55 protein-coding genes and 1 pseudogene (2 of these 56 cut by a window edge) are annotated in these 57,671 nt (G+C 42.0%); 55 read left to right on the forward strand and 1 reads right to left on the reverse strand.

All coding sequences use genetic code 11. The features are described from left to right. From NQ536_RS01955 to NQ536_RS01965, 3 genes are all read left to right on the forward strand, one after another. Window positions 1-68, forward strand: partial view of an NAD(P)/FAD-dependent oxidoreductase gene (locus tag NQ536_RS01955; protein ID WP_004851701.1) — the end only. 928 nt of this gene lie to the left of the window's left edge; 68 of the gene's 996 nt are visible here — the last part of the coding sequence; its start codon lies off the left edge, out of view; it ends in the stop codon at window positions 66-68. Between the two features lie 136 nt (window positions 69-204). Continuing rightward, on the forward strand, window positions 205-639 hold the full coding sequence (locus tag NQ536_RS01960) for an RrF2 family transcriptional regulator (RefSeq protein ID WP_004851700.1): 435 nt from the start codon (window positions 205-207) through the stop codon (window positions 637-639). A gap of 142 nt (window positions 640-781) precedes the next feature. Then, window positions 782-1,537, forward strand: coding sequence for a tRNA threonylcarbamoyladenosine dehydratase (locus NQ536_RS01965; protein ID WP_004851697.1), 756 nt, complete (start codon window positions 782-784; stop codon window positions 1,535-1,537). A gap of 20 nt (window positions 1,538-1,557) precedes the next feature. Here NQ536_RS01965 and NQ536_RS01970 read toward each other — a convergent pair whose 3' ends face one another. Then, window positions 1,558-1,986 carry a DUF3592 domain-containing protein gene (locus NQ536_RS01970; protein ID WP_004851695.1) on the reverse strand — a complete coding sequence of 143 codons (429 nt, stop codon included), beginning with the start codon at window positions 1,984-1,986 and terminating at the stop codon, window positions 1,558-1,560. 290 nt (window positions 1,987-2,276) lie between these two features. Here NQ536_RS01970 and NQ536_RS01975 point away from each other — a divergent pair, with 290 nt between their 5' ends. The 52 genes and pseudogenes from NQ536_RS01975 to NQ536_RS02225 form a co-directional block, all read left to right on the forward strand. Beyond that, window positions 2,277-3,134 carry a DUF3737 family protein gene (locus tag NQ536_RS01975; protein ID WP_044998092.1) on the forward strand — a complete coding sequence of 286 codons (858 nt, stop codon included), beginning with the start codon at window positions 2,277-2,279 and terminating at the stop codon, window positions 3,132-3,134. Window positions 3,135-3,509: 375 nt separating this feature from the next. Continuing rightward, entirely contained in the window at window positions 3,510-4,706 is a 1,197-nt protein-coding gene (locus tag NQ536_RS01980) for a MalY/PatB family protein (protein ID WP_004851690.1), read from the forward strand. Beyond that, the gene (locus NQ536_RS01985) at window positions 4,699-6,228 is read left to right on the forward strand and encodes an MATE family efflux transporter (RefSeq protein WP_004851687.1); all 1,530 of its coding nucleotides are present in this window, start codon (window positions 4,699-4,701) and stop codon (window positions 6,226-6,228) included. The genes NQ536_RS01980 and NQ536_RS01985 overlap by 8 nt, the downstream gene beginning before the upstream one ends. Before the next feature lie 178 nt (window positions 6,229-6,406). Continuing rightward, entirely contained in the window at window positions 6,407-7,897 is a 1,491-nt protein-coding gene (locus NQ536_RS01990; protein WP_004851685.1) for an AAA family ATPase, read from the forward strand. Between the two features lie 90 nt (window positions 7,898-7,987). Then, window positions 7,988-9,049 carry a LacI family DNA-binding transcriptional regulator gene (locus NQ536_RS01995; protein WP_004851682.1) on the forward strand — a complete coding sequence of 354 codons (1,062 nt, stop codon included), beginning with the start codon at window positions 7,988-7,990 and terminating at the stop codon, window positions 9,047-9,049. Between the two features lie 446 nt (window positions 9,050-9,495). Then, window positions 9,496-10,974, forward strand: a complete 1,479-nt coding sequence (locus tag NQ536_RS02000) for an ABC transporter substrate-binding protein (RefSeq protein WP_004851680.1) — start codon at window positions 9,496-9,498, stop codon at window positions 10,972-10,974. 106 nt (window positions 10,975-11,080) lie between these two features. Next, window positions 11,081-11,977 (forward strand): carbohydrate ABC transporter permease, encoded by an 897-nt coding sequence (locus NQ536_RS02005; protein ID WP_044998090.1) that lies wholly within the window; start codon window positions 11,081-11,083, stop codon window positions 11,975-11,977. Then, on the forward strand, window positions 11,977-12,813 hold the full coding sequence (locus tag NQ536_RS02010) for a carbohydrate ABC transporter permease (RefSeq protein ID WP_004851675.1): 837 nt from the start codon (window positions 11,977-11,979) through the stop codon (window positions 12,811-12,813). Before NQ536_RS02005 ends, NQ536_RS02010 begins: the two co-directional genes overlap by 1 nt. A 9-nt stretch (window positions 12,814-12,822) precedes the next feature. Next, complete coding sequence (locus NQ536_RS02015; protein WP_004851673.1) at window positions 12,823-14,520, forward strand: alpha-glucosidase; 1,698 nt, start codon at window positions 12,823-12,825, stop codon at window positions 14,518-14,520. A 465-nt stretch (window positions 14,521-14,985) separates the two neighbouring features. Further along, window positions 14,986-17,310: an alpha-galactosidase gene (locus tag NQ536_RS02020; protein ID WP_004851670.1), complete on the forward strand. Its 2,325-nt coding sequence runs from the start codon at window positions 14,986-14,988 to the stop codon at window positions 17,308-17,310. A gap of 190 nt (window positions 17,311-17,500) precedes the next feature. Then, the gene (locus NQ536_RS02025) at window positions 17,501-21,313 is read left to right on the forward strand and encodes an EAL domain-containing protein (protein WP_004851668.1); all 3,813 of its coding nucleotides are present in this window, start codon (window positions 17,501-17,503) and stop codon (window positions 21,311-21,313) included. Between the two features lie 110 nt (window positions 21,314-21,423). Then, window positions 21,424-22,698, forward strand: a complete 1,275-nt coding sequence (locus NQ536_RS02030; protein ID WP_004851664.1) for an O-acetylhomoserine aminocarboxypropyltransferase/cysteine synthase family protein — start codon at window positions 21,424-21,426, stop codon at window positions 22,696-22,698. Window positions 22,699-22,792: 94 nt separating this feature from the next. Next, the gene (locus tag NQ536_RS02035; RefSeq protein ID WP_004851662.1) at window positions 22,793-23,698 is read left to right on the forward strand and encodes a TrmH family RNA methyltransferase; all 906 of its coding nucleotides are present in this window, start codon (window positions 22,793-22,795) and stop codon (window positions 23,696-23,698) included. A gap of 233 nt (window positions 23,699-23,931) precedes the next feature. Further along, window positions 23,932-24,675, forward strand: coding sequence for a hypothetical protein (locus tag NQ536_RS02040; protein ID WP_004851661.1), 744 nt, complete (start codon window positions 23,932-23,934; stop codon window positions 24,673-24,675). A gap of 194 nt (window positions 24,676-24,869) precedes the next feature. Next, on the forward strand, window positions 24,870-25,583 hold the full coding sequence (locus NQ536_RS02045) for a CpsB/CapC family capsule biosynthesis tyrosine phosphatase (protein WP_004851659.1): 714 nt from the start codon (window positions 24,870-24,872) through the stop codon (window positions 25,581-25,583). 110 nt (window positions 25,584-25,693) lie between these two features. Further along, entirely contained in the window at window positions 25,694-25,819 is a 126-nt protein-coding gene (locus NQ536_RS02050) for a hypothetical protein (protein WP_004851657.1), read from the forward strand. A gap of 75 nt (window positions 25,820-25,894) precedes the next feature. After that, window positions 25,895-26,905, forward strand: coding sequence for an LCP family protein (locus NQ536_RS02055; RefSeq protein WP_022059142.1), 1,011 nt, complete (start codon window positions 25,895-25,897; stop codon window positions 26,903-26,905). A gap of 19 nt (window positions 26,906-26,924) precedes the next feature. Beyond that, window positions 26,925-27,743, forward strand: coding sequence for a YveK family protein (locus NQ536_RS02060; RefSeq protein WP_004851654.1), 819 nt, complete (start codon window positions 26,925-26,927; stop codon window positions 27,741-27,743). Further along, entirely contained in the window at window positions 27,740-28,483 is a 744-nt protein-coding gene (locus NQ536_RS02065; RefSeq protein WP_004851652.1) for a CpsD/CapB family tyrosine-protein kinase, read from the forward strand. Before NQ536_RS02060 ends, NQ536_RS02065 begins: the two co-directional genes overlap by 4 nt. Before the next feature lie 94 nt (window positions 28,484-28,577). Further along, entirely contained in the window at window positions 28,578-29,582 is a 1,005-nt protein-coding gene (locus NQ536_RS02070) for a hypothetical protein (RefSeq protein WP_044998089.1), read from the forward strand. Window positions 29,583-29,783: 201 nt separating this feature from the next. Continuing rightward, entirely contained in the window at window positions 29,784-31,235 is a 1,452-nt protein-coding gene (locus tag NQ536_RS02075) for a sugar transferase (RefSeq protein WP_044998088.1), read from the forward strand. Window positions 31,236-31,249: 14 nt separating this feature from the next. After that, window positions 31,250-32,146, forward strand: coding sequence for a glucose-1-phosphate thymidylyltransferase RfbA (gene rfbA / locus NQ536_RS02080; protein ID WP_004851648.1), 897 nt, complete (start codon window positions 31,250-31,252; stop codon window positions 32,144-32,146). A gap of 228 nt (window positions 32,147-32,374) precedes the next feature. Continuing rightward, window positions 32,375-33,394, forward strand: coding sequence for a dTDP-glucose 4,6-dehydratase (rfbB, locus tag NQ536_RS02085; protein WP_004851646.1), 1,020 nt, complete (start codon window positions 32,375-32,377; stop codon window positions 33,392-33,394). 21 nt (window positions 33,395-33,415) lie between these two features. Next, entirely contained in the window at window positions 33,416-34,330 is a 915-nt protein-coding gene (gene rfbD, locus NQ536_RS02090; RefSeq protein WP_004851644.1) for a dTDP-4-dehydrorhamnose reductase, read from the forward strand. Window positions 34,331-34,345: 15 nt separating this feature from the next. Further along, on the forward strand, window positions 34,346-34,954 hold the full coding sequence (gene rfbC, locus NQ536_RS02095; protein ID WP_004851642.1) for a dTDP-4-dehydrorhamnose 3,5-epimerase: 609 nt from the start codon (window positions 34,346-34,348) through the stop codon (window positions 34,952-34,954). A 30-nt stretch (window positions 34,955-34,984) separates the two neighbouring features. Next, window positions 34,985-36,055 carry a glycosyltransferase gene (locus tag NQ536_RS02100; RefSeq protein ID WP_004851640.1) on the forward strand — a complete coding sequence of 357 codons (1,071 nt, stop codon included), beginning with the start codon at window positions 34,985-34,987 and terminating at the stop codon, window positions 36,053-36,055. A gap of 20 nt (window positions 36,056-36,075) precedes the next feature. Further along, complete coding sequence (locus NQ536_RS02105; RefSeq protein ID WP_004851638.1) at window positions 36,076-37,266, forward strand: polysaccharide pyruvyl transferase family protein; 1,191 nt, start codon at window positions 36,076-36,078, stop codon at window positions 37,264-37,266. After that, complete coding sequence (locus NQ536_RS02110) at window positions 37,263-38,468, forward strand: Coenzyme F420 hydrogenase/dehydrogenase, beta subunit C-terminal domain (protein ID WP_004851636.1); 1,206 nt, start codon at window positions 37,263-37,265, stop codon at window positions 38,466-38,468. Before NQ536_RS02105 ends, NQ536_RS02110 begins: the two co-directional genes overlap by 4 nt. A 5-nt stretch (window positions 38,469-38,473) precedes the next feature. Next, window positions 38,474-39,601 (forward strand): glycosyltransferase family 1 protein, encoded by a 1,128-nt coding sequence (locus NQ536_RS02115; protein WP_022059148.1) that lies wholly within the window; start codon window positions 38,474-38,476, stop codon window positions 39,599-39,601. Further along, entirely contained in the window at window positions 39,585-40,748 is a 1,164-nt protein-coding gene (locus tag NQ536_RS02120) for a glycosyltransferase WbsX family protein (RefSeq protein ID WP_004851633.1), read from the forward strand. Before NQ536_RS02115 ends, NQ536_RS02120 begins: the two co-directional genes overlap by 17 nt. After that, window positions 40,736-42,010, forward strand: coding sequence for a glycosyltransferase family protein (locus tag NQ536_RS02125; protein ID WP_004851631.1), 1,275 nt, complete (start codon window positions 40,736-40,738; stop codon window positions 42,008-42,010). Before NQ536_RS02120 ends, NQ536_RS02125 begins: the two co-directional genes overlap by 13 nt. Window positions 42,011-42,020: 10 nt before the next feature. Further along, window positions 42,021-43,322, forward strand: coding sequence for an O-antigen ligase family protein (locus tag NQ536_RS02130; RefSeq protein WP_004851630.1), 1,302 nt, complete (start codon window positions 42,021-42,023; stop codon window positions 43,320-43,322). Continuing rightward, on the forward strand, window positions 43,319-44,377 hold the full coding sequence (locus NQ536_RS02135) for a polysaccharide pyruvyl transferase family protein (protein WP_004851629.1): 1,059 nt from the start codon (window positions 43,319-43,321) through the stop codon (window positions 44,375-44,377). Before NQ536_RS02130 ends, NQ536_RS02135 begins: the two co-directional genes overlap by 4 nt. Then, entirely contained in the window at window positions 44,358-44,585 is a 228-nt protein-coding gene (locus NQ536_RS02140; protein WP_004851626.1) for a hypothetical protein, read from the forward strand. Before NQ536_RS02135 ends, NQ536_RS02140 begins: the two co-directional genes overlap by 20 nt. Window positions 44,586-44,587: 2 nt before the next feature. Then, entirely contained in the window at window positions 44,588-45,079 is a 492-nt protein-coding gene (locus NQ536_RS13900) for an acyltransferase (RefSeq protein ID WP_004851625.1), read from the forward strand. 6 nt (window positions 45,080-45,085) lie between these two features. Further along, window positions 45,086-46,501, forward strand: coding sequence for a lipopolysaccharide biosynthesis protein (locus NQ536_RS02150; RefSeq protein WP_004851623.1), 1,416 nt, complete (start codon window positions 45,086-45,088; stop codon window positions 46,499-46,501). A gap of 162 nt (window positions 46,502-46,663) precedes the next feature. Further along, complete coding sequence (locus NQ536_RS02155) at window positions 46,664-47,620, forward strand: acyltransferase family protein (RefSeq protein ID WP_044998086.1); 957 nt, start codon at window positions 46,664-46,666, stop codon at window positions 47,618-47,620. A gap of 19 nt (window positions 47,621-47,639) precedes the next feature. Next, the gene (locus tag NQ536_RS02160; RefSeq protein ID WP_004851619.1) at window positions 47,640-48,605 is read left to right on the forward strand and encodes a Coenzyme F420 hydrogenase/dehydrogenase, beta subunit C-terminal domain; all 966 of its coding nucleotides are present in this window, start codon (window positions 47,640-47,642) and stop codon (window positions 48,603-48,605) included. A gap of 39 nt (window positions 48,606-48,644) precedes the next feature. Then, a complete protein-coding gene (locus tag NQ536_RS02165; protein WP_004851618.1) occupies window positions 48,645-49,637 on the forward strand; it encodes a Coenzyme F420 hydrogenase/dehydrogenase, beta subunit C-terminal domain in 993 nt (330 codons plus the stop codon). Between the two features lie 64 nt (window positions 49,638-49,701). Then, window positions 49,702-49,812 (forward strand): 4Fe-4S binding protein, encoded by a 111-nt coding sequence (locus NQ536_RS13905; RefSeq protein WP_252203910.1) that lies wholly within the window; start codon window positions 49,702-49,704, stop codon window positions 49,810-49,812. Between the two features lie 172 nt (window positions 49,813-49,984). Then, complete coding sequence (locus NQ536_RS13990; RefSeq protein ID WP_198803739.1) at window positions 49,985-50,446, forward strand: VanZ family protein; 462 nt, start codon at window positions 49,985-49,987, stop codon at window positions 50,444-50,446. Between the two features lie 71 nt (window positions 50,447-50,517). Then, window positions 50,518-50,616, forward strand: a pseudogene (locus NQ536_RS13995) (nucleotidyltransferase); the annotation flags it as partial. Window positions 50,617-50,697: 81 nt separating this feature from the next. Continuing rightward, window positions 50,698-51,054 carry a nitroreductase family protein gene (locus tag NQ536_RS02180; protein WP_227909665.1) on the forward strand — a complete coding sequence of 119 codons (357 nt, stop codon included), beginning with the start codon at window positions 50,698-50,700 and terminating at the stop codon, window positions 51,052-51,054. A 349-nt stretch (window positions 51,055-51,403) separates the two neighbouring features. Further along, the gene (locus NQ536_RS02185; protein WP_022059155.1) at window positions 51,404-52,306 is read left to right on the forward strand and encodes a sugar phosphate nucleotidyltransferase; all 903 of its coding nucleotides are present in this window, start codon (window positions 51,404-51,406) and stop codon (window positions 52,304-52,306) included. Window positions 52,307-52,645: 339 nt separating this feature from the next. Continuing rightward, window positions 52,646-52,738 carry an abortive infection family protein gene (locus NQ536_RS14000; protein ID WP_233419709.1) on the forward strand — a complete coding sequence of 31 codons (93 nt, stop codon included), beginning with the start codon at window positions 52,646-52,648 and terminating at the stop codon, window positions 52,736-52,738. Between the two features lie 4 nt (window positions 52,739-52,742). Continuing rightward, window positions 52,743-52,916: a hypothetical protein gene (locus NQ536_RS02195; RefSeq protein WP_004851608.1), complete on the forward strand. Its 174-nt coding sequence runs from the start codon at window positions 52,743-52,745 to the stop codon at window positions 52,914-52,916. Window positions 52,917-52,919: 3 nt separating this feature from the next. Continuing rightward, on the forward strand, window positions 52,920-53,585 hold the full coding sequence (locus tag NQ536_RS02200) for a hypothetical protein (protein ID WP_004851607.1): 666 nt from the start codon (window positions 52,920-52,922) through the stop codon (window positions 53,583-53,585). A gap of 64 nt (window positions 53,586-53,649) precedes the next feature. After that, window positions 53,650-53,862, forward strand: a complete 213-nt coding sequence (locus tag NQ536_RS02205) for a helix-turn-helix domain-containing protein (protein ID WP_004851605.1) — start codon at window positions 53,650-53,652, stop codon at window positions 53,860-53,862. A gap of 27 nt (window positions 53,863-53,889) precedes the next feature. After that, window positions 53,890-54,867, forward strand: coding sequence for a hypothetical protein (locus NQ536_RS02210; RefSeq protein ID WP_004851603.1), 978 nt, complete (start codon window positions 53,890-53,892; stop codon window positions 54,865-54,867). A 529-nt stretch (window positions 54,868-55,396) separates the two neighbouring features. Continuing rightward, the gene (locus NQ536_RS02215) at window positions 55,397-55,939 is read left to right on the forward strand and encodes a type IV toxin-antitoxin system AbiEi family antitoxin domain-containing protein (RefSeq protein WP_155803855.1); all 543 of its coding nucleotides are present in this window, start codon (window positions 55,397-55,399) and stop codon (window positions 55,937-55,939) included. Then, complete coding sequence (locus NQ536_RS02220) at window positions 55,939-56,283, forward strand: nucleotidyl transferase AbiEii/AbiGii toxin family protein (RefSeq protein WP_004851600.1); 345 nt, start codon at window positions 55,939-55,941, stop codon at window positions 56,281-56,283. Before NQ536_RS02215 ends, NQ536_RS02220 begins: the two co-directional genes overlap by 1 nt. 81 nt (window positions 56,284-56,364) lie before the next feature. Continuing rightward, window positions 56,365-57,671, forward strand: the 5' portion of a protein-coding gene (locus tag NQ536_RS02225; protein ID WP_004851598.1) for an ATP-binding protein. 1,012 nt of this gene lie beyond the right edge of the window; the window shows 1,307 of its 2,319 coding nt (coding positions 1-1,307); the start codon lies at window positions 56,365-56,367; its stop codon lies off the right edge, out of view.

Here is a 57,671-nt window from a genome sequence, read left to right on the forward strand (position 1 = left end):
CAGTCGGAGACGGTGCAGCAGTTATCCATTATGTAGAGGAATACCTGAATGGGTTAAAAAATAAATAGAATAATTGGGAAGCAATTGGCATGGAGATAAAGCATGGAATGTAAATGCATACCTGTTTTCTCCCTGCCAAAAAAAATAAAACTAATTCATAGTAATTCTATAGGCAAAATATAACAACGAACAGGAGGCGGAAAAATGTTAATATCATCAAAGGGACAATATGCATTGAGACTCATGGTAGATATATCGATAAACAGTGGCAGCACGGTTACTGTCAAAGCCGTAGCCAGAAGATGTGGATTGTCTGACAAATATCTTGAGCAGGTTACATCTTCTCTGCTAAAGGCAGGATATTTAAGGAGCGTGAGAGGCCCGAGGGGCGGTTACCGTCTGAACACGCCGGCGGAGGAGATCACGGTTGGGATGGTGCTGAGGGAGATTGAGGGCAGGATATCACCGATCGATAATCGAGTTGATGAGGATGGCGACACCAACATGGTCATGAACGATGTCATCGGAGAGGTGTGGGATGACCTTGAGACTGCCATCAACAATGTCCTTGATAACAAAACCATCGCCGATCTTACCCGGGAGTACAGTGACCGGATCGGATACATGTACTCAATATAAATCAGGGACGGAGGGGACAGGTACCTCCGTCCCCATCAGCAGGTACCTCCGTCCCGGGAGGGGGCAATAAGATTTCAGTTGAAAAAAAACTTATTTTGTATATAGTTGTAGTGGGATATATATCATATTAGGAGAATAAGAGATGTTAACACAGTTTTCGAGAACAGAGCTGCTATTTGGCAAGGAAGCCATGGACAAGCTGGCAGGCTCTAAGGTAGCGGTATTTGGAATAGGCGGAGTTGGCGGTTATGTATGCGAGGCGCTGGTAAGGAGCGGCGTCGGAGCATTTGACCTGATAGATGACGACAAGGTGTGTCTGACCAATCTCAACAGACAGATCATAGCGACAAGGAGCACGGTTGGAAAGTATAAGACCGATGTTATGAGGGACAGGATGCTTGACATCAATCCAAATGTGGAGGTTGAGGTACACAAATGTTTCTTCCTTCCGGAAAATGCGGATGACTTCCCTTGGGACAGCTACGACTACGTAGTCGATGCGGTGGACACCGTGACAGCCAAGATTGCTCTTGTCATGAAGTGCAAGGAGAAGAATATCCCGATCATCAGCAGCATGGGTGCGGGAAACAAGCTTGACGGAAGCCAGTTCAAGGTTGCAGATATATACAAGACAAAGGTGTGTCCGCTTGCGAAGGTCATGAGAAGAGAGCTGAAGAAGAGGGGCGTCAAGAAACTCAAGGTCGTATACTCGGAAGAGATTCCGACAAGGCCGATCGAAGATATGGCGATAAGCTGCAGAAACAACTGCATTTGTCCTCCGGGTGCAGAACACAAATGTACAGAGCGCAGAGACATCCCGGGCAGCGTGGCATTTGTGCCATCAGTCGCAGGGCTTATAATAGCCGGTGAGGTGGCAAAGGATCTCATCAGGAGGTAATAAAAAAGGACGCTGAGAAATCAGCGCCTTCTCCATAAAAATACGAGAGTTCCAAGCAGAACCGCACCACCATAGATGAATGGTGCATTTTTGTCACTGTTCATAGTTCTTTCCGTATAAGATACGGATGGATTATTCGGGTTGTAATATATTGCGATGGACGACATGGAGTTGTAATTTGTTATACCGCGGACGGAAAGAAAACCATTGTGCAATACTCCGGACTGGTCGCGGTATGCATAGTTGATATGGGTTCTTTTACTGAATCTTCTGACAGATGTGATATCGGCGGATGTTCTGGTATAGTCCCGCTCGATACGGCATGCCTTACCCCGTATGGAAAGGCCGATGACCACAGCTATGATGAATGATGCTATTGGAATAATGTAAGTCGTATAAGGTAATAGTCTGAAAAAAATACTGATAGAATCACCCGATGTTAAAATCATAATGTACCCCCTGAAATTGTTGTTTCCCCAAAATGTCAGACATGAGATCCCTATTTACATGCCGGACTTGTATGTGTAGATTATAATATAAAGAAGACTGGTTGAGAATCCCTTAATTTAAGAGGATAAGTCTGTTAATATAGCAAATTTCAGGTAATAAATATATTACTGTATGCACTGCCACTTATGGTGGTCATAAGCTCAGTCATATTCGCATTTGCCAGAAGTGATAACATGGTGATAATAGACCAATAATATAATAGAGAATATACAAAAGGAAGATGAACGAGATGGATAAGAAAGAAGAAAAGAAAATCATAAGACAGGAGTTTCTGACAGGTGAGAGAGCTCTTTTCATGGGAAAAAATCTCGATATATATGATACGATATTTGACGACGGCGAGTCTCCGCTTAAGGAGAGCCGCGGCATAAATCTGTACGGCAGCATGTTCAAATGGAAGTATCCGCTGTGGTACAGCAAGAACATTGTTGCGGAGGATTGCCACTGGTTTGAGATGGCGAGAGCCGGAGTCTGGTACACTGATAATATCGCGGTGAGGCGTGCACTCATCCAGGCGCCAAAGAACTTCCGCAGATGTAAAGGGCTGGAGCTTACGGATGTGACATTCACCAATGCGGAGGAGACACTGTGGAGCTGCGATGACGTGACAATGGACCACGTGACAGCAAAGGGCGACTATTTTGCCATGAACAGCAATAATATGAAGATAGATGACCTGAAGCTTGACGGCAACTATTCATTTGACGGATGCAGGAATGTAGAGATAAGAAACTCCAATCTGCTTTCAAAGGATGCATTCTGGAACACAGAGAATGTGACCGTATATGATTCATTCATATCGGGCGAGTATCTTGGCTGGAACGCAAAGAACCTCACCCTGATAAACTGCACCATCGAGAGCCTTCAGGGAATGTGCTACATCGACAACCTTGTGATGAAGAACTGCAAGCTCATCAACACAACACTTGCATTTGAATATTCAACAGTGGATGCCGACATCTGCAGCAAGATAGACAGTGTCATGAACCCGACATCAGGAACCATCAAAGCCAAGCACATTGACAACCTGATAATAGAAAAAGACAAAGTAGATCCGTCAAAGACAAAAATAATAGTACAGGACTAAATTAAAGCACAGAGATTCACGGCAAAACATCAGCCCTACGTGTGACAACATATGATAATATAAATAAGAGAAATATAATAATTTTTACGTAGAATGACGATAAATACATGGTGGCATATCATAACGTAAATGGGATTTTGGCATTTGAGGGGCGAAATGTGCTGACATATACCATGTGAGCAATCGGTAGGGAAGTCGACTGAGTCTTGCTGCTTCTTGCCGGAGCGGCGCAAGCAACGCCCTTATCGCTTGCAGAGCGCAGTGCAGATAGAAGCAAAGCAAGGCGAGGTAAGACGAACGTGATTGAGCACATGGTATATGCCATCCGTCAGCCTCTCAAATGCCAAAATCCCTTCAAAAAGTGGAGGGACAAACATGAAGTTTGATTTTGACAAGGTTATAGACAGACGCGGTACAGGCTCCCTGAAGTGGGACGTGCCGGAAAACGAACTGCCAATGTGGGTGGCAGACATGGACTTTCAGACGGCTCCGTGTATCAGGGAGGCACTGGCAGCCCGGGTTGAGCACGGAATATTCGGATATTCTATCATCCCGGACGAGTGGGCAGATGCCTACGTGAACTGGTGGGGCAACAGACACGGATTTGCGATAGACAGGGACTGGCTGGTGTTCTGCTCCGGAGTCATCCCAGCCATATCAACGGCGGTGAGAAAGCTCACCACACCCGCAGAGAATGTTGTAGTGCAGACCCCTGTCTACAATATTTTCTTCAATTCTATATACAACAATGGGCGAAATATATTGGAAAGCCCTCTGAAATACGACGGCGATGGATATGCCATGGACTTTGAAGATCTTGAGGCAAAGCTTGCAGATCCACAGACCAGCCTCATGATACTCTGCAATCCACAGAATCCTGCGGGGAAGATCTGGGATAAGGAGACACTTGCCCATGTGGGAGAGCTATGCGCAAAGTATGGTGTGACGGTCATCTCGGATGAGATACACTGCGATCTCACCGATCCTGGAAAGGAGTATGTGCCATTTGCCACGGCATCTGACACATGCAGGGATATAAGCGTGACCTGTATTGCGCCGACAAAGACCTTCAACATAGCCGGAATCCAGACTGCGGCCATTGTGGTTCCGGATAAATTCCTGAGACACAAGATGTGGAGAGGTCTGAACACAGATGAGGTAGCCGAGCCAAATGCATTTGCGGTGGATGCGGCGATAGCAGCATTTACACAAGGCGGCGAGTGGCTGGACAGTCTCAGACAGTATCTTTATGAGAACAAGCAGTATGTCAGGAAGTTTATAGATGAAAAAGTGCCGGGTATAAAGGTGGTGTATTCGGAGGCCACATATCTGCTCTGGCTTGATTGCAGCGGAATCTGCGGCGCTGCCGGCGAAGACGGCAATGCCAAGGCTCTGTCGAAATTCATCAGGAAGAACACAGGGCTCTATATGTCGCCGGGACTTTCGTATGGCAAGAACGGAAAAGCATTTATCAGACTTAACATTGCATGTCCAAGATCAACCGTGGAAGACGGTATGAGGAGACTTGTCAAGGGTGTCAGTGATTTTAAAAAAGGAGATATAGATGAGTAGCAGTGAAAACTTGCTGAAGGACATGATATCTGGAAAGTCCATGACCGCATCCCAGCAGATAGGACTTACGGTCAGGCTCAGTATCCCGGCGATCCTTGCCCAGATCTCGTCCATTGTCATGCAGTACATCGATGCATCCATGGTGGGGCGTCTTGGTGCAAATGCATCGGGAGCCATCGGACTTGTCTCGTCCACGACATGGCTGTTTGGCGGGCTATGCATTGCGGTGACTACAGGATTTACAGTGCAGATAGCCCAGGCTGTGGGGGCCGGTGAGGATAAATCTGCCAGAAATATCATGAAACAGGGACTCATAATAGCCCTGTGCATAAGCGTCATACTCGCACTCATTGCAGCAGTGATAAGCACACCGCTTCCGAGCTGGCTCGGCGGTGAAGCTGCCATACAGAAGATGGCAAGCCAGTATTTCCTTGTGTATATGCTGGGACTTCCCGCTCTGCAGATGAACAGCATAGCGGGCGGCATGCACCAGAGCTCCGGAAATATGAGACTCCCGGGTATACTGAATGTCATGTGCTGCGTTATGGATGTGATTTTTAATTTGTTCTTTATATTCCCGACAAGAATTGTAAATTTAAGTATTCCGTTTTTATCCAGCGTAAGGCTGGCTGGTTCTCAGATGGCAGGAACGGTTCAGGCAGGAGCCTTTGGTTCCCATTTGTCAACACTTGTGCAGTCTGAAACCACGATGAATGGTCTGACATTTACCATGCCGGGACTTGGCCTTGGCGTTGCTGGGGCGGCGCTTGGAACCATCACGGCGGAGGCTGTCACCTGTGCCATCATGGTCACTACACTTCTGTGGAAGAACAAGACACTTCACTTAAGAAAGGGCGAACACTTAAGATTTCACAGGGATACCCTTACCAAGGCGGTGAAGATTGGGGCACCTGTGGGTCTAGAGCAGATGGTCATGTGTTCAGCGTATGTCATGTCCACAAAGATCGTGTCACCGCTCGGAACTATAGCCATCGCAGCCAACTCATTTGCGGTTACTGCGGAGAGCTTCTGCTACATGCCGGGGTACGGAGTACAGGCGGCAGCAACCACACTTGTGGGACAATGCGTGGGAGCCGGACAAAAACAGTTGTCCAGAAGGATGGCATGGATTACAATGGGATTAGGTGTGTCGGTTATGACTTTAGGCGGAGTTCTCATGTACATAGCAGCTCCGGCCATGATAGGTGTGCTGACACCGAACGAAGAGATAAGAAATCTAGGGGCGGCAGTGCTGAGGATAGAGGCATTTGCCGAACCATTTTATGCCGCATCCATAGTTGCATCGGGAGCACTCAGGGGAGCCGGGGACACTCTGGTCCCAAGCTGCATGAACTTTGCAAGTATGTGGTGTGTGCGGATACCGCTTGCAGCCATACTTGCACCTAGAGTCGGTCTCTACGGTGTGTGGATCGCCATGTGCGTGGAGCTCTGTTTCAGAGGAATCCTGTTCACCACAAGGCTTAAACGAGAAAGATGGATGCGGGTGTTTGACGAAAATTAAATATGATGTTTTATTGCAAGATTTAATATACCTGACTGGGAGCGCTTTCGCTCGTTTCGCCCTACAGCGGTACTAGCACTCGCAGAGAAAAACTGCTCGTTGAGTACCGGTGGGCTCAAATGTCCCTGCCAGGTATGATTAAACTTGCAATAAAACATCGTTAAACAGGGAGGAAAATATGCCAGTATTTGATTTCAGCGGAAGTGACAACAAGAATAAGAACATAGTTACATATGAGACATTTCAGTCATCGGAAAGAACAGCCACAGCAGAGAAACCGATAATGCTTCTGGAGAACTCGACCAGGAAGTGGGCACACCACTCCAGCGGAAAGTTCACAAATCCGATCAAAAGGACAGCATTTGAATTTGACGAGGTGGACGGAGTCCAGTCCGCAGACATATTGAAGATAGATGCGAGATTTGTAAGCCTTCTCAAATGGCTCGGTGAGAATCACATCAATGTCCGTCTGTCGGGAGAGAACAGACCGGAGGGCTATGCGGTGTACAAGATAAGGGAGACCGAGTTCGGCGGCGGAGCAAAGCTGTCGGCAAATGATGGATTCCTCCAGTTCATGATAGAGCGACTTCTTGCAAGTGATGCCCCTTCAGAAGATGAGAAATCCGAGGAGGAAGAAGAGGAGGAGGCACTTGGCGATGACATGAAGCTCACAAGCATGCAGAGCATCATTGACTTCATGCACTGCGCCGGAAGAACGCTCCCTGACAATATAAGACTGTGGGCGAGAAGAAATCTTGCGGTTGCCAGATCCAGCGAGGTATCCCCGGAGGAGAGACGCCACGCGCAGAGAGCACTCTCCATGGCGATGAACATCAGGTGGAAGAGCAATTATTTTGAGGCGATAGATCCAGATGAGGCGAGAAGAATACTGGACGAAGAACTCTACGGAATGGAGAAGGTCAAGCAGAGGATCATCGAGACGATCATCCAGATCAACCGTACACATACACTTCCAGCATACGGACTTCTGCTCTGTGGACCTGCCGGAACGGGAAAGTCACAGATAGCCTACGCAGTTGCAAGAATACTGAGACTTCCATGGACTACCCTCGACATGAGTTCTATCAATGATCCAGAGCAGCTGACCGGAAGCTCAAGAGTATATTCAAATGCCAAGCCGGGAATCATCATGGAAGCATTTTCACAGGCGGGTGAGTCTAACCTTGTATTCATCATCAACGAGCTGGACAAGGCAAACTCCGGAAAGGGCAACGGTAATCCTGCGGATGTACTGTTGACACTGCTGGACAACCTGGGATTCACCGACAACTACATGGAGTGCATGATCCCGACAAACGGTGTATACCCTATAGCAACGGCAAATGATAAAGAGAATATCAGCAAGCCAATCATGTCGAGATTTGCAGTAATAGACATACCGGACTACACCCCGGACGAGAAGAAGGAGATATTCAACAAATTTGTTCTGCCTAAGGTTCTCAAGCGCATCGGACTTGAGGGAAGCGAGTGCATCATCCTTCCGGAAGGTGTGGATGCGGTCATAAAGAAGTGCGACGGCGTGACCGGAATCAGAGATATAGAGCAGGCTGCAGAGCACATAGTTGCACACGCACTCTACCAGATCGAGGTAAACCACGTCCAGAGCGTGACATTTGACGGTGGCATGATAGAGGAACTTTTGAGCTGATTATCGTCATATTACACAATTTACATTACAGAAAGTATTATGGTATACTCTCCTTATGAAACAAGTTTCATAAGGAGAGTATATTTATAAATGGCAAGTATAAGAGATGTTGCAAAGGAGGCCGGGGTCGCAATATGCACAGTGTCAAGACTTATCAACGGCACGGCAAAGGTTGAACCCGAGACTCAGAAGAAGATAGAAGCTGCGATGAAGAAATTGGATTATGTTCCAAATGAGCTTGCGCGAGGCATGTTCAAGGGCAGATCAAACTCCATTGCGATGTTGGTTCCAAATATCCAGCACCCATGGTTCTCATCACTGGCATCGGAGATAGAAAAGATACTTTATGAGAAGAAATACAAGTTTATGCTTTTTTCCACATCCGATGACAAGCAGAGGGAGAAGGAGTGTTTCAAGCTGTTAAAGTCCAACATCGTGGATGGGATCATATGCGGAACGTCGGCATGTACGGCGAAGGAATACCAGAAGATAGATAAGCCGATGGTCATGCTGGATTATAAGGTTGGCAGCAAATTTCCTGTCGTAGTGTCGGATCACAAGATGGGCGGACAGCTTGCTGCCCAGGAATTTATAAACAGTGGATGCAAATATGTCATCCACATATCAGGAATCAAGGTAGATAAGAATATCATGTCATTTGAGTGCCATGAGGAACTAGATAGAGTCCTTGCCGAGAATGGGATAAAATCCAGACGAGTTCCAATACAGTGGAACGACTTTGATTTTCATGGATATTTTGAGATGGCAAAATGCATACTGGAGGAGTATCCTGACGTGGACGGAATATTTGCCGCAGACATGCCAGCGATAGCATTCCTCAAGGCAGCACTTGCCATAGGTAAAAAGATTCCTGATGACCTGGCAATCGTGGCATACGACGGAACGTACATAACCAACGCCAGCACGACAAGGCTCACATCGATACATCAGCCGTACAAGGAGATCGCCCAGGAGGCAGTACGCCAGCTTATGGAGATGATCGACGGACCGGAGGAGGAAGATGATGCCGAAGGACAGGTTGAAAGTGCAACCGCAGATCAGATCGACAGCGCAAAAGAGAGAAACACACATATAGACGGAAATCTTATACTACTTCCGGTGAGCGTAGAAAAAGGCGATACAACTTTATAGTATGATTACGAAAAGAAGTTCATGAAGAGAAAATGAGGTGCCACTCAAAAATCATGAACTTCTTTTTTGTGTGGGTACAAAACATAAGAAACTTACTAAGAGCACAAAAATATCGCTTTTGCAATAGATACAAATTTGTGACGTTTTCATCTGGAAATCCCTGGTTTGCGAAAACTCCCTGGACATATGCTCTGCTTAATATGGGAATTCTCAGTTAGAGAAGGATTGCTTAGCGGTATCCTCCACATTGCCAGGGGCTAAGTCCCGGCACAAATCTAAAAAATCTATAAATCCCCTATTGACGAAACATGTTTCATATGATAATCTTAATACAAATGAAACATGTTTCATTTAAGCGCTTATGAAATGTGTTTTATCGGAACAATATGAATGATAGCGAGAATTAACAAGAGGGAAAATTCAAAGTAAGAAAAGGAGAAAAGGTTATGAGAGCAAAGAAATTAGTAGCATGTGCACTTTCAGCAGCTATGATGCTGGGACTTGCATCCATGACAGGATGTGGTTCAGCAAAGAAGGATTACGATCTGTATATTTACAACACAAAGTCTGAGATCGCAGACAGTATCCAGGATCTGTGCAAGGATTATGAGACAGAGACAGGAGTTAAGGTTAAGGTTTACACATGTGGTACTCAGGAGACCATGGAGACACTCAGATCAGAGATGAACTCCAAGAACTATCCTACACTGTACGCGATAAACCAGGCACAGTTCACAGAGTGGAATGAGGGCGGATTTGTACTTCCATCAACATCAGTAAAGAATGAGGAGTTAAAGTCAATCTACGATTCAATCCCAGAGAGCATGCAGCTCGCAGATGAGAGCGGAGCAAGCTGCGGAATCCCTTACAACGTAGAGGGTTACGGACTTATCGCAGATACACAGATGATATGTGATGTATTTGGACTTGACAACGCAGACGCATTTGTCGCTGATTACAGAAGCGCCAATTATGAAGAGTTCACAGGTATGATCAAGGCAATCGATGATTACATAAACGGCAAGGGTGGCGAGAAGGTTACACTTTCAGGCAATGCATACACCACGGCAAAGGACAAGACAGCCACAACAGAGAACATGAACGGAGTATTTGCAATCGCAGGTGCTGAGAAGTGGACATATGCAAACCACTATACAAACTACGCACTGAATGCAGTGTTCCCTAACTACAATGCAACGGCAGCAGCTACAAAGGAAGATGTTGATAAGCTGGAGGAGCCACTTGTAAAGATGGTTCAGGAGCTCGATATGCTTTCAAGCTACACAGCAGGACCAAGCGGCAAGGTAGAGCGTGGATCAGAGTACATCAACTCAACAGTGACAGGATATGATCAGGCAGTTCAGACATTTGCCGAGGGTAAGGCAATGTTCATCAAGCAGGGTAACTGGGTATACGGAACCATCGCAGGTGTGGATGCAGACAAGGCATCAAGACTCACAATGCTCCCAATGAAGGTCAACCTTGAGCAGAGTGACATCTCAGCTGAGGGTGTTACAGTTGACAAGATGAACAGCTCAATCCCTGAGTTCGTTTCACAGTATTACGTTATCAACAAGAAGGATTCAGAAGAGGAGCAGAAAGCCGCTGAGGACTTCCTTGTATGGCTCTACACATCAGATACAGGAAAAGATTACATCACCAACAAATTTGCATTTGTCCCATTCAACGCAGACGAGAGCGAGAAGCTTGAGAATCCACTCAGCAATTCACTTGTATACTATATGAGCAATGACCTTGTGATGGGCAATGACTTCGATGCATTCCCTGAGTCATGGGGACTCAATACCATTGGTGCAACTATTCAGGAGCAGTTGTTTACAAATCCTGATCAGTGGGATGAGAACACTATAAGAACAGGTGTGGAAGATGCACTGACAAAGTGGAAGGACAGCATCAAAGAGTAGTAGTTTAAAATATGTCAGATTCCTGATGGGGATTTGACAGGCAGCACCAGCCTTGACCGGAGAAGGTTCGGATCAGGCTGGTGCTAAATGTAGGAAAGGAAAAACTATGAAAAGATTTTACAAGAGAAAATTCTGGTTTATGGTTCTGCCATCTATAGTGTTGTTTCTACTGGTTATCATAGTTCCTTTTATAGAAGGTGTGATTTACTCCTTCACTGAGTGGAGAGGTTCATACTTCGTAGGTGGGGAGCACTGGTGGAACGCACTGGTGGGACTTAAGAATTATACAAGCATATTCAAGTCGAAGGATTTCCTCCAGTCACTTGGGTACACGGCCATATATGCTGTGCTCGCAGTAATAGCACAGAATGTCGTCAGTCTTCTTCTGGCACTCATGATCAAGAAACTTACCAAAGGCAAGGGACTTTTCAGAACAGTATTGTTCCTTCCGTATGTACTTGGAATGCTTGCCATGGGTTATGTATGGCGTTTCATATTTGAAAATGTATTTTCACAGACACTGTTCGGAACAGACGGTGTGGTACACGTAGAGGTGCTCAACAACATGCTTCAGAATCAGTGGAAAGCACTTCTGGCATACGCAATTGTTGGTGTGTGGCAGGTTGCAGGTTACTATCTGATAATCTACCTCAACGGACTCAACAATATTTCAGAGGATATTTATGAGGCTGCCAGAATAGATGGGGCTACGGGCTGGACAAGCTTCAGGAAGATCACACTTCCGCTTCTCATGCCTTCATTTACGATAGTGCTCTTCATGTCGCTGGCAAACAGCTTCAAGATGCTTGATCTCAACGTTTCACTGACAGAGGGCAATTTCGGAACGACCATGATATCCTACATGATACTGAAAACAGTAAGAGAGAGCTCTCCTCCGGCATACGGAGAGGCGCAGGCACAGGCAGTTATATTCTTCGTTATCATTGCAGTTATATCTATAGCTCAGGTAATGATCACTAAGAGAAAGGAGATCGAATCATAATGGGAGTAAGAGGCAAGATTAAAAGAGCAATCATAGTGGTTATACTCGCTGTATTGGCAATCGTGACCATATTCCCGATATGGTTCCTGATCGTCAATTCATTCAAGGGACAGCAGGAGATAGTAGCATCTCCAATAGCTCTCCCGAAGTCATGGAATCTGGACTATCTGAAGAATGCAGCTGAGCAGATAAATCTCGGTAGCAGCCTGCTTCAGACAGTACTCATAACAGTTGCGGCTGTGGCGCTTATCGTGGTCATATCTTCATTTGCCGCATGGGCAATTGCCAGGACAGATTCCAAGGTGGCAAATATACTCTTCATCGCATACACAGCAGCCATGCTCATACCTTTCCAGTCAGTTATGTACCCGTTGGTATCACTGATGGACAAGCTGGGACTCAAGAACACACCGGGTCTGATCCTCATGTACGGAGGCTTTGGAATCAGTATGTCGGTTCTGCTGTACAGAGGATTCATCAAGAGTATCCCGCTGTCACTTGAGGAGGCAGCCATGCTCGATGGAGCAAATATATTCCAGATATACAGATACGTTGTCATGCCACTCTTAAAGCCGACGACCATGACAGTTGTCATCACAAACGCAGTGTGGATATGGAACGATTACCTTCTTCCATTCCTCGTAATAGGAAATAACGACAAAAAGACGCTCACGCTGAGCTTGTATTACGCAAAGAGTCTGTCAGGACAGTACGGAAATCCTTGGGAGCTCATTTTCCCTGCGGTACTTCTTTGCATCATCCCTATCGTGATCATATTCATCATACTTCAGAAGAATATCATCGAGGGAATTTCAGCCGGAGCTGTGAAAGGATAAACATAAAATATGGACAGAAAATGGTGGAAAGAGGCGGTATTTTACCAGATATACCCTAGAAGTTTCTATGACAGCAACGGAGATGGCATAGGAGATCTGAAGGGAATAACCGAGAAATTACCGTACCTCAAAGAACTTGGCGTGACCGCTGTGTGGATATGTCCATTCTTCAAGTCGCCTATGAAGGACAACGGATATGACATATCGGATTACTATGATGTGAATCCTGAGTTTGGAACCATAGAGGATGCGGATGGACTTATAAGATGCGCAAATGAAAATGGCATCAAGATCATCATGGACATGGTCATCAATCACACATCAGACCAGCACAGATGGTTTCAGGAGGCGTGCCGGGACAGACACAGCAAATACAGAAATTACTATATATTTAAGGACAACATAGATGGACTTGCAGATCTCAGATCCAACTTCGGTGGAAGCACATGGACACAGATTGAGGATGGCAGCTGGTATTTCCATTCATTTGCGAAGGAGCAGCCGGATCTCAACTGGGAATGTGAGGAGATGAGACAGGAGCTCTATGACATGATGAACTGGTGGCTTGACAAGGGAGTTTCAGGATTCAGAATGGATGCCATCACATTTATCAAGAAAGACCTCTCATTCCCGCCTATGCCGTCAGACGGCGAGGACGGCAGATGCGATGTTGGAAAATGCTGTCTCAACAGGCCGGGAATAGATGAGTTTCTTCACGAGTTAAAAATCAACACATATGGCAGAGGAGACTTTGTGACTGTTGCAGAGACTCCTGGAGTTCCAAATGAGGATTTGGACAGATACATTGGGAGAGATGGACATTTCTCCATGATATTTGACTTTAGTTACACAGACATAGATATCAATCCGGGCGATCTCTGGCTGCACCAGAGAGACTGGACGATAGAGGAATTCAAGGACAAGCTGTTCACCAATCAGAGACTTGTGAAAAAGATCGGATGGGCAGCAAACTACCTGGAAAACCACGATCAGCCTAGAAGTATAGGCAAGTACTTCCCAGCTGGTGATATTCCTGAATACAGAACACAGATGGCAAAGGCGCTTGGTGCGTTGTTCTTCTTCCTGAAGGGTACACCATTTGTATATCAGGGACAGGAGCTTGGAATGATCAACACTCATTTTGACAATATAGATGAACTTGACGATATCAATTCCAAGGGACAGTATGCGAGATGCCTTGAAGCCGGATACAGTGAGGCAGAGGCGATGGAATCCGTAAATATCAGAAGTCGAGATCAGTCAAGACTTCCTATGCAGTGGAACAGCGAAAAGAACTTTGGATTCTCAGCACATGAGCCATGGCTGGCATGCAACAATCAGTGTGACCTCCAGACAGTGGAGCTTGAGAGTGCTGATAAGGACTCTGTGCTTAGCTTTTATAAGGCGATGATACAGCTCAGAAATCACTCGGAGTACACACAGACGCTTATCTACGGAGACCTGGAGGATGTGGAAACTGACAGCACTGGAATCATAGTGTACAAGCGTAAGCCGGTTCAGATTGAGTGTGCATGTGGAACTGGAGCAAATGCAGAAAGCGCAGACAGATCGGTATATGTTGTTGTCAACATGACCGGTGAGGATGTGGGCTATGCAATTCCTGAGACTGCGGATGTGCTTATGGGTAATTATGCGGATTACGATGGTACACTCAGACCTTATGAGACTGTGGTGTACGCGGTGTAAGCCGGGGCTGATTAGTATGCTCTGGGTGGATAAGATTATAAGTACAAAACAGCTAATAATTATGTAAATTAGCTAGTTTTAATCAGCTGGCAGAAAAAGCCTGAATATTGGTGGAGACTGATTGAAAATTACAGTTGGTCTGGTATCAGTATTCAGGCTTTTTTCATTGTCTGTATACTTTGGGGATACTTTGCTCAAATCTATAGACAAAGTGAATGGATCATTAAATGCAAGATATGTCTTAATGTTCAAAGCGTATTCACAGTTCAGAATAATCACCCAACTTAACCATCATCGGTACCATATTTGGTCAACTTTTTTCCATATAAAATCTAATTCCCAGATATTAAAATAACTGTATTAAAAGCAGTCAGACATGAGATTTTAGAGCAGAGGGTGCGCAGTGCACAGGCGTAACGGAGGTTGTCTGCTCAGACAAATAAATGGAGAAAAGGAGTCACACTTATGGGTATTATTTTTCATGAAGAGACACAGACATTTCACCTTACAAATGGTGAGATAAGCTACATCATGACAGTACTCCCAAATGGACATTTGGGAAATCTGTATTACGGCAAGGCTATAAGAGACAGAGCAGATTTTTCACATTTGCTGGAACTTGTTCAGAGACCTATGTTCCAGTATATAAATGATGATGACAGACTGTTTTCACTGGAGTCGGTGAAACAGGAGCTCCCTGTGTACGGAACCACTGATTACAGGGCGCCGATGGTGGAAGTCCTTCAGTCAAATGGCAGCAGGATATCAGATTTTGTGTATGTATCACATGAGATAAACGCAGGCAAGCCAAAGCTTGAGGCATTGCCAGCAACATACACAGAGGATGATGCGGAGGCTGAGACTCTGATCATCACATTAAAGGATTCACTCACAGGAATAAAGGCGAGGATGATCTATACGATATGGAGCGACAGGCCGGTCATAGCGAAGAGTGTAGAATATGTAAATGAAGGGGCAGAGGCGGTACATCTCACCACTGCTTACAGCATGTGCCTGGATCTCCCGGATCCTGATTATCAGTGGATGCAGCTTTCAGGCGCATGGGCAAGGGAGCGTCATATAATAACAAGAGATCTTGAGCAGGGAGTACAGTCCATAGGCAGTAACCGTGGTCATTCATCCCATGAGCACAATCCGTTTATATCGTTAAAGAGAGAGACAACGGGTGAGAATCAGGGAGAGGCGATCGGTATAAGCCTTGTATACAGTGGAAATTTCAAAATACAGGCAGAGGTTGACACGAGAAACACAGCTCGTATTCTTGCCGGAATAAGTCCAGATACATTTGACTGGAAGCTCGATGCAGGTGAGCATTTCCAGACTCCTGAGGCAGTTATTGTGTATTCAGACCAGGGACTCAACAAGATGAGCCAGACCTTCCACAAGCTGTATCAGAAGAGACTTGCAAGAGGTGAGTGGAGAGACAAGCCGAGACCGATACTCATCAACAACTGGGAGGCGACATATTTTGATTTCACCAGAGAGAAGCTCATAGCCATCGCGCGGAAGGCGAAGGAGTGCGGAGTTGAGCTGTTTGTCCTTGATGACGGCTGGTTTGGAGCCAGAACCACAGACCATGCAGGCCTTGGAGACTGGGTGGCAAATCCTGACAGACTTCCTGATGGAATCGCAGGAATTGCAGAGGATATAGAGAATGTAGGGCTGAAGTTCGGACTATGGTTTGAACCTGAGATGACAAATAAAGACTCAGACCTTTACAGAGAACATCCAGATTGGATTCTCTCGGTTCCGGGCAGACATGACTCACACGGAAGATCCCAGTACGTTTTGGACTTCTCCAGAAAAGAGGTCGTTGACAGGATATATGAGATGATGGCAAAGATACTCAGTACAGCAAAGGTTTCATATGTGAAATGGGATATGAACAGAAGTATCACAGAATGTTACAGCGCAGCACTTCCTGCTGACAGACAGGGTGAGGTGTTCCACAGGTATATACTTGGAGTGTACGATCTGTATGAGAGACTTACGAGCACATTTCCACACGTACTCTTCGAGTCATGCGCCAGCGGCGGCGGACGTTTCGATCCAGGAATCCTCTACTATGCCCCACAGGGGTGGACGAGTGATGACACTGATGCCATAGAGCGGATAAAGATACAGTATGGAACATCCATGTGCTACCCGATCAGCAGCATGGGAAGTCATGTGTCCGTTGTGCCAAATCATCAGACAAGACGTGAGGCTCCGCTTAAGACCCGTGCAAATGCTGCATATTTTGGAACATTTGGATATGAACTTGATCTTAATAAACTCACAGCAGAGGAGATAGAGGAAGTCAAAAAGCAGGTTAAGTTTATGAAGTCATACCGTGAGGTGATCCAGTACGGAACTTTTTACAGACTTGCAAGTCCATTTGACGATGAGGAGTGTGGCTGGATGGTCGTATCAGACGATAAGAAAACTGCCATCGTTGCATGGTTCAGAACACTCTACACACCGAACAAATGCTTCACAAGAATGAAGCTCCACGGCCTTGATCCGGATGCATTATACAGCTGCAATGTGCTCGGAGGTCAGGCACTCACAGTGAGCAAGACACCTGACGGTAAGCGGATATATGAGACAGGAACAAAGGAAAATGATGATCCTGCATCGGCAGATGTCGTTGTTGGACCGGATTGCTACGGCGATGAGCTGATGAACATTGGCCTTATTACCAGTGATACAACAGCAGGCGAAATAGTTGGCGAAGATGTTCCATGTGGTGACTACGACTCCAGATTGTATATTCTTAAGGCAGAATAATCTGGCCTGTTGACGGAGGTGCCTGACCCCTACCTGCCCCCGTTTGCCGTCGATAGAGCTATTGTTGGTGCAAGTTGCACATAATTAAATAAAAACTTCCCATATATTGTCAAAATGCATAATAGCGGTTTTTTTTGATGAAAAAATATGATATAATTGCATAAAGAAATTATCGGATGGGAATGATCAAATGCACAATAGGAAGAGAATATGCGTTATCAGCGCACAGGTTGATGAAAATACCCAGAATCGCTTTATGCAGGGACTTATGAAAAGGGCATACGATTTAGATTACGATGTATGCGTTTTTTCCATGTTCCTCAAATATCAGGATTCTACATACAGGGAGGTTGGAGATTCCAATATCTACAACCTTATTAATTTTGACCTTTTTGATGCCGTGGTACTCTGCCAGGATACATTGCAGACACCGGGACTGGTGGAAAAACTCGAAAAGCGCCTGCAGACAGAATTCCCTGATGGAGTAGTACTGGTGGTTGATAAGGAGAATAAGATTTATCCGTCGGTTATAATGGATCATTACACACCGATAGTAAAGCTGGTTGATCATCTTATAGATAAGCATGGATACAAAAACATATATTTCCTGAATGGATTAAAGGGACACATACATTCAAAGCAGAGACTTGCTGGATATCTGGATAGCATGAAAGCCCACGGACTTAACGTCACAGACGATATGATCTATTATGGAACATATTGGTATGATAGTGGAGATTACATGGTAGATGAATTGGTAAAAGACATGGAAAATCTGCCAGAGGCTATAGTATGTGCCAATGACTGTATGGCTATCGGAGTGTGTACAGCATTCGACAAACATGGAATAAGAGTTCCTGAAGATATAGCGGTGGTGGGATACGATTCCATAGAGGATGGAAGAAACAGCCCGGTTCCTATTACATCTGCGGATATACCGGCGGAGGATTGCGGACACTACTGCGTGGATTACATAGATGCAAAATTGAACGACAGGGAAGTCCCGGAATTCCATACCAATGTGGAGCTTTATATAGGAGGTTCCTGTGGCTGCGAAGGATGGGAGAAGGAGACTGTAAGGACACGCAGAGAGAAATGGGAGACGGCGCTGTCGGCTACAGGGTATTACTCATGCTTTAACAACATGATGGATGATCTGGTTGCACAAACAGATACTGAATCATTCTTTAACACAGTTTCAGAGTATATATATCAGATAAGACCATTTCAGGAGTTCCATATCTGCATGAATGATTACTGGAGAAATCCAGAGATCATGACCGGCGATGAGGCACTCCGTTACGGATATACAGATCAAGTATACAGGATAATCAAGTGCGGACCGGAGGAACAGGATGCGGACACGGTGGTAAGATATGATGATGTGTTTGAGTCATCCATGTTGCTGCCTGAGCTTTATGAGGACAGAGATTACCCTACTTCATATATATTTACCCCTCTGTATTTTCAGGATAGAAGCTTTGGATATACTGTGATCAACTATGGCAGAGAGCCTAGAGTGTTCGAAGAAGTATACAGATCCTGGATAAAGACAGTTGCGAGGGACATAGAATCATTTGCACGCTACGCGGGTGCAGCAGTGCTGTTCAAGAAACTCGAGGCAGAACAGATAAGAGACGGACTTACAGGACTTTACAATTACCGTGGATTTATGACACGTGCCATTGAGATGATAAATCAGTCAGAGCGTGCGAGTCAGGAGATTCTGGTTATAGCCTTTGATCTGAAAAACATGCATAAGATCAACAGCAAATTCGGCCGCGAAGAGGGAGATAAGTTCATAAGTTATGCTGCCCAGGCGGTGAATGAGATACTGGATAAGGGCGAGATAGCGATGAGGATGGGCAACGATGAGTTTGTCATCGCATCCATCACGGACAAGCTGGATGAGAACAGAGGCGAATGCATAGTAAAAGAACTCAAGACCAAGCTTGGTGAGATAAATACCGTCAAAGAAGATGGTATAGAGATAGGGATATATTATGTATGTGAGAAGGCGGCTGTGTCGAACAGCAGTGACCTGAAAAATCTCATAAATGATGTGGTAAATAAAAAGAATCACATAAAGGAAAAGAATCTGGCAAATAGCAGAAAGAAGATGGAGCTTACCAACAAGGACATTGAGCGAGATGAGCAGGTGGCAATGCTACTCGACAAGAATCTTCTCACGTATCATTTCCAGCCGATAGTCAGCGCAAGGGATGGTTCCATATATGCATATGAGGCACTCATGAGAGTATTTGCGCCGGTAAGACTGTCGCCACCGGAGCTGCTTGAGAGTGCAGAGAGACTGGAGAGGCTTTACGATGTTGAGAAACTCACACTGTTCAATGTGGTTGGGATCGTAGATGCCAATCCGGAGATGTTCAAGGGTAAGAAAGTATTTGTCAACAGTATGCCGGGACACATGCTCACACAGGAGGACAGAAAGATATTCCTCGCGAAGGTGAAACATCTCAAGTGCGCCGGGATAGTGATCGAGTTTACTGAGGGAGATGAGCTGTCGGATGCGGAGCTTGATGAGCTCAAGATGTTCCTCAGAGGCAATGGCATGGAGATCGCCATAGATGACTATGGTTCAGGATATTCAAATGTCAACAATCTGCTCAGGTACATGCCTGAGTATGTCAAGATTGACAGGATGCTGCTTTCAGGTATAGACAGTGATCCGCACAGACAGCATTTTGTAAATGATATAATAGAGTTCACAAGTGACAACGGTATCATGGCGCTTGCAGAAGGCGTGGAGACCACAAAAGAGATGAAGACGGTTATCCAGCTCGGTGCAGACCTGATACAGGGATATTACACTGCACATCCAAATGCGGAGGTAGTTCAGCTGATATCGCCTCAGGTGGTAAATGAGATAGTTCAGTACAATGAGGGAGTAAGCGATGTCGCCGACAGGCATGTGTTCGTGATGGAACATACCAGAAGTGTGTCTCTCATGAAGATAGAAAATAAGGGCTACACAAGTATAGTTGTGGCACAGAAAGCTGGCGGAGACAATACCGTACGGATAGTGGGCGCGCACGGATACAATTCCGATATTTCACTCAGGGTGAAGGATGGCTTTACGGGAACCATAGTGCTTCAAAATGCCAGCTTTTCAAGCGACAGGAATGTGCCAAGCATAGACTGCGGTGAGAATACTGACATCCACATACTCCTCGAAGGCAAGAATACATGTAAGGGTGGGGGCATAAAGATCCCAGAGTCATCCAGAGTTACATTTGCCGGCAATGGAGATATGAAAGTTCAGGTGAACAGCGGCACATATTACGGCATAGGAAATGATGTGGAGTCAAAGCATGGAGTCATACGATTCAAGCAGGATGGAGCGATATCCGTAGATGTAAACGGAGTAAATGGAACAGCCATAGGTGCTGGAAAAGGCGGACAGCTCCGTATAGAGAAGGGAAGATACGACATTTGCGTGAATGGTGAAAATGGCGTTGCTGTGGGAAGTATCGACAGTCCTGTTGACTTGAAGCTTCTCCAGTGTGACATGAACATACAGTTTGACGCTGCAAATGGTGTCGCTATAGGATCAGTGAATGGGCATGCTGATATAAAGATAAGCAACACTTCCATAGCACTCAGAGGATCAAGCAGTCGTTACGTCGCCGTGGGTACACTGGATGGTGATGGCAGCAGAGTTGATATATGCAGAGCGCATATAGACATGAGCCTTAGGGGTGATTCGTGTATAGGAATAGGATCAGACCATGGAAAGGCGGAGACCATAATAGAGGATGCCAATACAAGGATAACAGTGATAGGTGAACAGAGCTTTGCCATAGGCAGCAGAGATGGAAGGGGAATCCTGTCCGGTGTAAATGCCGATCTGAGCATCAGTGTAAAGAATGGAATCAACGTAGATGTGGCGGCGGCCGAGGATGACATAAGTCTGATAAACGGACGATACATGTTCATGCTCAACAACAGAAGTATTGAGCACAAGGTGATAGAGAAATATTAAATAATAACAGATAAATAAGAAAAAATGTATTATAATGCAGATGGCACCATGAAGATCATAGATGTCATCTGCATTGTGCGTCAAGAAAAAACAAGGAGGAGAATTGAAAAATGGAAAGGGAGACAATGTGTATACAGGCTGGATATCAGCCGAAAAATGGAGAGTCAAGAATGATACCTATCGTACAGAGCACAACATTTAAGTACGATACAAGCGAGGATATGGGAAAACTGTTCGATCTCGAGGCAAGCGGATATTTCTATACAAGACTTGCCAATCCGACAAATGATTATGTGGCAGCAAAGATCTGCGCTCTCGAGGGCGGCTCGGCGGCTGTACTCACATCATCAGGTCAGGCAGCAACGTTCTTTTCAGTATTTAATATAGCGGGCGCAGGGGATCACGTGGTGGCATCTTCAACCATATATGGAGGAAGCTTTAACCTGTTTGCAGTCACGATGAAACGAATGGGAATAGATTTCACATTTGTGGATCCAGACTGCTCGGACGAGGAACTTGAGGCTGCGTTCAGACCGAACACCAAGGCAGTATTTGGTGAGACGATAGCCAATCCGGCACTCATTGTCTTTGATATAGAGAGATTTGCAAATGCAGCCCATGCACATGGGGTTCCGCTCATCATAGACAATACATTTGCAACACCTATCAACTGCAGACCTATAGAATGGGGAGCAGACATAGTCACACATTCCACAACAAAATACATGGATGGACATGATGCCACAGTGGGCGGAGCCATCGTGGATTCAGGAAAGTTTGACTGGATGGCACATGCGGACAAATTCCCGGGACTTACCACTCCTGATGAGTCCTATCACGGAATAGTGTATGCTGAGAAATTTGGCAAAGAGGGAGCTTACATCAATAAGATTGTTGCACAGCTGATGCGCGATCTCGGTCCGATACCGGCTCCTATGAATTCATACATGCTCAACCTTGGACTCGAGTCACTTCATGTCCGTATGCCTAGACACTGTGAAAATGCTCTGGCAGTTGCTCAGTTCCTGGAGCAGCATGAGAAGATCGCATGGGTAAACTATCCTGGACTTCCAGGCAACAAATATTATGAGAGAGCAAAGAAGTACATGCCTGATGGAACCTGCGGCGTAGTATCATTTGGTGTAAAGGGCGGCAGAAGCGCTGCTGAGAAGTTCATGAAGGGACTCAAGGTGGCAATGATAGCAACACACGTTGCAGATGCACACACATGCGTGCTTCACCCGGCGTCGGCTACACACAGGCAGATGAATGATGAGGAGCTTCTGGCAGCAGGAGTAAGCCCTGATCTTGTGAGACTTTCAGTCGGCATCGAGAATGTGAAGGATATCATAGCCGATCTCGAAAATGCTCTGGCAGAAGTGTGATTGCGGCGACGATGTATGATAGCAATGAAGAAGTGAGATTTACAGTGACTATGTATGATAGAAGTGGCAAACGTGGGATAGCAAGGACAAATGTATGAGAATTATAGAGATTAGGGATCTGGCTGCCCAGGAACTTGATATATATGCCAGAATGTCTGAGAACCAGCTGGCTCACATATACGAGCCGGACATAGGTCTCTTCATAGCTGAAAGTCCGAACGTCATCCAGCGTGCACTGAATGCTGGATATGAGCCTGTATCTATATTAATAGAAAAGAAACAGCTAGATAGATGGATGCAAAAAGAATCGGCAATGAAATCAGCGATGGAGTCTATGAGCGACCAGATAGATCTGCCTGCTGGGAATAATGGAGATCCGGCGGATGTGGTTTTAGAACATATTATGGCGATTGGTGGAGATATTCCGGTGTATACAGCTGAGTATGAAGTTCTGAAAAAATTAACCGGATTCGCCTTGATCAGAGGTTTGCTGTGCGCTATGAGAAGAAAAGTGCTTCCATCGCCGGAAGGGGTGTGCAGTGATGCTCATCGTATAGCAGTCCTTGAGAACGTCATGAATCCGATAAATGTAGGGGCAATATTCAGGTCGGCGGCTGCTCTTGGCATGGATGCAGTGCTGCTCACCGGCGGCTGCAGTGATCCGCTGTACAGAAGATCGGCAAGGGTCAGCATGGGGACAGTGTTCCAGATTCCGTGGACTTATATAGGCGATATGACAGCAGGAATGGATATACTTCATGCCATGGGATTTAAGACAGCATCTATGGCTCTACGAAATGATACTATAGATATCAATGATCCGCGGCTCAAGGAAGTTGAAAAGCTTGCGGTCATTCTTGGCACAGAGGGGGAAGGCCTCAAGACTTCAACCATTTATGCCAGTGACTTCACAATAAAGATACCTATGTTCCACGGAGTAGATTCCCTGAACGTGGCTACGGCAAGCGCGGTAGCATTCTGGGAGCTCGGCAAAAGGTAAAGACTATATAATATGAAGAAATGCCCGGGGATGCGAGATGTGTCCCCGGGCATTTGATCGGATGGGCACATAAATCTGTCGAAAAAATGCATCTCAAAAATGGCATAACATTAGACACATTACACAGAAGTTATGCTATAATAAGATACAGTTGTCAGACGGGGTGAGGAATTCGACGATCCTTCACATAGCTCTTAAGTCTGATATATATTTTTACAAGGAGGACAGGATAGATGTTTTATGCAATTTCAGGAATAAACGGCGATTATGAGGCGTACAAGAGGGCTCTTGCGAAACTGAAATTTCAGAACCTTGACGATATAAAGGAAGAAGATATTATGAATGAGGATGCAGTTATCAACACACTTGAGGGTGAGGATGTACTGTATGTTGTCGGCAACATTATCGGAGCTGGCGGCGGTTCTATAAAGATACTTCAGGATATGATGAGCAGGGACAATATCATCGCGGTAGTAGGAGGGAACGAGTACAAGATAACACAGTCACTGAAGGCTCTTGATGACCATATCCGGAATACCGGAAGCGTACCACCACAGGCTATCATGGACAGGATCACTTCGATGCTTGGCGACGAGCTCAAGGGTGTCATAGATGAGTTCGTAGAGCTGGACGATGACGAAAGAGAAGATATCGTGGATTATCTCGACGAGATATCAGAGGAAGCCTTCCTTGAGGTCATGATGGCGAGAAAGAAATTCGTGCTCGTGAATGCCGGAATAAAGGGATTCAAGGCGGACAAGGTGCTTGACGATTATGGCATAGAGGATTTCGTGACAGAGCCTGCTGATCTGGACAAGACATACTATAAGGATAGGACCCTTGTGGTTGGCTGCGTTCCTACACCGGAAGGCAAGATCGTCAAGCAGAACAACAACGTCGCTATCGACTGTGGCTGTGGCAAGGGCGGTCAGCTTGGAATATATTGCTTGAACAATGGCAAAGAGATGTATGTATAACAAATAATATAGAAATACCGGATAGTGAAGATCTTAACTGAAAAGAAGACCTAAACTATCCGGTTTTTGCATTTTATATAAAATGCATACAAAATTCTTGCTCGGATGAATAATTTTGTTCATAAATTAACAACAAATTTAATTGAAAAATTATGTCGAATTTGTTACATTAGTGTGAGAGCAGAGGAGAAGATATGAGTGTAATAGATTTTCATTCACATATATTACCGGGAATAGATGATGGAAGCAGAAATGTAGAGACATCTATAGGTATGCTCAGGATGTGCAGAGAGCAAGGTGTTGACATTATGATCGCAACACCGCACTTTTATGCGGATTCCAACAGGGTAGAGAGATTTGTTGAAAACAGAAAAAACGCATATGACAGGGTCATGGCGGAGAATGCGGATATACCGCACATTATGATGGGGGCAGAGGTTGCTTTCTTCGATGGCATCAGCCGGGCAGAGAGAGTTGACGCACTTACAATAGAAGGAACAAACATCATGTTGCTTGAGATGCCATTTGTGACATGGAGTGATTCAGTAGTGCATGAAGTAAGAGACTTAATAGAGAAAAGACATTTCCATATCATACTGGCTCATATAGAGCGATTCTTAAAGATACCAGGCAACAAATCCTATGTGGAGCAGGTGCTGGAGCTTCCGGTGACTGTTCAGGTGAATGCGGAGACGCTGTTGGATTTCCGGCAGAAGGGGCGGATGTTCAAAATGTTCAGAAACGGCACGGCACACATAATAGGCAGTGATTGTCACGGTATGCATCACAGGGTGCCGAACTTATGGCTGGGCCGCGAGGCGCTTTCGAAGAAACTCGGAGAGGACTTTGTAAAGCAGATTGACACATACGGCGTACAGCTACTCAAAGACCATCAGATACACCCGTAATCAGCAGAAGATAAAATACATAATGCCATAAAAATCTGCCAGTCAGACATGGCAGCAACCGGCAAAAACAATAAAATAATATAGGATATAATTTACATGGAGGACATATCATGTCTAAGAAAACAGCGATAATAATCAGCGTGGTGCTGTTCATAATTCTGTGTGCGCTCATAGTGTGCGAGAAGAAGTGGCCAACAGTGGGAACTGATCTTCTGTCACTCAGCATGCTGAGATAACAGAAAAGTCCCGGACAAGATGATGGCAAACAGGCAGCTCTTCTGAGGGGAACAAACCAGAATGAGGTGATACATATGTCATACAGAAATATGACACTTTCAGAAAAAAAGAGAATATACAGAAAGATAGGCGCAGTGGTCGCAGCAGCTGCGATACTGTGCGTGATGTTAGTCATAGCCCTGAGACCTGCAGACGGCGGACAGGCGGATGGCAGGACGACAACCCAGCCCGTAGAGGGGATGATAGAGGTGGACGGGGTAAAATATGTTCCGAAGAAGAACATAGAGACATATCTGTTCATGGGAATCGACAACATGGGAAAAGTCCAGAAGGTGACAGACTATGAGGGCGCAGGGCGATGCGATGTCGTCATGCTCATGGTCAGAGATCTGACGGATGGCACATACAGGACCATTTCACTGGACAGAAACCTGATGGTCGAGCAGGAATCACTGAAGCCGGATGGTACAAGTCTTGGAACGTCAGTTGCACAGCTCTCGCTTGCCCATGAGAATGGCGACGGCATGGAGATAAGCTGTCAGAATGTGGTGAAGACAGTTTCAAACTTCCTGGGTGGTCAGAAGATAGACGGATACGCCGCAGTGAACATGGGAGCCATAGGAACTATCAACAATCTGGCGGGAGGCGTCACGGTCACGATAGAGGACGACTTCTCAAAGGTTGACAAGACCATGAAGCTGGGAGAGACCATAAAGCTCACAGACGAGCAGGCAGTACATTTCGTACATGACAGATACTATGTGGGCGATGAGACGAATGTACAGCGAATGAAGAGACAGGAGCAGTACAAAGAAGGCCTGAAGAAGAACCTGGGTGAGAAGTGTAGCGAGGATAACAAATACCCTCTTACGATATATGATGCGCTGGGTGACTACATGGTCACAGACATAAACTCACAGAAGTTTTCCAAGCTCGCGTTGCTTGTTCTTAAGGACAAGGATGCGGGAACGGTCAGTATAGATGGGACAGAGTCAGTGGATGATCTGGGGTTCGTCGAGGTACAGCCTGATGAGGAAAGTCTGCAGAAGGCGATACTGACATTGTTCTACAAAGAATACAAATAGATAATACACGGAGGAGATTATGAATTCCAACAGAGTTGAAACAACAGAGAGAGATACGGGGACACAGCCGTCAGCACTTAGTGCATATAAGGCTGCTGAGGGTGAGGAGAACGAGATAGACCTTCTGGATATGGGAATGGCGCTGCTCGAGAAGCTTCCTTATATTATATTGTGTTTCCTTGTAGGTGCGGTGTTATTCAACGCATACGCGTATTTCTTCATAAAGCCGACATATCAGTCCACAGCCAAGCTGTACGTGGTGTCAGCATCCGATGATTCTATAGTCAATCTTCAGGATCTGAACATAGGATCATCACTTACCGCTGACTATGAGGAACTGATACTGAGCTATCCGGTCCTCGATCAGGTCATAGACAAGATGAACCTCAACATGGACTCAGAGCAGCTTGCCAAGATGATATCACTGGTGAATCCGACTGATACACGAGTGCTGCAGATCGTAGTCACAAGCACAGACAAACAGCAGGCATGCGATATAGCAAACACACTGGCGAATGTTGCCATAGATTACCTTCCTGACACCATGAGCACGAATGCACCAAACATAGCGCAGGTCGCAAGGGTTGCAGATAAGAAGGTAGGACCAAGCTACATGAAGTATACAGCCATCGGAGCGCTGCTCGGAGCTCTTATCTACTGTATATTCATCATCATAGGCTACCTGATGGATGACACGATCCACACATCAGAGGATATGGAGAAGTACTTCGGTATAGTTCCACTCACAGTCATCCCGGAGAGCGAACAGTTCAGAACAGATGATGTTCAGGATATAACACAGAAACACAGTAAGAGGAAAGAGAGGAGCAAAGCATGAAGAAATTGAATGTAGAGTTCCAGGAATTGCCATATGCAGTAGAGGAAGCCATGAACAGGCTCAGAATAAACATAAAGTTCTGCGGCAAGAACACCAAAAAGATACTTATAACAAGCAGCATGCCAAACGAGGGAAAGAGCAGCATAGCTATCAACCTTTGGAAGATGCTTGCTGAGGCGGGGTTCCCTACAGTGCTGGTTGACGTGGATCTGAGAAAGTCAGTTATAAAAGAGAGACATCACATTAACAATACAGAAAAGCTTCAGGATCTTGGATATTATCTCTCCGGTCAGGCAGAGATAGAGGATGTCGTGTATGAGACACAGGTTGAAAATGCATACATTGTGCCTTGTATGAATCTCCTGGAGAACCCATCAGCACTTCTCGAGGATGCGAGGTTTGCAGAGATCCTTGACAAGCTTGCCGAGACATACAGATATGTCATCATAGATTCGCCACCACTTGGAAGCGTGGCGGACGCCGCACAGATAGCATCACTGTGTGACGGAGCAGTACTGGTAGTCAGAGCTGGCGAGACATCCAGGAATCTCATCAAGCAGTCATTCCAGCAGCTCTCCCAGGTCGGATGTACCCTCCTTGGAGTCATCCTCAACAGAGTTGAGACCGCCGGAAGAGCATACAAGAAATACTACGGTAAATACGGAAAGTATTACAAGCAGTACGGCTATGGTGAGTATGGCAGATATGGCCAGGAAGCCGCATCGTCCAAGGACAAATAAAAGTGGATATTACCGACTGTACAGTGGCATGCAGAAGGTTTTATCATATATAGTAATTCATTTACGACAAAATTTTGGGAAGGAGGAATTTATCGTGAAGAATTTAAAGAAGATATTGGCAGTAATAGTATGCGTAGCTATGATGATCCCAACAGTTGCATTTGCAGCTAACACATCACCGGCTAAGATTAATGTTGACACAGCAGCTGTATCAGCTGGAAAGCTTACCTACACAGGTAAGACCCAGTCACCAAAGCTTACTGTTACAATCAACGGAAAGACACTTGTTGAAGGAACAGACTTTGTAGTAACAGGCAAGAACAAGGTTACAAATGCAGGTACATATGAGATCACTATCAGCGGTAAGGGTAACTATACCGGTGAGCAGACATTCAAGTATACAGTAGCTGCAAAGAATGTAACAGCTAAGGCTGCTACAGCAAACAAGTACTATACAGGAAGCAAGGTTAAGACTACTCCTGTAGTTAAGGCTGACGGCAAGACTCTCAAGGCTGGCGTGGATTACACAGTTACTGGTGATGTAGCCATCAAGCCAGGTTTACACAAGGCTGTGATCAAGGGTAAGGGCAACTACTCATTCACAAGCTCAGTTTACTACAGAGTTAAGTACAGCGTACCTTCATATGCGAAGACTACAGTTGCAAAGACTACTTACTCAGGTAAGGCTCAGGCAGCTAAGATCACTGTAAAGAATGGCGGCAAGACACTTAAGGCTGGCACAGACTATGTAATATCTGGTACAACAAAGGCCAAGAATGCTGGTAAGTATAGAATCAAGATCACAGGTAAGGGTAACTATGCCGGATCAAAGATTATCACTTACACGATCAGTAAGTGCAATCAGAAGTGGATTGGCATCAAGACAAACAACACTTCAAAGAAGATTGCCGTATCTGGTGTAAAGGGTAAGGCAAAGGTTGCATATGCTACAAACAACAGCAAAGTAAAGGTATCAGGCGGTAAGATCTCCATTGCTAAGGGCGTAAAGTCCGGTACAAGGGTTAAGATCACTGTCAAGGTTGGAGCTACAAAGAACTTCAACGCATACAAGAAGACTATTACTTACGTTGTTAAGTAATTGATTTTCTTGGTATCAGCGCAGCAATGCGCGCCATTATGGCGGCACAATCAGGCACCTAGCCACAGGTGCCGGTGTCTGCTGTGGTGGCACCTGCAGTTCACAGATGAGATGGTTCACATATCATGATGCATCATGAAGCTGAGCTATGACATGTATGAATTGGTTTATTTTTTACATAGGATGAGGAGAGAAAAATTTATGTATCAGAAAGGTGCAAAGGGCTGGCTGAAGCACTTCGACTTCATGCTGCTGGACCTTATAGTACTTCAATTGTCATTTCTTGTGGCATTCCAGATCAGACACGGCATGGTAAATCCGTATGCGGACAGAGATTATCTTGCACTGGCTATCATCACAGAGCTTGCGGATATAGTAGCCATGATATTTCTAAATACATATGAGGGTGTACTCAGAAGAGGACATTTCAAGGAATTCGTATCCAGCTTCAAGAATGGTTTCGTGATAGTCGCACTGCTCCTTCTGTATGTGTTTGTCCTCAAGGATACATCTATATATTCCAGGACGACCATCATGCTTATGTGGGTCATATATGTATATGCCACATTTGCAGTGAGGAGTCTGTGGAAGAAACATCTCGAGAAATACGCAGAGCAGGGCAAGGGCAAGAAACTCCTGGTCATGACCACCAGACATATAGCAGATGATGTGGTGGCAGGACTCAAGGAGAAGAACTATTCCGGGTTTGATATAGTAGGAGTCATGGTGATAGATGCCAATCTCATCGGTCAGGAGATCCAGGGAGTGCCGGTGGTGGCGGATTACAACAGCGCAGTTGATTATGTGAGAACCGCATGGGTGGACGAGATATACGTGGATGTGCGCGGAGCATACGGATATGCGAACACCCTGATAGATGCATTTATCGAGGGCGGCATCACGGTTCACATGTGCATATCATCCATCGTGAAGACCCACGGCGACAAGCAGCTCATCCAGAAGATAAATGGGGAGACCGTGGTCACAACCATGATGAACTACGCAACACCGAAGCAGATGCTGCTAAAGAGAACGGCAGATATAATAGGTGGTCTGGTGGGTAGTATATTCACGCTCATCCTCACAATATTTATAGGACCTGTCATATACATCAAGTCCCCGGGACCGATCTTCTTCAAGCAGGAGAGAGTGGGACTGAACGGCAAGATATTCAAGATGTACAAGTTCCGAAGCATGTACATGGACGCTGAGGAGCGCAAGAAAGAACTCATGGCGCAGAACACCATGAGCGATTCGAAGATGTTCAAGATGGACTTTGACCCGAGAGTCATAGGCAATAAGATCCTGCCGGACGGCACCAAGAAGAAGGGAATCGGTCAGTATATCAGAGACTTCTCCATAGACGAGTTCCCACAGTTCTTCAATGTGCTGAAAGGGGATCTCTCACTGGTTGGAACAAGACCACCACTTATCTCTGAGGTGGAGCAGTATGAGATGCACCACAAGAGTCGTCTTGCTACGAAACCGGGAATCACTGGAATGTGGCAGGTGAGCGGCCGAAGCGACATCACGGACTTCGAGGAGGTCGTGAGACTGGATACGGAGTATATAGAGAACTGGAGCTTTGGACTTGATGTGAAGATTGTGCTGAAGACTATCAAGGTTGTGCTTGGTAGGGAAGGGTCGAAGTAAGAGGAGGAAGATAGATGAAAGGAATCATACTCGCCGGAGGCTCCGGCACAAGGTTGTACCCACTTACGATGGTGACGAGCAAACAGCTCCTACCAATATATGACAAGCCGATGATATATTATCCATTGTCGGTGCTTATGAACGCGGGAATCAGGGCGATCCTTATCATCTCAACTCCTGCTGATACACCGAGATTTGAAGAGCTTCTTGGTGATGGTCATCAGTTCGGAATAGAGTTGTCCTATGCAGTACAGCCGTCACCGGACGGACTTGCACAGGCGTTCATCATCGGTGCGGATTTCATAGGCGATGACAGTGTGGCGATGGTGCTGGGAGATAACATATTCGCGGGTCACGGACTTAAGAAGAGACTCAATGCAGCTGTGGCAAATGCTGAAGGTGGCAAGGGTGCTACAGTGTTCGGATATTATGTGGACGACCCGGAGAGGTTTGGCATAGTTGAGTTTGATGAGAACGGCAAGGCGGTATCCATAGAGGAGAAGCCGGAGAAGCCGAAGAGCAACTACTGTGTGACCGGACTGTACTTCTATGACAACAGAGTTGTGGAGTATGCGAAGGGGCTTAAGCCATCTGCAAGAGGCGAACTGGAGATCACTGATTTGAACAGGATATATCTGGAGAACGGTGATCTGAACGTGGAGCTCCTCGGACAGGGATTCACATGGCTTGATACAGGAACACATGAGAGTCTGGTGGACGCGACCAACTTCGTAAAGACAGTGGAACAGCATCAGCACAGGAAGATAGCGTGTCTTGAGGAGATAGCATACCTGAATGGCTGGATCAGCAGGGAAGAAGTACTTGAGGTATATGAAGTGCTGAAGAAGAATCAGTATGGACAGTATCTTAAAGATGTCCTTGATGGCAAGTATCAGGAGCACCTTTATTAAAGATGCGCATTTGGTATTATAGGATATGAATATGAACACAAGCTCTGACATATCAATGTGCGAACACTTGCGTTCAACTCGGTCTGCAGTGGCACTAGCGCTCACTTCGTATCGCTGAGTACCAGCAACCTCGTATGTCGCACATCAGATAATGTCAGACTTGTATTCATATGATAAGTGTGTGTATCAAATGCTTAGGATAATAGATGAGAATAGGAGAATAAGAACATGACAATTATAGTGACAGGTGGAGCAGGATTTATAGGAAGCAACTTCGTATTCCACATGCTTAAGAAGTACCCGGATTACAGAATCATATGTCTCGACAAGCTGACATATGCAGGCAATCTGTCAACCCTTGAGCCGGTTATGGATAACCCAAACTTCAGATTTGTGAAGCTTGATATATGTGACAGAGAGGGTGTATATAAGCTGTTCGAAGAGGAACATCCAGATGTGGTTGTGAACTTCGCTGCCGAGTCCCACGTAGACAGATCCATAGAGAATCCTATGATATTCCTTCAGACAAATATCATAGGAACAGCCACACTGATGGATGCATGTAGAAAATATGGTATCCAGAGATATCACCAGGTAAGTACTGATGAAGTATATGGTGACCTTCCACTTGACAGACCAGATCTCTTCTTCACAGAGGAGACTCCTATACACACAAGCTCACCATACAGCAGCTCCAAGGCTGGGGCAGATTTGCTGGTTCTTGCTTATCATAGAACGTATGGACTTCCTGTTACTATCAGTAGATGTTCGAATAACTATGGTCCGTATCACTTCCCAGAGAAGCTGATACCACTTATGATAGCAAATGCGCTGGCAGACAAGCCGCTTCCAGTATATGGAGAGGGATTAAATGTGCGTGACTGGCTCTATGTGGAGGATCACTGTAAGGCGATTGACCTTATCATCCACAAGGGAAGAGTCGGAGAGGTCTACAACGTAGGTGGACACAATGAGAAGAAGAATATAGATATAGTGAAGATCATCTGTAAGGAGCTTGGCAAGCCTGAGAGCCTTATCACACATGTCGGAGACAGAAAGGGACATGACATGAGATATGCCATAGACCCTACAAAGATCCACAACGAGCTTGGATGGCTTCCAGAGACGAAGTTCGAGGACGGAATCAAGAAGACAATACAGTGGTATCTGGACAACCGTGAGTGGTGGGATACCATCATCAGTGGAGAGTATCAGAACTACTACGAGAAAATGTACAGCAATCGCTAAGAAGCCAGAGGAGGAAAGAACATGAGGTTTTTTGTAACAGGCGTTGGCGGTCAGCTGGGACATGATGTGATGAACGAACTGCTGAAGCGCGGTCATGAAGGTGTTGGTTCTGATATTCAGGAGAACTACAGCGGTGTGGCAGATGGTTCTGCGGTAACAAAAGCACCGTATATGGCTCTGGATATTACTGATAAGGATGCTGTTGAGAAAGTAATTGCAGAAGTGAACCCGGATGCTGTCATCCACTGCGCAGCATGGACTGCTGTGGATATGGCAGAGGATGACGATAAAGTAGAAAAGGTTCGTGCCATCAATGCTGGTGGCACCCAGAACATTGCGGATGTTTGCAAGGAACTGGACTGCAAGATGACCTACATCAGCACGGATTATGTGTTTGACGGTCAGGGCACTGAGCCTTGGCAGCCGGACTGCAAGGATTACAAGCCCTTGAATGTGTACGGACGGACGAAACTGGAAGGTGAGCTGGCGGTCAGCCAGACGCTGGAGAAGTATTTCATCGTCCGCATTGCTTGGGTATTCGGTCTGAACGGTAAGAACTTTATCAAGACCATGCTGAATGTCGGCAAGACGCACGATACTATCCGTGTGGTTAATGACCAGATTGGCACACCGACCTATACATATGATTTGGCTCGACTGCTTGTTGATATGAATGAAACCGAGAAGTATGGCTACTACCATGCGACCAACGAGGGCGGTTATATCAGTTGGTACGATTTCACGAAAGAGATCTATCGTCAGGCTGGGTATAAGACAGAAGTCCTGCCGGTGACCACGGCAGAGTATGGTCTGAGCAAGGCTGCTCGTCCGTTCAACAGCCGTCTGGATAAGAGCAAGCTGGTGGAAGCTGGATTCACCCCACTTCCGACTTGGCAGGATGCACTGAGCCGATACCTGAAAGAAATCGAGCAGTAAGAGGAGATAGAGAAAATGGGACAGATTAAAGTTGAGAAAAATGTAGGCGGTATCGAAGGACTTTGTGTTATTGAACCTGCTGTTCACGGCGATGCCCGTGGTTATTTCATGGAAACTTACAACGAAAAAGATATGAAGGAAGCTGGTATCGACATCCATTTCGTGCAGGATAACCAGTCCATGTCCACAAAGGGCGTGCTGCGTGGCTTGCATTTCCAGAAGCAGTATCCGCAGTGTAAGCTGGTGCGCGCCGTGCGCGGCACCGTGTTTGATGTTGCTGTTGATCTGAGAAGTGATTCTGCGACCTATGGCAAATGGTATGGTGTTGCCCTGTCGGCCGAGAACAAGAAGCAGTTCCTCATCCCGGAGGGTTTTGCGCATGGCTTCCTTGTCTTGAGTGATGAAGCAGAGTTCTGCTACAAGGTCAATGACTTCTGGCATCCGAATGACGAGGGCGGTATGGCTTGGAATGACCCGGAGATCGGCATCGTGTGGCCGAAACTGAAGGGTGAGTACAAGGGCAGCGCAAGCGTAGAAGGTTACACACTGGAAGATGGTACTGCACTGAATCTGAGTGATAAGGATCAGAAGTGGCTGGGACTGAAGGATACTTTTAAATTTTAAGGACTATTGGGAGTACGGAGGATTCTACTCATGGCGGAGAAAAAGAAAATACTGTACATAGTCGAAGCTATGGGCGGAGGCGTTTTTACTTATATCGTTGACCTTGCCAATGAGCTTGTCAATTCTTATGACATGTACATTGCCTATGCAGTGCGGAAACAGACGCCACAAAACTATAAAGATTATTTCGATAAAAGGATTCATTTAATTGAAGTCAAAAATTTTGGACGGGCAATCGATCCGGCAAAAGATATCGCAGCATTTTTTGAAGTCAAAAAGATAGCGGCAGAGATTAAGCCAGATGTGATTCATTTGCATAGTAGTAAAGCCGGCGCAATTGGTCGGGTAGCATTCAATGGAAAAATTCCAATGTTCTATACTCCGCACGGTTATAGCTTCTTGATGGAAGACTACAAAACGATGAAACGAAGAATGTTTAAACTGATTGAGTCGGTGTGTGCAAAGAGAAATTGCACGACCATCAGTTGCAGCGTGGGTGAGCATCAAGAATCTCTGAAACTTACCAAAAGCGCCACTTATGTAAATAACGGCATCAACATGGCAGAACTTCAGGAGATTATTGATAAAACAGAAAAAGTAGAACATCCATTTACGGTTTACACACTGGGTAGAATTTGTTATCAGAAAAATCCTACATTGTTTAATGAGATAGCCGAATCACTTCCAGATGTGAAATTTGTCTGGATTGGTGATGGTGAGCTTCGAGGCGAGCTTACAAGCAAGAATATCGAAATCACAGGATGGGCTGACCGGAGCACTGCAATTAGATATGCAGTTAATGCAGATGTTTTTCTTTTACCAAGTAGATGGGAAGGACTTCCGATTTCTCTACTTGAATCAATGTATATGAAGAAAGCATGTGTGGTAAGTAATGTAATCGGTAATCGGGATGTTATTCATAATGGTGAGAATGGCTTTGTATGTACGAAAGTGGAAGATTTCGTAAAAGCTATTGAAGAATGCCAGGACGAAGATGGAAAACTGACAGAGCGGGCATATCAGGATATCTTGATGATGTATAACACAAAGGTGATGGCTGAACAATATAGTAAAAAATATGAAACAGCAATGAATAGATAAAAGACTTGGAGAGTAGAGGAATGAAAAAAACAGCAATTGTGTCATGTTATTTCCAACATAACTATGGAAGTATGCTTCAGGCATACGCTACACAAATGGCGCTAGATAAACTGGGATACGAAAATGAAACCATTGATATTTCTGGCTTTAATGGAGAAATTAAAAAGGCAAAGTTGCTGTATTTTGCTAAGGCAAGTTTAACTTCAGATATTTTGCTGTCTAAACTTGGTATGGCAAGGAATGTATTGATTAAGAAATTTTCTAAAAATCAGTATGCACAACTGTCTAAGGTTCGCGCAGATAAATTTGATGAATTTTGCCGTAAACAGTTTAGGCTCTCTCCAAAATATAATTCGAAAGCGGAACTTGGAAATAAATGCAAGGATAACTATTCGAGTGTACTTGTAGGAAGCGATCAGTTATGGCTTCCTGGAAATATTGCAGCGGATTATTACACACTCAATTTTGTACCAGAGACTGTTAATTCGATTGCCTATGCAACGAGTTTTGGTCAGTCAAGTTTGCCGAAAGATTCTACCAAAAAGGCAGAGGCATTTTTAAAGAAAATAAAGCACATTGGTGTAAGAGAAGAATCGGGTCAAAAACTGGTGAAAGAAATTGCTGGTCGTAATGTTCCAGTAGTTTGTGATCCGACATTACTGTTTACAGGCGATGAATGGATGGCAATTCAAAAAGAAAAGCCTATAGTCGAAGGTAAATATATTCTCTGCTATTTTTTGGGAAACAATCCTCCTCATAGAGAATTTGCTAAACGATTAAAGAAAGCTACAGGCTGCAAGATTATAGCGCTGACACATTTGGATGAATTTGTAAAGAGTGATGAAGGTTATGCGGATGAAACGCCGTATGACATTGATCCCGCAGATTTTCTGAATTTGATTCGGAATGCAGAATATGTTTGCACGGATTCGTTCCACTGCTCTGTATTTTCAATTCTTTATAAGCGGAAGTTTTTTACATTCCGTCGTTATAACAGAAATACTAAACAGTCAACAAACAGTCGGTTAGATACGCTATTCCACATGGCAGGTGTCACTGGCAGATTACTGACGGGAGAAGAAAATATAGCTAATTGTTTGAAGATAGAGACAGACTTTGAAAGTGTTCATAAAAAGTTAGAAGGAATCCGGCAGAAGTCATATGAGTATCTTTTGTCTGCATTAAAAGATGAAGGGAGTACAGATTTGTGATCGAAGTTAATAAAAAACAGGACTGTTGCGGCTGTACTGCCTGCGCAGCAATTTGCCCTAAAGATGCAATTATTATGAAGGAAGATAATGAAGGATTTCTTTATCCGACTGTTGATAAAGAAACCTGCATTAATTGTGGCGCCTGTGAGAAGGTATGTCCAATAAAATATCCAATCAGACAACAAAAGAGAAAAGATGATATTTATTACATTCAGTGTAAAAATGAGAACATTAGGAGTCAATCTACATCTGGTGGAATGTTTACGGCACTTGCCGAATTTGTAATAAAAAAAGGAGGTGCTGTTTTTGGCTGTGCATTTCAAGATGCGAGTTGTGATCGGGTTGTCCATAAGATGGCAGAAGATATGGAAGATATTCATGAATTCCGAGGCAGCAAGTATGTACAAAGCGATGTGAATAATACATATAGACAAGCAAGGAAATGTTTGAAAGAGAATCGTCTCGTATGTTACAGTGGAACACCATGTCAAATAGCAGGATTAAAGAAATATTTGGGAAGAGATTATGAAAATCTAATAACTGTGGACGTTGTATGCCGAGCAGTTCCGTCACCTTTTGTTTGGAAAAAGTATGTGGAAGTGTTCAATAAAAAATACGGAAATAAAATAGACCATTTTAAATTCCGAGATAAAATATGGGGATATTCGTATTCTACAATGTCAGTCTATATGAAAGAGGGATCAGGCGTTAAAGATTATCATCGAGGAATTGAGTCGGATTTATGGCTGAGAATGTTTTTTTCGGGCTTAATAACTAGAGAAAGCTGTGATCAGTGTCCTTATAGAGAAGATCATGTCAGTGATTTTACGATATGGGATTGCTTCGCAATAAAAGAATATGTTCCTGAATTCGATGATGATAAAGGAACAACTCGAATGCGTATAAATACAAATAAAGGAATGGAAATCTTTCAGCAAATAAAAGAAGCATACCGATGGAAGAGTATGCCAGAGGGTATTGCTAAAATTGAGAGAGCTTATGAGGAAAAGAAAAATTTGCAAGTTAAAGAATCCTTTTATAAAGATTTGCATGAGCAAGAACCAGAACACGTTTTTAATCGATATATGCCCTACACTGTAAAAATTGCAATCTTGCAGTATGGTAGAATGTTTACACTAAAGTTAGGAATATACAAGAGTCTTAAAAAAGTGTGGAACAAGGTGAAAAATTCAAGTAGGTGAAGAAAATGGAAAAAGTGAAAGTCCTGCTTTTTGTAGATAGAATGCGAACAGGTGGAATTCAGATATTACTTGTCAACTTATTGAAGGTGTTTGACAAAAAAAAATATAGCTTTGATGTTTTGATGCTGGACGATGGAACAGATTACCCTATGGAGAAAGATATTATTGAAGCGGGAGCTTCGATTTACAAACTGAAGGGTATATGGATAAATACCCCGATTGATTATATAAAATATAAGAAGGCAGTTTCGGCATTTTTTAATGAACATCATGATTACGATGTTGTGCATATGCACTCATCAAGTAAAAACTTTTTAATACTAAAATATGCAAAGGAATATGGTGTTTCAATTAGGATTGCGCACAGTCATAATACAGATTTTCAGACGCATAATAGACTAAAGATAATCATTGGAGACGCATTAAAGAAGCAGTTGATTAAATATTCAACAGATTGTCTAGCGTGTTCTAAAATAGCAGGAGAATGGCTATTTGGGGAAAAAATGGTAGAAGATGGCAGAGTCCTTGTAATTAAGAATGGAATTGACATTGAAAAGTATCAGTATAATCAGAAAGTTCGAGACGATAAGCGTGAGGAATTAGGCATAAGTGATAAACTGGTGATAGGCAATATAGGAAGATTTGTAAGACAAAAGAATCATGATTTTCTGATTGATATATTTTCAGAAATAAAAAAAATTGAGCCAAATTCGATTCTAATTCTAGCCGGAATTGGTGAATTGATGAATTCGATAAAAGAAAAAGTTAAAGGGCTTGGCTTAGAAAGTGATGTTTTGTTTTTGGGATTTCGTTCGGATGTTAATGAACTGACTCAGGCCATGGATTTATTCTTGATGCCGTCTTTTTATGAAGGTTTTCCTGTAACAGCTGTGGAAGCTCAAGCTGCCGGTCTTCCTTGTGTTTTATCCAGCTCGATTACCGATGAGGCTTCAATATTGGATGAAACAGTTTATGTGGATTTAAATCAGTCAGCAGCTTATTGGGCTGAACAGGCGTTAAAATGCATTGGAAAGTCAGATAGAAAGAATAGCTATGAGACTTTGAAAAGCAAGGGATTTGACATCACAGATATGGCGAAAAGCCTTGAAAATATTTATGCCAGAGAGGATTAATAAGATGAAAATTATAGCTTTTTATTTACCGCAGTTTCACAATATCCCTGAGAATGATGAATGGTGGGGAGATGGATTTACTGAATGGGTTAATGTAAAAAAAGCAAAGCCAATATTTGACGGTCATAATCAGCCAAGAGTTCCTTTAAACCACAATTACTATAATTTGCTGGATGATGATGTTAAAATCTGGCAGGCTGACCTTGCAAAAAAGTATGGAGTCTATGGTTTTTGCTACTATCATTATTGGTTTGATGGGAAGCTTTTACTTGAAAAGCCAATGGAGCAGATGTTAGAAAATAAAAAGGTGGATATTCCATTTTGCATTTGCTGGGCAAATGAACCTTGGACTCGTGCGTGGGTAGGAGAGACAAAAACTTTAATTCCACAGAAATATGGTTCTAAGAAAGAGTGGAAAGAACATTTTGATTATCTCTTACCATTTTTCAAAGACCCTAGATATATTTTGGATGAGGGGAAGCCGCTGGTGGTCATCTATAGACCGGAAATAATAGATGTCCTTAATGATATGTTGGATTACTGGAATGAGTTAGCTAAGAACGCGGGTTTTGAAGGTTTGAAATTTGCATATCAGTCTGCGGGAATGGATGAATTACCGAAAAATAAAAGAAATGACAGTAGATTTGATTATGATATTGAATTTCAGCCGGCATATGCCTTTACGAAATTGAACAAGAATACACTTCCAGTTCTACGTAAAATCAAAAAAGTCGTGTCAGATTTTGTTGAAAAGAGAACAGGACTTACACTCCGTTTTATCGGAAGTGGTAAGGTGGCGGCCTTAAATCGAGTAGATTATGACAAAGCGTGGGAAACTATATTAAATACAACACCGGAGAGCATCATTAATGTTCCAGGTGCATTTGTAGATTGGGATAATACACCAAGACATGGAGAGCGCGGACGTGTTTATATTGGTAAAACACCAGAAAAATTCGAGAAATATTTGTCTGAACAAATAAGACGTGCAAAAAATGTTTATCATAAAGATATGATTTTTATGTATGCTTGGAATGAATGGGCTGAAGGTGGATATCTTGAACCGGATCAAACAAGTGGATACGCATATCTTGAAGCAATAAAAAAAGCATTGGATGAGAATGGAGAGAATCCATGGCAACACTAAAAAGCACAAAGTATGTACTGAGTGTTACATTTGGAGATTATAAAAATACAATTGGAGGAGTAGCAAAAGTTGTTGCTACTCATCAGGAAATGTTTAATAAAGCAGGCGTTTCTTACATATGTATTTTTCCGTTTAACATCAGTAACCGAAAGCATAAAAAAAATAACAGATACTGGGGAGTTATAGTAGACGGCGAATTAGAACAAGTCTGCTCAACAGAACAAGTTATAAACTTTTTATTCGACTTAGGAAACAGAGGAATAATGTGTGAATGTATTCATGTTCACCATTTACTGTACGTTAATATTGAGGAATTGTCAGCAATAATTAGAAGCCTAAGTGCATATGTGTTTTTTTACATACACGATTATTACACTATATGTATGTCAACGAAACTCATATGTGACGATGGGTGTTTATGCGAAAGAGATTTCCTTGATAATGAAAAATGCCATTCTTGCCGCTACTATTCAGAAAGCATTGTTTTTAGAAGTAGATTTGTGAGTTTTGTTGCGGAATTTAAAAACAGAATTTCATTTATTGCACCATCAGATGCGTGCAAAAAGTGGTTTTTAAAACAGTATAAAGAATATGAAGATAAGATTATAGTTGTTTATCATCAAACGCTAGAGGGGGAGTACAAAATTCCAGAAAGAACTAACAATAGAATAAAAGTTGGTTATGTTGGAGTTCCTATTGCAGCAAAAGGATGGGAACAGTTTAAGAAGTTGTATTATGACTATCAGGAAAATCAGAAGCTGGAGTTTGTGTATTTTAGCTCATTAATAGACACTTCCGTTGATATTCGCCATGTTCAGGTTAATTTTCAGGAGTCCTTGTCTGCAATGCAGGACGCTTTGAGAAGAGAGCATGTTGATTATGTGATTCTATGGTCTGTGTGGCCGGAAACATATTCGTACACATATTATGAAAGCTACTGCGCGGGATGTTGTGTTATTACAAACCCTAGTAGCGGGAATATGGCAGATCAAGTTTGTAAAATGAAAACAGGATTGGTGCTGAGAGAGGAAGAACTTTTTAGTTTTTTTAAAGATATTAATTCAGTTGCGGAATTTAGAGACAAATACATTTTTAACAAGAAAAGTGTTTGCAATCGTCTAATAGAAAATGAAAAAATTATTAGCCTTAGCAATGGAGATTTGTCTGCACCCATTAAGAAATTTAATGTTAGCGTGCAAGATTCAATTGCTGGTCCTTTCTTGAAATTAGGATATAAGCTTAAGCTTAGTATAAAAAAGTAGGAGGAGTAATATGAGATCATTGAAAGTCAAAAAGATTGATATTATTGCCTTTGTACTTCTGTTTTTGATATTTACTTATTCATTTACAAAAGCCGGAATACATGATTACATTTACCCGAATAGTATAGCATGCTATATATCATTTGGAATTATTATTTTATTTTCTATATTGCTGGGTTCGATTTCATCAATTAGAAAATGCACACTACTTGAAGGCATGATGCTACTTTGCATGATAGTCATTCTTTGCAATAGAAACAATAACTTTATTCATGGAGAATTTGAAGATGGTTTCTCATTTATTGCAATTGCAATTTTTTTCCTTCTTGTAAGAAAGCAGGATTCATGGCATAAATTAATTATGCCTATAATTTGGTTTTGGGTTGCCATTCATACAATCGTTACACTGTTAGAGTATGCAGTACCAGGATTCTATATGTCACAGATATTTCCATTGATGCCTAGTTATGCAGAAATGCACCTCAGATCTGTTTTTAAATTAGGATATATGCCAGGTCTAGCTGTTCATTATAGTACAAATGGAATGTATCTAGCAGTTGGATTAATTATTTCTGGTATATCATTATTGTTTTCAAAAGCACATAAAAGAATTGGAGCTATTGTATTTATTGTTACTGCGGTTGCCCTGCTACTTACAGGAAAAAGAGGATTAATTATATTTCCTGCAGCTGCATTAGTTATGGTGTATTATCTATATAATAGTGATAAGCCACTTAGTAGGTTTGGTAAAATTATTGTATTGGCAATAGCAGTGATAGTTTTATTCACTATTGGTAGTACATTTATTCCTTCTCTTTCGAATTTTATAAATCGCTTTGTTGAGACAAGTGAGGCTGGCGATGTATCATTAGGAAGATTGGAACAGTCGGCGCTAGCATTAAATGTCTTTTCACATAATTGGTTGTTTGGAACAGGATGGGATTCGTTTAAATATTTATATAAAGCACAATTTGGAACTTTATTGAATGTCCATAATATATACATTCAGCTTCTATCAGAAAATGGCATAATCGGAGCTTTTCCATTTTTTGTTTTTTTTATTGCTGCATTTTTCCGCGCTATAAAAAGTTTGATTTATTTAAGAAAGTATTATACGGGGGAATATTATGCAGGTGAGTTTTATATTGGTTTAAGTCTCGCTATGCAATGCTTCTTTTTATTGTATGGAATGACTGGTAATCCTCTTTACGATCAACAAGTATTTTATCCTTATATCGTATCAATAGCAGCAGGCGAATTCTACGTTGATCAAGTATATCACATGATAAGGACTGCGGAGGTGAGTGAATGAATGTAGCAGTATTGACTTTTATTTATGCCGATAATTATGGAGCTTTATTGCAGGCTTATGCTTTGAAGAAGATTGTTGAAAATGCTGGAAATAGTATTGTTTTTTTGGACTATATCCCTGAAAGTGAAAAGAAATTTTATGAAAAAAATTACCATAATATAAGGGGGATTAAAGAGATTGTAAAAAAAACGATTTCGAATATAGAACGTAGAGACTCTGCGGTAATGTTTGATGCGTTCAGAAATAAAAACTTTTTAACAGTTCCTTATAGGGAGGGATTAGTCAACAATGATTTGCTTATAGTTGGAAGTGATCAGGTCTGGAACGAAAAAATTGTTAAGGATTTAAAACCATATTTGTTTTCAGAAGCATTGAAAGATAAGAAAAAAATATCCTACGCCGCGAGTATTGGAAAAGTAGACGTAACGGATACGGCAAGACAAGCGTTTAAAGAGTATTTAAAATGGTTTAGTGCCATAAGTCTTAGAGAAAACAGTAGTAAATTACTATTAGAGTCACTTGGATTTACTTGTAGAATTGTAGTAGATCCTGTTTTCTTGCTCACTAAGAATCAATGGATAACCTTTTGTAAAAGACCTTCGAGTAAGATTCCGCAAAAATATGTATTTGCGTATCTTTTGCGAAATGATGAGATGCTTATTTCTAAGGCGAACAAGTATGCTCACGATAATAAATTGAAACTGATATATGTGCACCCTATGGGAATGCAAATAAAAAATCTATGTGGAACAAGAATTAAATCGGTCGGTCCAGAAGAATTTGTTTGGTTAATAAATAATGCAAATGCTGTTTTTACGAATTCTTTTCACGCCATTTCTTTCTGTTGTATATTCAATAAAGAGTTCTGTCATGTACAGCGTAGTGATTTAGGTAATAGAGTTTCTGAATTGCTTTCTGATTTGAATGTACATACCTTGGATAATGGATTAGAAAAGGCAATTTATGGAGAGACGTTCTTACAAATCAAAGACGATTCATTTGATTTTTTGAAACAGTACATCGGGAGGAAAAATCATGAAGAAGAACGTGATTAAATCTATTTTTTGGGGGGTGTGCCTTTTTGTCTGTTTAAACTATGGTTTCTTTTTTTATAATGAATTTTGTATGAAGACATTATCATATGTCGTAGGATGCATAATAATAGTTAAAGGAATAGGGAATACGAAGATTGGAAAGGATACGGCCTTATTTATTAGGGGGGGGTATGGTCTTTCAGACTTAATAAACCCGCTTCTAAGCTAAGAGTGGGTGAAAAGGTTCAGATTATGCATCCAGAATGCGTATCTCTTGGAAATGGGTGTGATATTGCTCAAAATGTTGTTTTTGCACCTTTAAAAGAGCACCATGGGAAAAAATACCCTTCTAGGATTATAGTTGGGGATGGCGTGCATTTTGGACCATTCGACCGAATAGCCTCGATGGAAGAAGTACGGATTGATGATAATGTGCTTTTTGCTGCATTCGTGCATGTAACTGACCATTCGCATCAATATCAAGATATCAATACACCAGTAACAATGCAAGGAGTTTTTTCTAAAGGCCCTGTCCATATAAAGGAAGGCGCATGGTTAGCATTTGGGTGTCATATTCTATCGGGTGTAACTATTGGAAAACACTCTGTTGTGGCTGCTAATGCAGTAGTAACAAAAGATGTTCCAGACTATACAGTCGTTGCAGGCAACCCAGCAAGAGTAATTAGTCACTATAATTTTGACACACAACGATGGGAAAAGTGATTTGACATGAATAAAAATAAAGAACTAGTAAAAAATACTGCGATAATTTCAATTGGAAAAATATGCACTCAATTTTTGAGTTTTCTTCTGTTGCCATTATATACGTCACTTTTAACAACAAAGGATTATGGTACAGTTGATCTTATTACAACTTATCAGCAATTGTTAGGGTATATTGTTTTTTTCCAAATTGAACAAGCGGTATTTAGATTTCTGATTGATGTTCGGAACGATAAAGACAAATATCGTCAGAAGAAAATTATATCGAGTGTTGTTGCTTTTGCAATATTTCAGACAGTAGTATTATGTATTATTCTATTTGTGATATCAACCTTTATTAGATTTAATTATCTCAGAGAATTATGCTTGTATTGTGTTGCTACAGTGTATTCTGGATTAATGCTTCAAGTAGTACGCGGTCTTGGAAAGAATTCGTTGTATGCGTTAGGAAGTTTTATTTCGGCAGCATGTACGATATTCTTCAACATAGTTTTTCTGGTAGCGTTCAATTTCGGTGCAGAGGGAATGCTTTATTCTTTTATATTGGGAAATCTTATATGTTCCATGTTTCTGTTTATAAAGGCTAAAGTATATTGTTATATCGATTTGAGATGTTTTTCCAAACAAAGTGTAAAGGAGTGTTTGAAATATTCGTTACCGCTTGTTCCGAATGCCCTATCTTGGTGGATTATGGGGGCATCAGATCGAACTATCGTATCATATATAATGGGAACGGCTGCAAATGGATTACTTTCGGTTTCACACAAATTTTCATCAGCGTACACAACATTTTATACAGTATTTAATTTATCGTGGACAGAATCAGCATCTCTTCATTTTCATGATGAGGATCATGAAATCTTTTTTGAGAGTGTTATTTCAAAGGTATATAGGCTGTTTTCAGCAGCATGTCTTGGCATTATTGCATTAATGCCATTGGTATTTCCAATTCTTATTAATGCAAATTATAGTGATGCATATTATCAGATACCGATTTATATGGTTGCGGCATTGTTCAATGTAATTCAAGGATTGTATAGTGTTATCTATGTTGCGTTAAAGAAGACAAAGGAAATTGCAAAAACAACGGTTGTTTCAGCTTTAATCAATATTGCAGTGAACTTGCTGTTAATAAATTATATAGGACTATATGCGGCTACTATATCAAGTTTAGTGGCATATGCGGTAAATTGCGTTTGGAGATATATTGATTTAAAGAAATATATGAATGTTCCATTAAGTAAAAAACTGATATTCTCTACATTGGTTATGCTTATAATTGTATGTGTTCCATATTATCTCAAACTTTTTATTGGTCAGTGTATTGGCTTATTACTTGTTATTTTGTATGCCGCGTATATTAATCGAGATATTCTTTTAGTTGTACTTAGGTCTCCCAAAGACTTTAAAAGAATGATGTGATAGATACATATGAAGCATAAATCAAATAATGATGCATGTGAGAGTTGACGAATAGTAAGAAAGGGATAGAATCTTGAGAGCAGAGCAGAGCAGAGCAGAGCAGAGCAGAGCAGAGCAGAGCAGAGCAGAGCAGAGCAGAGCAGAGCAGATAATATTGACATTTTGAAAGCAATATGCGCTTTCTTAATTGTTTGTATTCATGTTCCGTTTCCGGGAAGAGTCGGTGCATATTTTACGGCATTGACCAGAATAGCAGTTCCTGTTTTCTTTATGATTACAGGATACTTTTATTCAGATACCGTTGCACGGCATAAGGAAAAACAGCAAATAGAAAAGATATTTTACTTGATTGTAGAAGCAAATATACTTTTCTTTATCTGGAATATTGCACTCAATGTCCTCAGAAGGGAGAACATAGTAGCCTATATTCGGTCTATTTTTACTGGTAAAAACATAATTGAGTTTTTAGCTTTGAATGAATCACCATTGGCAGGGCATCTTTGGTATCTAGGAGCAATTCTTTATGTGCTGGTGATTGTTTTGCTGATGGACGAGTTCAATTGTAGAAAGATTCTGTGCTGTTTAACTCTGGTTTTGCTCATTGTAGACTTGGTGTTCGGAAAGTATTCACTGCTCATTTTCCATCGGGAGTTTCCGTACATACTGGTTAGAAATTTCCTTTGTGTAGGAATACCATATTTCTGCATTGGAAATCTTATCAGAGAAAAACGGTACTCTGAAAAATGGAATAAAAAAGTACTACAGATATTGATTGTTGCTTTTGCGATAACTACCCTTGCAGAGAGATTTGCTTTGGTGAATGCTGGCTTGAATGCAACAAGAGATCATTATATCAGCACGACGTTCTTGGCAATCTGCCTCTTTGTCTATATTCTCAAGAGTAATTGGCATAATAAGGGTTTGGCTATGATTGGAAGAAAGTATTCCACATGGTTATACATTATTCATCCGATTTTTATTACGGTCTTTTCAACAGTAGTTGGTAAACTCGGATTGAAATCAATTTACAGATATGTTGCGCCAATTGTGGTTTATTGTGCAACGCTTGTATTCCTTATCATTCTACAGAAAGTCAAGATTGCTATGAAAAGCAAATAATACACAGGAGGAACAGCTTATGGTGGATTTGATAGATACAATAGTATATGCAGGAAGGATAAAAGACAAATCTGCCTTGATGAGTAGTTCTTCTGGCGGCGCATTTACTGCACTTTCTGACTTTTTCTTGAAAAATGACAATGCAGTGGTGGCAGCAATCTATAACTATGAGAATCATATGACTGAATTTCAGATGATTCTGGATGAAAAGCAACGTGAAAGAGCAAAGGGTTCAAAATATATGCAGAGCAAGCCTGGTTATATTTATCGGGAAGCCTATCGCTGGCTGATGGAAAACCCAAAGAAAGAATTGCTCTTTGTTGGTATGGGATGCCAGTCTGATGGATTTCGGAAGTTTACCGAAATAAAAGGAATCCGTGACCGAGTGTACATTGTAGATATTATCTGTCATGGATCGCCAAGTCCAAAGCTGTGGAAAGAATATGCGGAATCCATTCAGAGGAAAGATGGCAAGATAACATATCTCACATTCAAAGATAAGCGTAATGGATGGAAATCTCCAACAGCTTATGTGAAAGTCAACGGAGCAGAGAAGCCGATTAAAGATTACGTTAAGGTGTTTTATAATCGGTGTGCGTTGCGACCGTCTTGCTATGAATGTCCTTATGCTACCACAGAAAGAAAAACAGATATGACCATTGGCGACTTCTGGCATATTGAAGCGACGATTCCAGACTTCTATGACCCTAACGGCAACTCGTTATTCTTGATTCATACAAAGCGTGGAGAAGAACTGTTTGAAAAGATTAAGGGCGACATGGATTATAGATTGAGTAACACAACACAATGTTGGCAGGCAAATCTTGAAGCACCGACCAAGAAATCTGAACAAAGAGAAGAGTTCTGGAGCGATTACCAAAAGAAAGGAATTGATTTCGTGATGAAGAAATATGGAACAGTTCCAATGAAAACAAGAATAAAGAATAAACTCCTCAAAATAATTGGGGGGGTACGAACTAAGTAACCTTAATTATGTTGATTACTCCGAAAGGAGGGCAGCATAATGAACTGGAAGCAGCCTAAAGTATATGCAGTAAAACATAAAGACGAAGCAACAAGAGCGGCTTCCAGATTTGGGGGGATTTTTACGGCCCTGTCAGATCAAGTATTGTCCAACGGTGGTGTGGTCTATGGATGTGTTTTGACAGATGATTTTGATGCCGTATATATTCGCGCCGATAATGCGGAAGAACGCAATAGAATGCGAGGTTCAAAATATATCCAGAGTAAGCTGGGAAATACATTCAAAAATGTGAAGGCAGACCTTGATGCGCGGAGAAGTGTACTTTTCTCTGGCACTTCCTGCCAGGTGGCGGGACTGAAAAAATACCTTGGAAAAGAGTATGATGACCTGTTCTGTGTGGATATTGTTTGTCACGGAGTACCAAGCAAAAAAGTATGGAACGCATATTTGCGCTGGCAAGAGCAGAAAAATCATTCTAAAGTTGCAGGTGTGAATTTCCGTAATAAGAGAGAGTTTGGTTGGCGTGACCATGTGGAAACGCTTTATTTTGAAAATGGAAAGTCTACAAGCAGCCGGGTATTCAAAGATCTCTTCTATGGACATACAGTATTACGGCCCAGTTGCTATGAATGCCCTTATAAGTCTGTGATGCATCCCGGTGATATTACAATTGCGGACTACTGGGGCATCGAAAAAGCAGCTCCTGAATTTGATGATAACAAAGGTGTTTCGCTGGTGCTGGTAAATAATGAAGCTGGTGAAAAGGCTTTTGAAAAAGTAAAAGAGAGATTGATCTGGAAGCAGACAAAGCTGGAAGATAGTTTGCAGCCGCCTCTTAAAGCTCCATTTCCGAAACCGGAAAATAGAAATCAGTTTTGGAGTGACTTTGAAAAAAAGTCATTTGAGTATGTTGCCAAGAAATACGGTGGCATTGGGTTCAAGAATGATGCTAAATCATTTTTGAGAAAGATAAAGAGAAAAATCAAAAAGTTGGTGGTAAAAGGTGGAAAGAGAAATACCAGTACTATATAAAAGAAAAGAGGAATGCTGCGGATGTACAGCCTGTTATGCTATTTGTCCGAAAGAAGCTATTTCTATGGTCGAGGACGAAGAAGGCTTTGAATATCCAAAGATAAATGAAAACAAATGCGTGCGGTGCTACCAGTGCATTAAGGTATGTCCGATAAAAGCAGCACGAGCACAGTAAGGAGAAATTAATAGGGAACGAGAACTCCATGTGCTACTATTATCGCATGGCTTATGAGGTTGTTGTGCGCATTGCTCCGTGGATGGTTGGTAAGAAAAGATGAGCTAACAGAAAGAGGTGATTGGTAATCAAGTGGTACATAAAATCAATAATTCAAGATTTCAGACAACCCGTGTCATACTTGATTCCAGCCGTCATCTTCAGTGGATGCATTGTATTTGCTGTTAGCTGGTTATGTGGAAAGAAGAGTACAATAAGACATAAAATTCCATTTACCTTTTTCTTAGCGTATTTTCTCGTTATTTTTCGCATAGCCTTCTTATGCAGGAAACCTGGGAGTAGAAAGGCTATCAGCTTGGTTTTATTTGAAACATGGGGACAATCTTTTCATATGCACGCTATGTTTGTTGAAAATATTATTATGTTTATTCCGTTTGGTGTGATGCTACCGATACTGTTCAGAAAATTTAGAAATGGATGGCTATGTGTGCTGGCTGGATTTATTTGCTCTTGTAGCATCGAGATAGTGCAGCATATTACTCAAATAGGATATTTACAATTGGATGATGTAGTGACAAACACAACGGGTACGCTGTTGGGATGGCTGGCTTGGAAAGTGAACAGAAAAATATGAACGCGATGGTACTTAATTGCCGATGCATTAAGGTGTGTCCGATAAAAGTAGCACGAGCACAGTAAGGAGAGATTATGAACACAACATTACTTATCATGGCGGCCGGAATCGGCAGCCGATTTGGAACAGGAATAAAACAGTTGGAGCCGGTCGATGATGCTAACCAGGTGAGCTAGAGGTGCCAGGTACAAGTGAATCCATCTGCATGTAACCGTCAGGGATGGAAAACGTATATCATACAAGACAAAGACATGCTTGAAAAAGTATTGAAGAACCAGAATGGCAATCGGGGATTTGGACAAGAATTTGATAAACTCCTTCTCGTGGTCGGAGATCTAAGATGCTTTAACCGGGATCGAGAAGTATTCCAAGTTTATATTGATGGTGGAATGTACGCGATGCGCGTGTTGGATAGCTTGTACTATGAAAAGATAGCGAGTGTACCGTTAAGTGCATCTTTGACAAAAGAACAGGAAGAAAATGTAAGAAGACTTCTGAAAATTGATCCTGCGGAAGTCTTGATTATGTTTATTGGCATCGGAAATTATCCGGATGAATGTCAAACAACAAAATCGGAAAGGAAACCGGCAGATTATACTATCGTATAATAGTGTAGAGGGTAATATAAAATGAGAGCAAGGACAAAAAGAAATTCAAATATTGAGATTATTAAGCTCATAGCTGTTTTTCTCATTATATTGTCTTCTGCGCTCCCTTATGGTGCAACATATCGGGGGGAGACTGTTTATGTGAATCTAAAACTGCTAAGAGGTGTCAGGTGCAAGTGAACATTCTGTGAATAATGCTAAGCTAAGTTTCATGCGTATATATTTTTTTATATGCCAGTGCTGTACTAAAACAATTGGGGCAGTTGCGATAGTAACAAATAGTATATATCATTATTTGAGTTTATTTGTAGATAAATAAACTTATTACTTACTAATGAGGAGAAAACAGATGGAGACAACTTTACTTATTATGGCGGCAGGAATTGGTTCGAGATTTGGAACCGGAATAAAACAGCTGGAGCCTGTAGATGATAGCCAGCACATTATCATGGACTATTCAATCCATGATGCCATAGAGGCAGGATTTAACCATGTTGTATTTATTATTCGCAAGGATATAGAGGGGGAATTTAGATCTGTTATAGGCGATCGGATTGCTGCCATTTGCGGGAAATCTGGTGTTACGGTTGATTATGTATTTCAGGATATTGAGGATATTCCGGGGGAGCTGCCGGCAGGCAGAACTAAGCCATGGGGAACAGGACAGGCCGTGCTTGCTGCTAAAGCCGTGCTGAAGACACCATTTGTCGTGATAAATGCAGATGATTATTATGGCAAGGAAGGCTTCAGACTGGTCCATGAGTATCTGGTGAACGGAGGACAGTCATGTATGGCTGGATTCGTACTTAAGAATACATTGTCTGATAATGGTGGTGTGACCAGAGGCATTTGCAAGATGGACGATCAGAATAATCTGACAGAGGTGGTGGAGACCAAGAATATCGTCAAGACTGTGGATGGTGCAGAGACGGACGGCATAGCCATTGATACGGAGTCTCTGGTGTCCATGAACATGTGGGGACTGACACCGGAATTCCTGGATATGTTGGAGGCAGGATTTGCGGAGTTCTTTGAGACGGAGGTCCCAACTGATCCACTTAAGGCAGAGTTCCTTATCCCTACATTCATAGGAGAGCTTCTGGATGAGAAGAAGATGACAGTTAAGGTTCTCCGGACGAATGATACATGGTATGGTATGACGTATAAGGAGGATGTTGAGGCTGTTAAGGAGAGCTTTAAGGGGATGATTGAGGACGGTATGTATGAGAAGGATTTGTTTGGGGATTTGTAGATAGGATGTTTATATGGATGTGATGTGATTGCCAGCCCGGGAGGGCTGGCAATTGGTGGTTATGGGGAATTTCACAGATTTATTATGATTTACTATATAACGTTGATTTAAAATGACTGTATGTTATAATGCTTAATATTAAAATATGCGACAAAACAAATAGTGTGACGATAATTTTTATTTAAACCAATTGAGGAAAGTAATATAGATACTTTATTTGTATCAATTCTTGGCAAGTAAATAAGAACTATTGGGATGGCTATACAGTAAAGGAAAAGATCTTCGATTGCTGAAAGGAGAAACAAAGACAGTGATGCGTATGGAGTTGGGGCTAATAGGATAGCAATTGATGAACATCATGCAAGACTGTTTGTAAATACGGCAATGACAATGTCAGATTTTATATTATCTGTTTATATGAAGGAGGCATGACGATATGATTCATAGAGTGACTTGTGATAAATGTGGTTCCATTTCGGAATATGATGATAGATCTATATGGGAGGGCAACCGTGAACGTGAAGAGGTAGAGTGCCCTGTGTGTGGGAATATTATTGGGAGCGTTTTTACAGACCTTATACCTGTAGCAAGGCTTATAAGTAAAGGATAAATTATGTATAGAAAAGTAATGTTTTCATTGATGTTGCTGTCATTGATACTATTATCTTTAATTGCATGGAAAGTTGGTGTGTTTACAGCAATTGTAGGCCTACCATTCTTTCCGTTAGTAGAGAAGATTGTTACAAATACTTATTTTTCTGGTGTAGCTTGCAGTATTATTGCTGTTATTATTATTTACAAATGGCAGGTGTTGTATAGCAAGAGAAAGCTGAAGCAGGATTTTAGATGTAACGAATGTATTGAAGGTATATATGATGGCATTGAAGCAGTTAGAAAATATATGCCATTAGTTCCAAAAAAGGAAAAATGGGATAGAGTTTGTGATTATGAAGAATTTCGCAAAAAAAATGCAAAGAAATATATTGACTTCTATGGGGAGCATAAAGGTGACATTTATATTGCAAATTTGACATTATCATACAAGGGCAATGATTTGCTGATTGACTCAATTCAATCATGCTTTTTCATTAACCTTAATTTCAAGTTGTTGGGGATTTTGAATCATGTGAAGAATAGGCTGCCGAATCTCAGAAACAAATACCCTGAAATTGAGAAGCTGGCAAAAGAATACATAGAATCGGCTAGTGAAGACATAATGATACAACTGGGAGAAACGTTGGACTCATACTTTGTAGATGCGAGATGTATGGCAGCCTAAATGACTGATGACAGAAAGTTAAGCAGGTCAGCGTCAACTGATGTGAGCAATCTTGTGACAGCTCATGAAATCACTAACAGCAGTAAATTATGATAAGTTGTGGGTTATTTTAAATGAACGTGGAATGATGAAAACAGAATTGATTAGAGCGGCAAAAATCAGTACAAATGCAATGGCAAAGCTTGGCAAAAACGAAGATGTCCGAGTGGAAGTTTTGGCAAAGATTTGTGTGACTTTGGGATGCAAGTTGGATGATATTGTGGAGATAGAGTCCTGATAAACTGTGTAAAGGAGAAACTAGAAGTTGGGAAATTCAGAAGAAAAAAATATAGATGTAAAAGATACAATGCAAGATAGAGCATATAAAGTTATTAAAAAATGTAAAGAAATTGCTGAGGAAGATTTTACAAAATTTAGCGCACTATTTGTGGCTGTTATGACTGTAGGATTATGGGTGATAAAAGGTATGTGGTATGCATATCAAACAGGAAGATTTTCTGTATATGGAATAGATTCTTGTTATATATCATCTGACAATGAGAGTATTTTACTGCAAATCATTCAGATGACGGCTGTTCTTGTAGTGTTGTTTTCAATAAATTATATATATTATAAAATCTCGATTTCAGAAGATAAATCAAAATTCCATTGGCGAAGGAAACTCAGGTTGTTAGCTTATTGGCTTACGGAAATGTTTTTACTATTTATTCTCGTTCTTATAACATCAGGCATTAATATTATTGACTTAATAAAAGATTCAACAGCAAACAATGTAGTTGTATTATTGATTGCGATTATTTTTGCTTGTTTTGTAGTAAACATATATGGTATAGAATTTGCAATTGAAAAGAAATTATCTAGTCGTAAGAGAAAGAAGTTAGAGAGTAAGGCAGAAAAGAAAAAAGATATTGAAGAAGAGAATCAACATAAGAGAAATGGTAAGAATATGATATTTGCCGTGTTCATTACAGTTGCTTTAGAGATATTACTTATGTATATATTTGGTATTGTATTAGAAAATGATAGAGATTCTTATAAATTAGTATTGGTTGAACAAGAAACTAGTGAAGATAGTCAATACATATTTCAATATCAATCAGGGCAGATGAATTATACAATATGCCCTATTGTTTTTGAAAATAGTGATTACTATATTTTGACCAGGCTATATAAAAGAGACGGCAAAATTGAAATAGATTATGAATATCAAAAGATAATTGGAAAAACAGATATAGAAACATTCAATTGCGAAAATATTTATGAGATAAATATAGGTGAATAATTTTTTTATTTAAGAACTTCCGATAATAGAAAATTATACATTCAATTTCCACTCAATTCTCAATCAATGAGAGTTGGGTGGATTTTTTATATCCTATACTTACAAAATAAAACGCCCACAGGGCAGAAAGGCAGGTACAGGATATGTACAACAACTGATGAAGTTCAAGGAGGGCATTAGAACGTCCTGTAAAATATTTCGTTGGTTTAGTAAGCAGGGGTAGCTCTTGGGATCACCGCAGGCGAGAAGAATTTCTCGCCATTTTCTATTTTGGGAAAGATAAAAAGTGAGATGACTGTTTTTTTATCAAGTATTAAATGGGGAAAATTGTAATGCATATTTTTAGGTTTGTTGTATAACAATATCACTATAAGGCATATTTAAGTAAAGATACACACAACATTGGGTGAATGTGTATTTTTACTTAAAAATTTGATTGACTTAATGAATAAATGCGGTTAAAATTTCAAGTAAAGATACACACAATATGTTGAATGTGTGTATAAATACTTAAATGGAGTTGATTGTTATGATATTGACCTATAAGGATTGTATAGAAAAATATGGCAGTGATCATTTGTTGAAAAAAGAAATTGCAGAAGGTCGATTGTTTCAAAAAGAAAAAGGTATATATTCTTTGCAAAAAGCTTGTTCGGAATTAGAGATTATTAGTGTTAAATATCCACGTTCTATATTTACAGGAGAAAGCGCATTTTATTATCATTCGCTTACGGATGTAATACCGGATTATTATTGTATTGCTACTCTTAGAACAGATAGCAGAATAAAAGATTCACGTGTAAAGCAGTCTTTTGTTAAAAACGAGATTTTTGAAGTTGGAATGACAAAGATGAAGCGAAACAATGTGGAAATCAATATTTATAGCTTAGAACGTATGCTTATTGAACTAATGCGATTTAGAAGTAAACTCCCCTTTGATTATTATAAAGAGATTATTTCGAACTATAGAAATAAAGCAGAAACAATGGATTTTGCTTTGGTTGAGGAATATGCTGATTATTTTAAAAATGCAGAAAAATTGAAGGATATGATTCAGATGGAGGTATTGTGATGAATTTACTAGAGGAAGTAGATAAAATAAAAAACGAAGGATATAGTGAAGCAAATGCAGAAGCAAAGCTATGCCAGGATATCATAATTAGTGCAATTTCAAAAAGTAGTTTAAATAGAAATGTGACAATTAAAGGTGGTGTGGTTATGCGAAGTTTGTCTGGAGAAATCAGACGTGCTACGCAGGATATTGATCTTGATTTTATCAGGTACTCCATATCAGAGGAAAGAGTATTTACAAATAGTACATATAAAAAACAGGTAGAACGCTCTAGAAAAAATTGGCTTGATATGTCTGTTGAGGAAGTATTAAAAAAGGATTTAGAGTTTGTTCAAGGAATCTAATGCTCCAGTTGTTATGGGATATTGGATCGTGCGAGATATTTAAGGATTGAATATACAATAGAGTTTTATTGGAGATAAAAGATGTTTAATTACAAAAACCTGTGTGACTACGAATTTGAAATATTGTGCAAGGATATAATGCAGAAGAAGCTGGGAGTTCCTCTTCAGATATTTGCGAGGGGTCGGGATGGTGGCATTGATATAACTGATGATACTGTGAGCAAGAATGTTGTTATACAGGTCAAGCATTATATCAACAGCAAATACAGTGATCTTATATCAAGCCTGAAGAAGGAGGTTTCGAAGGTTGCTGAGCTGAAACCAGAGAAATACTATGTGTGTTGTGCATTGGAGCTAACCCCTGCAAATAAGACGGAGATTTTCAATTTGTTTGCAGAATACATGGAGGGTTCATGTAATATATTGTCGTTGAATGATATAGATGAGTATCTGCAGGATCCGGCAAATATGGATATTGTGCGCAAGCACTATAAATTGTGGCTTGAATCAACAAATATATTGGCAGAGATCAATAGTAGGGATATTTTCATAGATTGTGAAACGCTTCTATACAACATAGAAGAGGAGCAGAGAGAATTTGTTGAAACCTCGAGTTACAGACAGTGTATAGATGTTCTTGAGCGTAATCGTCTGTTGATGATCCTTGGAATGCCTGGAACTGGAAAGACCATGACGACCAAGATGCTTGCTTTGTATTACGCAGCACTGGGTTACCGGATTATTTATACGACAAATGGGGATCTGCAGAGCATAAAGAAAGCTTTGTCAGTTGATAAGGAATCTAAAGAGATTATTCTGTTGGATGACTGCCTTGGACAGTATTACTTCAGAATGAAGGACACCCAGGAAAATGAACTCATGTCTTTGATTAAATATGTGTTGATGCATAAGAACAAGAAACTCATCATGAACTCCAGGGTGACGATATTTCAGCATGCAAAGGAATCTTACATAGAGCTGCACAGTTTTATAGACACGGAGAAGGTGCGGCTTCAGTATATTGATATGGATTCTATGACCATTGAAGACAAGGGCAGGATATTCAAGAATCATTTGTATTTCAGAAATATACCAACGGATCATTATGCTCAGATTCTAAAAAATAATAATTATCGCTGGATAGTCAAACATAGGAATTATACACCGCGTATCATAGAGTATGTTACGCGACAAAATGTATCCAGCAAGATTGCTGCAGATGAATATTGTGATTTTATAAGGAGATGTCTGGATAATCCTACTGAAATCTGGAGAGATGAGTTTAACAACAGGCTCAAGGCGGAGGATAGGATTTTCCTTACTTCACTGTTTTCGTTGACGGACGTCGGTGTGGAGGACAAGGTATTGCGCAGAGTATTCAATGCCCG

Source organism: Coprococcus eutactus, assembly GCF_025149915.1.
In the GTDB taxonomy this organism is placed as follows: Bacteria; Bacillota; Clostridia; order Lachnospirales; family Lachnospiraceae; genus Coprococcus; species Coprococcus eutactus.

Bases quoted from the DNA above. Each gene is read 5' to 3' on its own strand.
- NQ536_RS01960 (WP_004851700.1), top strand. From the start codon at position 205: ATGTTAATATCATCAAAGGGACAATATGCATTGAGACTCATGGTAGAT.
- NQ536_RS01965 (WP_004851697.1), top strand. From the start codon at position 782: ATGTTAACACAGTTTTCGAGAACAGAGCTGCTATTTGGCAAGGAAGCC.
- NQ536_RS01970 (WP_004851695.1), bottom strand. From the start codon at position 1,986: ATGATTTTAACATCGGGTGATTCTATCAGTATTTTTTTCAGACTATTA.
- NQ536_RS01975 (WP_044998092.1), top strand. From the start codon at position 2,277: ATGGATAAGAAAGAAGAAAAGAAAATCATAAGACAGGAGTTTCTGACA.
- NQ536_RS01980 (WP_004851690.1), top strand. From the start codon at position 3,510: ATGAAGTTTGATTTTGACAAGGTTATAGACAGACGCGGTACAGGCTCC.
- NQ536_RS01985 (WP_004851687.1), top strand. From the start codon at position 4,699: ATGAGTAGCAGTGAAAACTTGCTGAAGGACATGATATCTGGAAAGTCC.
- NQ536_RS01990 (WP_004851685.1), top strand. From the start codon at position 6,407: ATGCCAGTATTTGATTTCAGCGGAAGTGACAACAAGAATAAGAACATA.
- NQ536_RS01995 (WP_004851682.1), top strand. From the start codon at position 7,988: ATGGCAAGTATAAGAGATGTTGCAAAGGAGGCCGGGGTCGCAATATGC.
- NQ536_RS02000 (WP_004851680.1), top strand. From the start codon at position 9,496: ATGAGAGCAAAGAAATTAGTAGCATGTGCACTTTCAGCAGCTATGATG.
- NQ536_RS02005 (WP_044998090.1), top strand. From the start codon at position 11,081: ATGAAAAGATTTTACAAGAGAAAATTCTGGTTTATGGTTCTGCCATCT.
- NQ536_RS02010 (WP_004851675.1), top strand. From the start codon at position 11,977: ATGGGAGTAAGAGGCAAGATTAAAAGAGCAATCATAGTGGTTATACTC.
- NQ536_RS02015 (WP_004851673.1), top strand. From the start codon at position 12,823: ATGGACAGAAAATGGTGGAAAGAGGCGGTATTTTACCAGATATACCCT.
- NQ536_RS02020 (WP_004851670.1), top strand. From the start codon at position 14,986: ATGGGTATTATTTTTCATGAAGAGACACAGACATTTCACCTTACAAAT.
- NQ536_RS02025 (WP_004851668.1), top strand. From the start codon at position 17,501: ATGCACAATAGGAAGAGAATATGCGTTATCAGCGCACAGGTTGATGAA.
- NQ536_RS02030 (WP_004851664.1), top strand. From the start codon at position 21,424: ATGGAAAGGGAGACAATGTGTATACAGGCTGGATATCAGCCGAAAAAT.
- NQ536_RS02035 (WP_004851662.1), top strand. From the start codon at position 22,793: ATGAGAATTATAGAGATTAGGGATCTGGCTGCCCAGGAACTTGATATA.
- NQ536_RS02040 (WP_004851661.1), top strand. From the start codon at position 23,932: ATGTTTTATGCAATTTCAGGAATAAACGGCGATTATGAGGCGTACAAG.
- NQ536_RS02045 (WP_004851659.1), top strand. From the start codon at position 24,870: ATGAGTGTAATAGATTTTCATTCACATATATTACCGGGAATAGATGAT.
- NQ536_RS02050 (WP_004851657.1), top strand. From the start codon at position 25,694: ATGTCTAAGAAAACAGCGATAATAATCAGCGTGGTGCTGTTCATAATT.
- NQ536_RS02055 (WP_022059142.1), top strand. From the start codon at position 25,895: ATGTCATACAGAAATATGACACTTTCAGAAAAAAAGAGAATATACAGA.
- NQ536_RS02060 (WP_004851654.1), top strand. From the start codon at position 26,925: ATGAATTCCAACAGAGTTGAAACAACAGAGAGAGATACGGGGACACAG.
- NQ536_RS02065 (WP_004851652.1), top strand. From the start codon at position 27,740: ATGAAGAAATTGAATGTAGAGTTCCAGGAATTGCCATATGCAGTAGAG.
- NQ536_RS02075 (WP_044998088.1), top strand. From the start codon at position 29,784: ATGTATCAGAAAGGTGCAAAGGGCTGGCTGAAGCACTTCGACTTCATG.
- rfbA (WP_004851648.1), top strand. From the start codon at position 31,250: ATGAAAGGAATCATACTCGCCGGAGGCTCCGGCACAAGGTTGTACCCA.
- rfbB (WP_004851646.1), top strand. From the start codon at position 32,375: ATGACAATTATAGTGACAGGTGGAGCAGGATTTATAGGAAGCAACTTC.
- rfbD (WP_004851644.1), top strand. From the start codon at position 33,416: ATGAGGTTTTTTGTAACAGGCGTTGGCGGTCAGCTGGGACATGATGTG.
- rfbC (WP_004851642.1), top strand. From the start codon at position 34,346: ATGGGACAGATTAAAGTTGAGAAAAATGTAGGCGGTATCGAAGGACTT.
- NQ536_RS02100 (WP_004851640.1), top strand. From the start codon at position 34,985: ATGGCGGAGAAAAAGAAAATACTGTACATAGTCGAAGCTATGGGCGGA.
- NQ536_RS02105 (WP_004851638.1), top strand. From the start codon at position 36,076: ATGAAAAAAACAGCAATTGTGTCATGTTATTTCCAACATAACTATGGA.
- NQ536_RS02115 (WP_022059148.1), top strand. From the start codon at position 38,474: ATGGAAAAAGTGAAAGTCCTGCTTTTTGTAGATAGAATGCGAACAGGT.
- NQ536_RS02120 (WP_004851633.1), top strand. From the start codon at position 39,585: ATGCCAGAGAGGATTAATAAGATGAAAATTATAGCTTTTTATTTACCG.
- NQ536_RS02125 (WP_004851631.1), top strand. From the start codon at position 40,736: ATGGCAACACTAAAAAGCACAAAGTATGTACTGAGTGTTACATTTGGA.
- NQ536_RS02130 (WP_004851630.1), top strand. From the start codon at position 42,021: ATGAGATCATTGAAAGTCAAAAAGATTGATATTATTGCCTTTGTACTT.
- NQ536_RS02135 (WP_004851629.1), top strand. From the start codon at position 43,319: ATGAATGTAGCAGTATTGACTTTTATTTATGCCGATAATTATGGAGCT.
- NQ536_RS02140 (WP_004851626.1), top strand. From the start codon at position 44,358: ATGAAGAAGAACGTGATTAAATCTATTTTTTGGGGGGTGTGCCTTTTT.
- NQ536_RS02150 (WP_004851623.1), top strand. From the start codon at position 45,086: ATGAATAAAAATAAAGAACTAGTAAAAAATACTGCGATAATTTCAATT.
- NQ536_RS02160 (WP_004851619.1), top strand. From the start codon at position 47,640: ATGGTGGATTTGATAGATACAATAGTATATGCAGGAAGGATAAAAGAC.
- NQ536_RS02165 (WP_004851618.1), top strand. From the start codon at position 48,645: ATGAACTGGAAGCAGCCTAAAGTATATGCAGTAAAACATAAAGACGAA.
- NQ536_RS13905 (WP_252203910.1), top strand. From the start codon at position 49,702: ATGGTCGAGGACGAAGAAGGCTTTGAATATCCAAAGATAAATGAAAAC.
- NQ536_RS02180 (WP_227909665.1), top strand. From the start codon at position 50,698: ATGCTTGAAAAAGTATTGAAGAACCAGAATGGCAATCGGGGATTTGGA.
- NQ536_RS02185 (WP_022059155.1), top strand. From the start codon at position 51,404: ATGGAGACAACTTTACTTATTATGGCGGCAGGAATTGGTTCGAGATTT.
- NQ536_RS02195 (WP_004851608.1), top strand. From the start codon at position 52,743: ATGATTCATAGAGTGACTTGTGATAAATGTGGTTCCATTTCGGAATAT.
- NQ536_RS02200 (WP_004851607.1), top strand. From the start codon at position 52,920: ATGTATAGAAAAGTAATGTTTTCATTGATGTTGCTGTCATTGATACTA.
- NQ536_RS02205 (WP_004851605.1), top strand. From the start codon at position 53,650: ATGAAATCACTAACAGCAGTAAATTATGATAAGTTGTGGGTTATTTTA.
- NQ536_RS02215 (WP_155803855.1), top strand. From the start codon at position 55,397: ATGATATTGACCTATAAGGATTGTATAGAAAAATATGGCAGTGATCAT.
- NQ536_RS02220 (WP_004851600.1), top strand. From the start codon at position 55,939: ATGAATTTACTAGAGGAAGTAGATAAAATAAAAAACGAAGGATATAGT.